This is a genomic window from Algoriphagus halophilus, from assembly GCF_900129785.1.
GTDB classification, from domain to species: Bacteria; Bacteroidota; Bacteroidia; order Cytophagales; family Cyclobacteriaceae; genus Algoriphagus; species Algoriphagus halophilus.
Genome location: NZ_FSRC01000003.1, coordinates 461,094 through 518,764, shown reverse-complemented (window position 1 = coordinate 518,764; position 57,671 = coordinate 461,094). Strand labels below are relative to the sequence as shown.

52 protein-coding genes, 1 tRNA gene and 1 other RNA gene (2 of these 54 cut by a window edge) are annotated in these 57,671 nt (G+C 38.4%); 22 read left to right on the top strand and 32 right to left on the bottom strand.

All coding sequences use genetic code 11. The features are described from left to right. The 5 genes from BUR11_RS18980 to BUR11_RS18960 all read right to left on the bottom strand — a co-directional run. Positions 1-885, bottom strand: the 5' portion of a protein-coding gene (locus tag BUR11_RS18980; protein ID WP_074226584.1) for a PKD domain-containing protein. Its footprint begins 1,443 nt before the window's first position; the window shows 885 of its 2,328 coding nt (coding positions 1-885); it begins with the start codon at positions 883-885; the stop codon falls past the left edge of the window. A gap of 99 nt (positions 886-984) precedes the next feature. Continuing rightward, on the bottom strand, positions 985-2,256 hold the full coding sequence (locus tag BUR11_RS18975) for an adenylosuccinate synthase (protein ID WP_074226583.1): 1,272 nt from the start codon (positions 2,254-2,256) through the stop codon (positions 985-987). A 154-nt stretch (positions 2,257-2,410) separates the two neighbouring features. Beyond that, the gene (locus BUR11_RS18970; RefSeq protein WP_074226582.1) at positions 2,411-2,758 is read right to left on the bottom strand and encodes an STAS domain-containing protein; all 348 of its coding nucleotides are present in this window, start codon (positions 2,756-2,758) and stop codon (positions 2,411-2,413) included. Continuing rightward, positions 2,755-3,225: a Fur family transcriptional regulator gene (locus BUR11_RS18965; protein WP_074226581.1), complete on the bottom strand. Its 471-nt coding sequence runs from the start codon at positions 3,223-3,225 to the stop codon at positions 2,755-2,757. Before BUR11_RS18965 ends, BUR11_RS18970 begins: the two co-directional genes overlap by 4 nt. Before the next feature lie 54 nt (positions 3,226-3,279). Then, positions 3,280-5,499: a RelA/SpoT family protein gene (locus tag BUR11_RS18960; protein WP_074226580.1), complete on the bottom strand. Its 2,220-nt coding sequence runs from the start codon at positions 5,497-5,499 to the stop codon at positions 3,280-3,282. Positions 5,500-5,664: 165 nt separating this feature from the next. Here BUR11_RS18960 and BUR11_RS18955 point away from each other — a divergent pair. The 4 genes from BUR11_RS18955 to clpX all read left to right on the top strand — a co-directional run bounded on the left by BUR11_RS18955 (position 5,665) and on the right by clpX (position 9,141). Then, positions 5,665-5,749: transfer RNA gene (locus BUR11_RS18955), tRNA-Leu, on the top strand. Between the two features lie 86 nt (positions 5,750-5,835). After that, complete coding sequence (tig, locus tag BUR11_RS18950; protein WP_074226579.1) at positions 5,836-7,164, top strand: trigger factor; 1,329 nt, start codon at positions 5,836-5,838, stop codon at positions 7,162-7,164. Between the two features lie 75 nt (positions 7,165-7,239). Next, the gene (locus tag BUR11_RS18945) at positions 7,240-7,911 is read left to right on the top strand and encodes a ClpP family protease (protein WP_074226578.1); all 672 of its coding nucleotides are present in this window, start codon (positions 7,240-7,242) and stop codon (positions 7,909-7,911) included. Positions 7,912-7,914: 3 nt separating this feature from the next. After that, positions 7,915-9,141: an ATP-dependent Clp protease ATP-binding subunit ClpX gene (gene clpX, locus BUR11_RS18940; RefSeq protein WP_074226577.1), complete on the top strand. Its 1,227-nt coding sequence runs from the start codon at positions 7,915-7,917 to the stop codon at positions 9,139-9,141. 92 nt (positions 9,142-9,233) lie between these two features. Here the strand turns inward: clpX and BUR11_RS18935 are convergent, their stop codons facing one another. The 9 genes from BUR11_RS18935 to BUR11_RS18895 form a co-directional block, all read right to left on the bottom strand. Beyond that, positions 9,234-10,763, bottom strand: coding sequence for a glycoside hydrolase (locus BUR11_RS18935; RefSeq protein WP_084561070.1), 1,530 nt, complete (start codon positions 10,761-10,763; stop codon positions 9,234-9,236). 41 nt (positions 10,764-10,804) lie between these two features. Continuing rightward, positions 10,805-11,923: a lipid-A-disaccharide synthase gene (gene lpxB / locus BUR11_RS18930; RefSeq protein WP_234982200.1), complete on the bottom strand. Its 1,119-nt coding sequence runs from the start codon at positions 11,921-11,923 to the stop codon at positions 10,805-10,807. 85 nt (positions 11,924-12,008) lie between these two features. Beyond that, positions 12,009-12,428, bottom strand: a complete 420-nt coding sequence (locus BUR11_RS18925) for a 6-pyruvoyl trahydropterin synthase family protein (protein ID WP_074226575.1) — start codon at positions 12,426-12,428, stop codon at positions 12,009-12,011. 233 nt (positions 12,429-12,661) lie between these two features. Beyond that, entirely contained in the window at positions 12,662-14,089 is a 1,428-nt protein-coding gene (locus BUR11_RS18920; RefSeq protein ID WP_074226574.1) for a SusD/RagB family nutrient-binding outer membrane lipoprotein, read from the bottom strand. 13 nt (positions 14,090-14,102) lie between these two features. After that, a complete protein-coding gene (locus BUR11_RS18915; RefSeq protein ID WP_074226573.1) occupies positions 14,103-17,291 on the bottom strand; it encodes a SusC/RagA family TonB-linked outer membrane protein in 3,189 nt (1,062 codons plus the stop codon). 1,008 nt (positions 17,292-18,299) lie between these two features. Continuing rightward, positions 18,300-20,222 carry an OmpA family protein gene (locus tag BUR11_RS18910; protein ID WP_074226572.1) on the bottom strand — a complete coding sequence of 641 codons (1,923 nt, stop codon included), beginning with the start codon at positions 20,220-20,222 and terminating at the stop codon, positions 18,300-18,302. 4 nt (positions 20,223-20,226) lie between these two features. Further along, complete coding sequence (locus tag BUR11_RS18905) at positions 20,227-20,853, bottom strand: 7-carboxy-7-deazaguanine synthase QueE (protein ID WP_074226571.1); 627 nt, start codon at positions 20,851-20,853, stop codon at positions 20,227-20,229. Between the two features lie 111 nt (positions 20,854-20,964). Next, entirely contained in the window at positions 20,965-21,402 is a 438-nt protein-coding gene (locus tag BUR11_RS18900; RefSeq protein WP_074226570.1) for a GNAT family N-acetyltransferase, read from the bottom strand. Positions 21,403-21,499: 97 nt separating this feature from the next. Next, positions 21,500-23,101, bottom strand: coding sequence for an amidohydrolase (locus BUR11_RS18895; protein WP_074226569.1), 1,602 nt, complete (start codon positions 23,099-23,101; stop codon positions 21,500-21,502). Between the two features lie 173 nt (positions 23,102-23,274). Between BUR11_RS18895 and leuS the strand changes: the two genes are divergently transcribed. The 3 genes from leuS (at position 23,275) to BUR11_RS18880 (ending at position 27,898) form a co-directional block, all read left to right on the top strand. After that, complete coding sequence (gene leuS, locus BUR11_RS18890) at positions 23,275-26,049, top strand: leucine--tRNA ligase (RefSeq protein WP_074226568.1); 2,775 nt, start codon at positions 23,275-23,277, stop codon at positions 26,047-26,049. Positions 26,050-26,152: 103 nt separating this feature from the next. Then, on the top strand, positions 26,153-27,178 hold the full coding sequence (locus tag BUR11_RS18885; protein WP_074226567.1) for a glycosyltransferase family 4 protein: 1,026 nt from the start codon (positions 26,153-26,155) through the stop codon (positions 27,176-27,178). Between the two features lie 114 nt (positions 27,179-27,292). Continuing rightward, positions 27,293-27,898: a DUF2202 domain-containing protein gene (locus BUR11_RS18880; protein ID WP_084561069.1), complete on the top strand. Its 606-nt coding sequence runs from the start codon at positions 27,293-27,295 to the stop codon at positions 27,896-27,898. Between the two features lie 719 nt (positions 27,899-28,617). Here the strand turns inward: BUR11_RS18880 and BUR11_RS18875 are convergent. After that, positions 28,618-29,541, bottom strand: a complete 924-nt coding sequence (locus tag BUR11_RS18875; protein WP_074226566.1) for an AraC family transcriptional regulator — start codon at positions 29,539-29,541, stop codon at positions 28,618-28,620. Positions 29,542-29,718: 177 nt separating this feature from the next. On the opposite strand from BUR11_RS18875, the gene BUR11_RS18870 reads away from it, so the two are divergent. The 5 genes from BUR11_RS18870 (at position 29,719) to BUR11_RS18850 (ending at position 34,432) form a co-directional block, all read left to right on the top strand. Beyond that, positions 29,719-31,245, top strand: coding sequence for an aldehyde dehydrogenase family protein (locus BUR11_RS18870; RefSeq protein WP_074226565.1), 1,527 nt, complete (start codon positions 29,719-29,721; stop codon positions 31,243-31,245). A gap of 78 nt (positions 31,246-31,323) precedes the next feature. Beyond that, positions 31,324-31,722 carry a DUF779 domain-containing protein gene (locus BUR11_RS18865; RefSeq protein WP_074226564.1) on the top strand — a complete coding sequence of 133 codons (399 nt, stop codon included), beginning with the start codon at positions 31,324-31,326 and terminating at the stop codon, positions 31,720-31,722. A 63-nt stretch (positions 31,723-31,785) separates the two neighbouring features. Next, complete coding sequence (locus tag BUR11_RS18860; protein ID WP_074226563.1) at positions 31,786-32,949, top strand: dipeptidase; 1,164 nt, start codon at positions 31,786-31,788, stop codon at positions 32,947-32,949. Further along, positions 32,949-33,674, top strand: a complete 726-nt coding sequence (locus BUR11_RS18855; protein WP_074226562.1) for a VIT1/CCC1 transporter family protein — start codon at positions 32,949-32,951, stop codon at positions 33,672-33,674. The genes BUR11_RS18860 and BUR11_RS18855 overlap by 1 nt, the downstream gene beginning before the upstream one ends. Positions 33,675-33,676: 2 nt before the next feature. After that, positions 33,677-34,432 carry a DUF5995 family protein gene (locus tag BUR11_RS18850; protein ID WP_074226561.1) on the top strand — a complete coding sequence of 252 codons (756 nt, stop codon included), beginning with the start codon at positions 33,677-33,679 and terminating at the stop codon, positions 34,430-34,432. A 33-nt stretch (positions 34,433-34,465) separates the two neighbouring features. Here the strand turns inward: BUR11_RS18850 and BUR11_RS18845 are convergent, their stop codons facing one another. Beyond that, the gene (locus BUR11_RS18845) at positions 34,466-35,581 is read right to left on the bottom strand and encodes a DUF4407 domain-containing protein (protein ID WP_074226560.1); all 1,116 of its coding nucleotides are present in this window, start codon (positions 35,579-35,581) and stop codon (positions 34,466-34,468) included. A gap of 241 nt (positions 35,582-35,822) precedes the next feature. On the opposite strand from BUR11_RS18845, the gene BUR11_RS18840 reads away from it, so the two are divergent. Beyond that, on the top strand, positions 35,823-36,485 hold the full coding sequence (locus BUR11_RS18840; protein ID WP_074226559.1) for a GDSL-type esterase/lipase family protein: 663 nt from the start codon (positions 35,823-35,825) through the stop codon (positions 36,483-36,485). A 24-nt stretch (positions 36,486-36,509) separates the two neighbouring features. Here the strand turns inward: BUR11_RS18840 and BUR11_RS18835 are convergent, their stop codons facing one another. Beyond that, positions 36,510-37,424, bottom strand: coding sequence for a glutaminase (locus tag BUR11_RS18835; RefSeq protein WP_074226558.1), 915 nt, complete (start codon positions 37,422-37,424; stop codon positions 36,510-36,512). A 235-nt stretch (positions 37,425-37,659) separates the two neighbouring features. On the opposite strand from BUR11_RS18835, the gene typA reads away from it, so the two are divergent. Continuing rightward, positions 37,660-39,465: a translational GTPase TypA gene (gene typA / locus BUR11_RS18830; protein WP_074226557.1), complete on the top strand. Its 1,806-nt coding sequence runs from the start codon at positions 37,660-37,662 to the stop codon at positions 39,463-39,465. Positions 39,466-39,646: 181 nt separating this feature from the next. Here the strand turns inward: typA and BUR11_RS18825 are convergent, their stop codons facing one another. Further along, entirely contained in the window at positions 39,647-40,633 is a 987-nt protein-coding gene (locus BUR11_RS18825) for an aldo/keto reductase (protein WP_074226556.1), read from the bottom strand. 156 nt (positions 40,634-40,789) lie between these two features. On the opposite strand from BUR11_RS18825, the gene BUR11_RS18820 reads away from it, so the two are divergent. Both BUR11_RS18820 and BUR11_RS18815 read left to right on the top strand, forming a co-directional pair. After that, the gene (locus tag BUR11_RS18820) at positions 40,790-41,182 is read left to right on the top strand and encodes a Dabb family protein (protein WP_074226617.1); all 393 of its coding nucleotides are present in this window, start codon (positions 40,790-40,792) and stop codon (positions 41,180-41,182) included. Between the two features lie 58 nt (positions 41,183-41,240). After that, a complete protein-coding gene (locus BUR11_RS18815) occupies positions 41,241-42,560 on the top strand; it encodes a S41 family peptidase (protein WP_074226555.1) in 1,320 nt (439 codons plus the stop codon). Positions 42,561-42,637: 77 nt separating this feature from the next. Here BUR11_RS18815 and hisIE read toward each other — a convergent pair whose 3' ends face one another. From hisIE to BUR11_RS18745, 14 genes are all read right to left on the bottom strand, one after another. Continuing rightward, on the bottom strand, positions 42,638-43,234 hold the full coding sequence (gene hisIE / locus BUR11_RS18810) for a bifunctional phosphoribosyl-AMP cyclohydrolase/phosphoribosyl-ATP diphosphatase HisIE (RefSeq protein ID WP_074226554.1): 597 nt from the start codon (positions 43,232-43,234) through the stop codon (positions 42,638-42,640). 183 nt (positions 43,235-43,417) lie between these two features. Beyond that, a complete protein-coding gene (gene hisF, locus BUR11_RS18805) occupies positions 43,418-44,173 on the bottom strand; it encodes an imidazole glycerol phosphate synthase subunit HisF (RefSeq protein WP_074226553.1) in 756 nt (251 codons plus the stop codon). A 30-nt stretch (positions 44,174-44,203) separates the two neighbouring features. Beyond that, entirely contained in the window at positions 44,204-44,920 is a 717-nt protein-coding gene (gene hisA / locus BUR11_RS18800; RefSeq protein ID WP_074226552.1) for a 1-(5-phosphoribosyl)-5-[(5-phosphoribosylamino)methylideneamino]imidazole-4-carboxamide isomerase, read from the bottom strand. A 152-nt stretch (positions 44,921-45,072) separates the two neighbouring features. Then, on the bottom strand, positions 45,073-45,669 hold the full coding sequence (gene hisH / locus BUR11_RS18795; protein ID WP_074226551.1) for an imidazole glycerol phosphate synthase subunit HisH: 597 nt from the start codon (positions 45,667-45,669) through the stop codon (positions 45,073-45,075). A gap of 126 nt (positions 45,670-45,795) precedes the next feature. Further along, positions 45,796-46,572, bottom strand: a complete 777-nt coding sequence (locus BUR11_RS18790; RefSeq protein ID WP_074226550.1) for a phenylalanine 4-monooxygenase — start codon at positions 46,570-46,572, stop codon at positions 45,796-45,798. Positions 46,573-46,698: 126 nt separating this feature from the next. Continuing rightward, a complete protein-coding gene (locus BUR11_RS18785; protein WP_074226549.1) occupies positions 46,699-46,890 on the bottom strand; it encodes a hypothetical protein in 192 nt (63 codons plus the stop codon). Between the two features lie 107 nt (positions 46,891-46,997). Beyond that, positions 46,998-48,017 (bottom strand): bifunctional 3-deoxy-7-phosphoheptulonate synthase/chorismate mutase, encoded by a 1,020-nt coding sequence (locus BUR11_RS18780; RefSeq protein ID WP_074226548.1) that lies wholly within the window; start codon positions 48,015-48,017, stop codon positions 46,998-47,000. A gap of 71 nt (positions 48,018-48,088) precedes the next feature. Continuing rightward, the gene (gene trpA, locus BUR11_RS18775; protein ID WP_074226547.1) at positions 48,089-48,862 is read right to left on the bottom strand and encodes a tryptophan synthase subunit alpha; all 774 of its coding nucleotides are present in this window, start codon (positions 48,860-48,862) and stop codon (positions 48,089-48,091) included. Between the two features lie 84 nt (positions 48,863-48,946). Further along, on the bottom strand, positions 48,947-50,125 hold the full coding sequence (trpB, locus tag BUR11_RS18770; RefSeq protein ID WP_074226546.1) for a tryptophan synthase subunit beta: 1,179 nt from the start codon (positions 50,123-50,125) through the stop codon (positions 48,947-48,949). Positions 50,126-50,147: 22 nt separating this feature from the next. Further along, entirely contained in the window at positions 50,148-50,780 is a 633-nt protein-coding gene (locus BUR11_RS18765; protein WP_074226545.1) for a phosphoribosylanthranilate isomerase, read from the bottom strand. Next, positions 50,780-51,598: an indole-3-glycerol phosphate synthase TrpC gene (gene trpC / locus BUR11_RS18760; protein ID WP_074226544.1), complete on the bottom strand. Its 819-nt coding sequence runs from the start codon at positions 51,596-51,598 to the stop codon at positions 50,780-50,782. Before trpC ends, BUR11_RS18765 begins: the two co-directional genes overlap by 1 nt. Before the next feature lie 6 nt (positions 51,599-51,604). Then, entirely contained in the window at positions 51,605-52,615 is a 1,011-nt protein-coding gene (trpD, locus tag BUR11_RS18755) for an anthranilate phosphoribosyltransferase (protein ID WP_074226543.1), read from the bottom strand. A gap of 29 nt (positions 52,616-52,644) precedes the next feature. Then, positions 52,645-53,214, bottom strand: coding sequence for an anthranilate synthase component II (locus tag BUR11_RS18750; protein WP_074226542.1), 570 nt, complete (start codon positions 53,212-53,214; stop codon positions 52,645-52,647). A 45-nt stretch (positions 53,215-53,259) separates the two neighbouring features. Further along, positions 53,260-54,672 (bottom strand): anthranilate synthase component I family protein, encoded by a 1,413-nt coding sequence (locus BUR11_RS18745; RefSeq protein WP_074226541.1) that lies wholly within the window; start codon positions 54,670-54,672, stop codon positions 53,260-53,262. 245 nt (positions 54,673-54,917) lie between these two features. Here BUR11_RS18745 and BUR11_RS18740 point away from each other — a divergent pair, with 245 nt between their 5' ends. The 6 genes from BUR11_RS18740 to BUR11_RS18715 all read left to right on the top strand — a co-directional run. Next, entirely contained in the window at positions 54,918-55,145 is a 228-nt protein-coding gene (locus BUR11_RS18740) for a hypothetical protein (protein WP_074226540.1), read from the top strand. A gap of 115 nt (positions 55,146-55,260) precedes the next feature. Next, positions 55,261-55,347, top strand: an RNA gene (ffs, locus tag BUR11_RS18735) — signal recognition particle sRNA small type. Positions 55,348-55,529: 182 nt separating this feature from the next. Beyond that, positions 55,530-56,189: a fructose-6-phosphate aldolase gene (gene fsa, locus BUR11_RS18730; protein ID WP_074226539.1), complete on the top strand. Its 660-nt coding sequence runs from the start codon at positions 55,530-55,532 to the stop codon at positions 56,187-56,189. A gap of 46 nt (positions 56,190-56,235) precedes the next feature. Further along, complete coding sequence (locus BUR11_RS18725) at positions 56,236-56,439, top strand: fructose-6-phosphate aldolase (protein WP_074226538.1); 204 nt, start codon at positions 56,236-56,238, stop codon at positions 56,437-56,439. Positions 56,440-56,442: 3 nt separating this feature from the next. Then, the gene (locus tag BUR11_RS18720; protein WP_074226537.1) at positions 56,443-57,153 is read left to right on the top strand and encodes a cell division ATP-binding protein FtsE; all 711 of its coding nucleotides are present in this window, start codon (positions 56,443-56,445) and stop codon (positions 57,151-57,153) included. A gap of 59 nt (positions 57,154-57,212) precedes the next feature. Further along, positions 57,213-57,671, top strand: partial view of a S41 family peptidase gene (locus BUR11_RS18715; RefSeq protein WP_074226536.1) — the start only. It continues 936 nt past the right edge of the window; only the first 459 of its 1,395 coding nucleotides appear in the window; the start codon lies at positions 57,213-57,215; the stop codon falls past the right edge of the window.

The window sequence follows — 57,671 nt, the reverse complement described above, 5'->3', positions numbered from 1 at the left end:
ATTTGCCACTTCCACAATTAAGTTTCTTATCTCATGAAAATTTGTAAACCCTCCAGTGGAAGCAGAAAAACCAAGTTTCAAATTCTGAGGCGCTTGATAGGGAAAGGGGACATCCTGAAAAATAGTAATGGTCCGATGCTTATTTTGTTCGACGGTATAATCCATCACTAAGGTGATTAAATATCCTACCCCACTTGGGTTTGGGGTCAAGGTGATGTTAGCTTTTCTATATCCGGGCTGATTTAAGTCAGTTACTCTGCTTGTACCTATCCCACCCGAACTGATCGGAAAAAACTGATCCGCAGCCAATCCATCCAGTCCAGATTCCATAGTCCTTTTTCCTTTGATAAATTCATATCCGGAAAATCCATTTCCAGGACCTCGTATGACAATGCTATTGGGAACATAACTTGTCCCTGCTCCCGGAAAACCACCTGTTTTTCCTTCTGCAGTATTTCCAAAATTACCAAACTCATCAAAACCAACTCCCATGTAAGCACCTGCAAGCCCTGGCTCTTGTAATCTTTTGGAATAGCCTAAAGACCCCCCAAAGCCTCCGATTGAAAAACCAGGAACATTGGCATCAAATAAGAAAAAAGCCAAACCATCCGCTCCATCCCCTCCATAACTAAAAAATTCAAAGGAAGTCTTAATTCCGTAAGCTGAAGAAAAAGGAATATCTATATATACATAACCTCTTTGGTCGACCTGATTATTGGTAAGTCTCAAAGCCCCATCAACTAGTTGAGCATCTGCTCCAAAAATAGTAGTAGGCTGTGTGGTTTTTGAATCAAACGTCTCGCAATACGGAAATCCCGATTGAGCAAAGACATTTATCTTGGCAACAAGTAATAAAAGAGTAAAAAAAGCAATTTTGGTTCTCAAAACACGTCTATTTGTGTTTCTAAAATAGGATTAAAAAATCTCAGAAATAAAAAAGCCTTCAGTTTTAAACCGAAGGCTTCCAAATCTTTATTTGAATGGTTATTTAAGAATGGTCTGACTTCTATCTGGACCTACTGAAACTAAATTAATTGGAACATTTAGTTCCTTCTCTAGATAGCTCACATATTCCTTTAATTCCAATGGAAACTTTTCATACGAATCAATTCCTTCCAAAGGACAGTTCCAACCCTTTAGGGTTTTATAGATAGGTTTTACCTCTTGTTCCGAAATCTCAAAACTTAAACGATCGATTTTCTCACCAGATGGCAATTCATAATGGGTACAAACTTGAATCTCTTCGAAGATATTCAGCACATCAGCTTTCATCATGAATAATTGAGTCACCCCGTTGATCATGATAGAATATTTTAAGGCAGGAAGGTCTAACCAACCACATCTTCTAGGTCTACCTGTAGTACTCCCAAACTCATTCCCTTCTTTTCTCATGGCTTCTCCAGTCTGATCAAATAGTTCAGTAGGGAATGGACCACTTCCTACCCTAGTACAGTATGCTTTGAAAATACCGAATACCTCTCCGATTTTTGAAGGAGAAACACCCAATCCAGTACATGCACCGGCAGTCATAGTGCTACTGCTAGTCACATAAGGATAAGAACCAAAATCAATATCCAATAATGATCCTTGGGCCCCTTCAGCCAAAATCTTCTTATTCTCTGCAAATGCGTCATTGACTACATACTCACTATCAATCAAATTCAAGGTCTTGAAGAATTCGATTGCTGCAAAGAACTGTTCCTCCATTTCCGCCAATGCATCAAGGGGATAATTAAAATGGGAAAGAGTGTTTTTATGCTTTTCTACTAAAGCAGCATATTTTTCATTGAAATCAGCACTCATGATATCTCCTACTCGTAAAGCAGATCTTCCAATTTTATCTTGATAGGTCGGACCAATCCCCTTCAAGGTAGATCCGATTTTCTTATCGCCTTTAGATTGCTCATAGGCTGCATCCAGCAGCTTATGGGTAGGGATTATGATGGTTGCCTTTTTGGAGATTACTAAATTCTTCTTGTAATCAATATTGAATTTGGCCAATCCATCAATCTCTTTCTTAAGAACAATTGGGTCTAGAACTACCCCATTGCCAATAATATTTAATATCTGGGAACGGAAAATGCCAGAAGGAATCTGGTGTAAAACATGCTTTATTCCATCAAATTCAAGTGTATGACCTGCATTAGGTCCTCCTTGGAATCTAGCTACTATTTCATATTGTGGCGCGAGAACGTCTACTACTTTTCCTTTACCTTCGTCTCCCCATTGGAGCCCCAGAAGTACATCCATCTTCATTTGATGTGCGGTCTATCGTTTATGCTAAAACTTTTTGAGGCGTGAAATTTGCAATAAGCCCATAGAAAACCAAGACTTAGACTCAATTTATTATTGCGACCTCTCACATTTGAAGGAATTTCAATCCAAATCTTCTTATTTCAAAAGGGATGACTTAAGAAGCTTTCTCCTTTTTAAAGGCCTCCACAGAATCATACACTGTAAAAATATTGTTCAGCTTGGTAATGATCAGCAATTTTTTGACATGCTCTGAAGGAGCTGCTAAATACACTTCTCCACCCACGTTCCTCATTTTGGTAAGCATGGTGATCAATAAACCAATTCCACTGGAAGAGATATACCTCACTTCACTTAGGTCTACTACAAAGGTTTTTACTCCATCCTCAATAGCATCCGAAACCACCTCCACTAATTGAGGCCCAGTTTCATCCCCAATTAAATCTCCTTTAATAAAGAGGTAGGTAGCAAGATCATCCTTGCTGGTTGTATAGGTTAATTTCATTCTTCAGCTTTTTTATTTTCGCAATTGACCTTTTTACAATTGCCATATAGAATCAGAGAGTGGTGTAAAACCTGAAAATCTAAAATATCAGCAACGGTATTTTGAATGTTTTGGATACGTGGATCACAAAATTCCAACACTTTATTGCATTCAACACAAATCAAATGGTCATGTTGCTTATACCCATACGATTTTTCAAATTGTGCCAAATTTTTTCCAAACTGATGCTTGGTCACCAAATCGCACTCTACCAGCAAATCCAAGGTGTTATAGACAGTGGCTCTACTAACACGGTAATTCTTATTCTTCATGCTGATATAGAGTGACTCTACATCAAAGTGTCCAGTTCGGGTGTAAATTTCTTCGAGGATCGCATATCTTTCCGGCGTCTTGCGGAGTTTTTGATTTTCCAGATACGCGGTAAATATTTTCTTTACCTCTTCGAAATGCGTGGTATTCAAAGGCATTTTGAGCTAATTTTTTCAAATATAACTTTTGTACGGTAGAAATAATTCAAATGCTTAATCAAACCTTGAAACCTTATGGATTCCTTCTACTTGAGACAAGTTTTTCATGAGCTGGTCTAAATGCTCGGTACTATGCACATATAACTTGATGGTTCCTTCAAAAATCCCGGCATCAGAATCAACCGTGATAGACCTCATATTTACTTTTAATTCATTGGAAATCACCTTGGTAACGTCATTGATTAATCCTACTCTATCTGTTCCAATAATTCTGAGACCTGCAAGGAAAGCGATTTCTTGTTGGCTGGTCCATCTAGCTTTGATGACTCGATTCCCATGATTGGACAAAAGTTCCAATGCATTAGGGCAAGAGGTTCTATGAATTTTAATTCCTTCATTGACCGTCACAAACCCAAAAACGTCATCTCCAGGGATAGGATTACAGCATTTCGCAAGAATATAATCCACCACATCCATGTCTTCTCCTATCAGTAACTGATCGTGATCAGGCCCCTTCAGACTTTTGATTTCTTTGGTGAAAGTGGATTCATCTTTCACCTTCTCTTGAATCGCTTTGCTCTTGAGTTTTTGGTTTTCTTTAAAAGTTTTGAAGGACTTAATAGATTTTGGATCTATGATTCCCTTCCCTAACCTGTAATAAAATTCATTGGCAGTTTTCAGTTCAAAGTAGGCTCGAAGTTTATCTACCGCTTCAGAATTGAATTCCATTTTCATCTGTTTCAGCTTCCGCTGCACAATTTCTTTTCCATCCAAAATTGCTGATTTCTTTTCTTCCCTAAGGGCATCTTTGATCTTCGCCTTTGCTCTAGAAGTAACTACTGTATTTAGCCAGTCCTCTGTAGGGCGCTGTTTATTGGAAGTTAAAATCTCTACCTGGTCACCATTCTTTAGTTTATGGGAGATAGGCACCAATTTCTGGTTCACTTTTGCCCCAATACATTTCGCACCGATCTCTGTATGGATTTCAAAAGCGAAGTCTAATGCAGTTGAACCAAAAGGCAATACTTTCAAATCTCCTTTAGGGGTAAATACAAAGACTTCTTCGTGAAAGAGATTTCCCCGGAAATCATCCATGAATTCGATAGCCGAACCATCATTAGATTCCAACAAACCTCTCACTTGCGAAATCCAATCATCCAGACCAGCGGTTGATTTGGAACTGCTGTCTTTTTCCTTGTATTTCCAATGGGCTGCATATCCTCTTTCAGCAATTTCATCCATTCTGGTAGAACGGATCTGAACTTCCACCCACTGACCAGTATTACTCATCACAGTAGTGTGCAAAGACTCATATCCATTGGAGCGGGAGGTACTAATCCAATCTCTCAGCCTATCTGGATTTGGGTGATAAAAATCCGTCACGATGGAATAAACCTGCCAACAATCTGCTTTCTCATTCTCCAGGTCACTATCCAAAATAATCCGGATGGCAAACAAGTCATACACTTCCTCAAAGGGGATCCCTTGTTTTTTCATTTTGCTGTAGATGGAATAAACAGATTTAGGCCTTCCTTTGATAACAAAATTAAATTTTTGTCTAATCAACTCATCCTCAATAGGTTGTATAAATGACTTAATGAATTTATTCCGAATACTTTTAGACTCATTAATTTTCTGAACTATATCCATATAGGTTTCAGTATCGGTATATTTCAGATACAAGTCTTCCAGTTCAGACTTAATGGAATACAATCCCAGACGGTGCGCCAGAGGAGCATAGAGATACATGGTCTCTGAAGCAATCTTCAACTGTTTGTGTCGAGGCATACTCTGAAGTGTCCTCATATTATTGAGTCGATCAGCCAATTTGATTAGGATAACCCGTACATCATCAGATAGAGTCAACAGCATTTTTCTGAAATTCTCAGCTTGCTGCGAGCTTCCGTAATCAAAGACTCCTGAGATTTTGGTTAACCCATCAATAATGGACATCACTTTCGGACCAAACTCCCTTTCAATATCCTCCAATTCCCACTCCGTATCTTCTACTACATCATGTAGGAGTGCTGCAACGATTGAGGTGGTACCCAGACCAATTTCTTCTACGCATACTAAGGCTACCTCTAAGGGGTGATATATATAAGGCTCACCCGATTTCCGCCTCATTTCCTTATGCGCTTCCTGAGAAACATTGAAAGCCTTTTTGATGATTTTTGTATCACCAGGCTTGAGCACAGGTTTAGCTTGCCTCAACAAACGTCGATAGCGCTTTAGAATCTCTTTTCGTTCTTCTTCTACATCCACTTGGATCATACAAACCTATTTTTACTTCAAAAATGTATGCTATGAAATTATTTGCCTAATTCTTTTATTTTTTTTTCGAGACTTGTTGCATTTTGAAAATTACTATTTACCTTTGCATCCACAATCAGGAAACGGAATGAAATATCCATGATTTTCGCTCCTGTTGTACCATTAGCGGATGTGGCGAAATTGGTAGACGCACTAGACTTAGGATCTAGCGCCGCAAGGCATGGGGGTTCGAGTCCCTCTATCCGCACCAATACCGAACCCTCAATCACTCTACTGTTTCACAACAGGAAGGAGATTGAGGGTTTTTAGTTAATCATCATAATAAATTCAAACGCCTTGGAAATCTCAATAGACAAGCATTCAGCAAATCAAGCTTTAATTAAAATTAAACTAAACGAAGCAGATTACCAACCAAAGGTAGATGCGAAACTGAAAGACTATGCCAAGAAAGCCAATATCAAAGGTTTTAGACCTGGCAAAGCACCGGTTTCCATGGTGAAAAACATCTATGGCACTTCTGTTTTGGTTGAGGAAATCAATTCAATTTTAGGAGAGTCATTAAATAACTACCTTAAAGAGCAAACTTTTAAAGTTCTTGGAGAGCCACTTCCAGTAGAAAAAGAAGACAATTCAATTGACTGGAAAACTCAAAAAGAATTTGATTTTGATTACAAAATCGGTTTTGTAGAAAGCATCAAAGTGCCTTTGGACAAAAAGTTCAAGGCTACCAAATATTCCATCAAAGTAGATAATAAGTTAGTAGAAGAAACAATCGAAAACTTGAAATCTCAGTCTGGAAAAAGTACCAATCCTGAGGTAAGTGAAGCAGGTGATCACATCTATGGTGATTTGACCGCTGCAGAAAGTGGTTTCACCAAAACCCTTTCTTTAGACTTATCAAAAATCACTAAAAAGCTTGCAGGCAAATTCATTGGCATCAGCAAAGATGCAGTAGTGGAATTTGATTCTAAAGATGTGAAGAAAGCACAATGGAAAGATGCTTTTGATATGTCTGATGAAGAAGTTGAATCTGCACAAGGAGCTCTTACTTTCACAGTAAAAAACATCAACAGAACTGAAACTGCAGAAATGAATCAAGAATTTTTCGACAAAGTTTTTGGTCCAGGTGTAGTAAAGTCTGAAGAGGAGTTTGTTGCTAAAGTGAAGGAAACTCTTCAAGGTAATTACGACAGGGAATCAAAAGTATTCACTGAAGAAGAATTGAAGAAAGCTTTAACTGAGTCTGCGAAAGTTGAATTGCCAGAGGAGTTTTTGAAAGAATGGTTAATTCGAGCTAATGAAGGAAAAGTTTCTGCAGAAGACGTTGAGAAAGAATTTCCAATGTACGCAAAACAACTTGTATGGTCATTGATTTCCAATCAATTAGCTACTGAGAACAAGATTCAGGCTGAGCATGAGGATGTGATTGCTAAAACCAAAGAAATGATCCGTGAGCAATTTGCTTCTTCTGGATTAGGTTCTCAAATGGAAGACAGCATGGACATGTTTGTAGACAATTACCTTAAAGGTGAAGAAGGACAAAACTACATGAATATGCTTACTTCAGTTCAGAATGATAAAGTACTTGCTTTCGTTCAAGAAACTGTGGATATGAAAGAAAAAGAAATTTCTATCGATCAGTTTAAGGAACTTTTAGAAAACTAATTTGATTATTGCTATCATAAAAAAGCCCTTATTTAAGGGCTTTTTTTATTTTTGTTTACCACAACAAACTCGAATATGATCAATAAAGAAGAATTCAGAAAATACGCCATCCATAATCAAGGCGTAAATGGTACAGCTTTTGACCAATACACACAGCATATTGAAAACATGACTCGATCTGTGATCGAGGAGCGTCCACAGAATTTCCGTGAAATTGATGTCTTCTCTAGATTGATTATGGATCGTATAATTTTCCTTGGAACAGGCATCGACGATCACATTGCCAATATCATTGTTGCTCAGCTCTTGTTCTTGGAATCTGTAGACTCAAAAAAGGATGTATTGCTTTATGTCAATAGTCCAGGAGGCTCTGTAACAGCAGGTTTGGGAATTTATGATACGATGCAGTACATTGGACCTGATGTAGCGACTATCTGTACAGGTATCGCAGCATCTATGGGTGCTGTATTATTAGCTGGAGGAGCAAAAGATAAAAGATCTGCTTTGAAACATTCTAGAGTAATGATTCACCAGCCTTCCGGTGGAATGCAAGGACAATCTAGAGACATGGAAATTTCCTTGAAATTGATTCTTTCCATGAGACAGGAATTGTATCAGATTTTAGCTAATCATACCGGTAAATCCTTTGAAGAGATCGAAAGAGATTCAGATAGAGATTATTGGTTGAAAGCTCCAGAGGCCAAGGAATATGGTCTGATTGATGAAGTATTAGTAAAAAAACCTTAAGTAATGGCTCAAGTTACCTGCTCTTTTTGCGGTAGAAATAAGAAAGATGTAGACCTGATGGTTTCGGGTATATCTGCCCATATCTGTAATTTCTGCATCGAACAAGCTCATTTGATTCTTGGTGAAGAAGACAAAACCAAAAAATCAGAAGGAGCTCAACCTAAATTCAAATTAAAAAAGCCAAAGGAACTAACTTCCTTCTTGGATCAATTTGTAATTGGTCAAGACGAAGCAAAAAAAGTGCTGACCGTAGCAGTATACAATCACTATAAAAGACTTTCTCAGAAAGACGAAAAGGATGATGTGAAAATTGAGAAATCAAATATCATCATGGTGGGAGATACGGGTACCGGAAAGACTTATTTAGCTAAAACTTTGGCAAAAATTCTTGAAGTACCCTTTTGTATTGCTGATGCTACAGTACTGACTGAAGCTGGTTATGTAGGAGAAGATGTAGAAAGCATCCTGACTAGATTATTGCAGGCAGCAGATTACAATGTGGAAGCGGCTGAGCGAGGTATCGTATACATTGATGAACTGGATAAAATTTCCAGAAAATCAGATAACCCATCCATTACAAGAGATGTCAGTGGAGAAGGTGTACAACAAGCCATGTTGAAACTTCTAGAAGGAACGGTAGTAAATGTGCCGCCTCAAGGAGGCAGGAAACACCCAGACCAAAAGATGATAGCTGTAAACACGGAAAACATCTTATTTATTTGTGGCGGTGCTTTTGACGGGATAGCCAGACATATTGGTAAAAGGCTCAATACTCAGCCTATGGGTTTCAGTAAAAATAATGCTGGCCCTTCTGCAGACAGAGAGAACTTATTGCAATATGTTACGGCTCAGGATTTAAAGGCTTTTGGATTGATCCCTGAATTAATCGGAAGACTTCCTGTACTGACTCACTTGGATCCATTACATAAAGACTCCCTGAAAAGAATCCTTACCGAACCTAAAAATGCCTTGGTAAAACAATATTCAAAACTACTCGCAATGGAAGGAGTGAATATTGTTTTTGAGGATAGTGCCATCGACTTCATTGTGGACAAAGCTGTAGAATACAATTTGGGAGCAAGAGGATTGCGATCCATTTGTGAGGCAATAGTCACCGATGCGATGTATGAAATTCCTTCCGATGATTCCATCAAAGAATTGATCATTGATGGAAAATACGCACAAAGCAAGTTTGACAAGTCGAAATTCAAACGACTTCAAGTTGCTTAATAATTGAATCTTAAAATGAACAAAAGCCCTGCAATGAACTTTGCAGGGCTTTTCTTTTCTCAATTCTTTTTAAATATTGTCAATCCCCATCTTTAATTAAACACTAAGGTCATTACCGATTTTGCTGGTATTTGAAAAATACTCGAAACTGTTAAAGGGGATAAACTTGACTGCTCATTAGTTAGATAGCATTGAATCGAAGTATTTTCAGATCCTTCCCCATCCAAAGAGACCTGTATATCCTTAGCTTCTGGATTCACCAAAACAACCACCTTTTGTTTACTTAATGGATCTATGTAAGCTGATCCCATCAACTTATCCGAATTGATGGAAGCTTCTATCCTCACAAATCCAGGTCTAACAAACCGACTATAATTCCCTAAAGTCCATAGCATTTTACTTTCATAAAATGCCCCATCCTCCTTATTCTTATCAATATAAACCAATCCATCCTTATAATTATAAGGCGAAACGGCCAACCACCAATTCCATGCGGAAGCATTGGATATGGTTAAATCCTGATGAATCACTCTAGCCAAATAAAGGGCTGACTCCATTCCAAGATCCCGTCCATTTCCATTTATTTCACCCTCATTTCCTCCGAGGATGCAATATTCTGTCATCCAATAGTTGAGTCCGGGAATTGACTCCACTTCAGACAAAACTTGAACTCTCAACTTTTCAGATACAGTGGATGGGCTGGTGGTGAAATAACTATGAGCAGAGATCACATTTGAAACATGTCTTAAATTACCCAAATAATTCTCAGAGGATGGGTCAAAAAAAGCTTTCACCTGTTCACCTCGCCGTGGCTTATCTGCCAATTCAAAAAGGTAGTTTATTTTACCAGCCTCCGCCACATCAATTTTAGCATCAAGCGCTTGATCTGAAAGACTTTGATCAAGTATTTTAACAAAAGAAGCTATTTCCTCATTTGTGTAAGGATTTCCTTCTTGTCCACCATCAGACCAGTCCCATTGAGGCTCATTGACAGGACTTATATAGCTAGGATGAAGACCAATGTTTTGAAGCCCAATTCCGACAGAACTTATATAATCCGCAAAATCCTTCGTCTTATCTAGATCGAGATTGGACTTTCCGTTGCTGGAGAATGCTTTCCCATTTTTAGTAAATTGAACTAATGGACTATTGGAGAAAAGAAGCAATTTATCCACTCCCCGATCTTTAGCTGCCTGGGCAAACCAAACTTGGCCTTTTGCTTTTGACATGTCAATTTTTCCTTCAGAATTTAGGAAGGACTCTGCCCTTCTCCACTCATCTTTGATTCCACTTTCCTTTCCTTGCTCTGCACTGCCAGCACCTAGATTAAATCGCCACATGGACAAACCAATTCCATTGGGCCTTCCATTAGCCGACTCCATGCTAAAAAGTAAATCCGCGATTGCATTCTTTTTTTCATCTGGCCAAAGTCCAACAAATTGAATAGCCCAGGCATCGGAAGCCCCAAAATGATCAATTGTTTGAAATTGATTATTTGAATTTATGGTAAGAGTAATGGATTCCTCCCCTTGAGCAAAGCTACTTTTACTTAAAAATAAGCAGCCCATACTAGAGAGGACAAATAAACAGAGATATCGGAACAAGGGTAAAAGTTGATGCATTTTTAAAAATACAACATACCCTACAAATTCCTTTACAGGAGTTAATGAAGTGTATTCAAAATCAAATCCGCGGTATTCTCAGACGCACTAGTTTCCCCCAAACGCTCTTTAATCAAATCATATCCTTGCAACATATGCCCTTTATAAACTGGATTTGACAAGATTAAATTGAGTTCTTTTTTCAAATTTTCGATTGAAAATTCATCTTGAATCAATTCTTTGACCACTTCTTTTTCAGCAATCAAATTCACCAAGGAAATAAAATCAATTTTCACCAGGCGTTTCGCAAAGAAATAGGTCACTGGACTGGTTTCATAAACTACAATTTGAGGAACTCTGAATAAGGCTGTCTCCAAGGTGGCAGTCCCTGAAGTCACCACTGCTGCAACTGCATGAGAAAGTAAATCATACGTTTGATTGTAGACCAACTTTAATCCGGCACGAATTGCAGGTGCATAGACTGATTCATCTAAACTATCCACAGCTGCTATTACAAATTGAGCTTGAGGAAATGAGGAAGATAGGCTGATCATTTTATCCAACATGGCTGTTACTTCTTGGGTCCTACTCCCTGGAAGCAATGCAATGATTGGTTGATAACTAATTTCATTTTTTTGAAAGAAAAAGTCGTGGGGAGTAAACTTTTTGATTTCGTCAAATAAGGGATTCCCTACATAGTTGACATCCATCTCATAGGACTTAAAAAAAGCTGGTTCGAAGGGTAAAATTGAATACACGTGATCCGTAAACTTTTTTAGCTTGAAAGCCCTCTTTTGATTCCAGGCCCAGACTTTAGGGGGAATATAATAATGAACAGGAATCCCATGCTCCTTTGCAAATTTGGCAATTTTCATGTTGAACCCACCATAATCGACCAAAACAATGCCATCAGGACGGTATTCTAGGATATCTTTCTTCACCAAGTTTAGGTACTTGAGGACTTTTCTAAACCCTAAAACCACCTCAAGGAAACCCATGAGCGCCACTTCGGCATAGTCTACTGCCAACTCCACACCAGCTTCTTTGGAAAACTTTCCTCCCATGCCCCTTACCTCTATCCTTGGTTCCTTGGTTTTAAGAGCCAACACCAAATTGGAGGCATGCATATCTCCTGATCGCTCTCCTGATATGATGTACAGTTTCAATGATTTCCCTGGCATTTCAGCTATCTCTAAATTTTATCTAAAAAAAGAAAAGTAGGTCTTCGAAACCTACTTTTCTACTTACTATTTATTGCGTTTGAACTCAATCCCCATAATATTCCACAAAATTCCGTGGAGTCTCGTACAAAGTCAATTTATGTAAACCTCCTTCATTGGTGATTTCTTTCACTGCTGGTTCCAAAATCTTCCAAAACTCCATCACTAGATTTTCACAACTAGCCAACTTCCCTTCCATAAAATCCACGTCTACGTTCAGGTTTTTATGGTCCACCTTTTCGATTACAAGTTTTCTAATGATGGTACTTAATTTCTTTAAATCCACTACAAAACCAGTATCAGGATCAGGCAACCCTTTTACCATCACAATTAACTCAAAGTTGTGACCATGCCAATTCACATTGGCACAAGGTCCAAAAACCTCCACATTTTTCTCATCAGTCCACTTTGGATTCCACAGCTTGTGAGCAGCATTAAAGTGTTCTTTTCGGCAAACGTAAATCATAGCTTTCTTAAATAGGACGCAAAGGTAGCTAAAAGAAAGAAAATAATAGAATTCAGAAGGATTTACAAGTCAAAAAGGATCATGAATCCACCTTGTCTGAAAATTCCCTTGCTACAATCCTAATCTGTTTACAACAAAAAAACCTCCCAGACCTGTTTTTAAATAAAACTAGATCCAGAAGGTTTTCAAGAAATTTAAGGATGATTAATTATCCAACCCTCAGGGGAAAGAAATTAATTTATATCCCACCAAAGTTTGGTGTCCAATCCATCTTCTCCTTGACGGGCAACCGCTTCCAAGTAGCTTTCAGAGTTGATATCTCTTTCAGTAGTTGGGTAAGCTTGTCTCACAGGGATCATCTTACTATCGTTCATTGCGTCCACAGCAGGAGTTAATTCAGGGTAATCCAATCTTCTCCATTCTGCCCAAGCTTCATATCCTTGAAGGAATAACGCAACCCATTTTTGAGCAGCAATTTTCTCCATCGCGTTAGAAGGACTGAATGCTACTTCTGGTTGAGCTACATAAGCATCATAAGCCGCTTGATCAAATACACCAAATTGTCTGAAAGAAGCTTCAATTCCACTCATGTAATGAGATTCTGCACTTTCGGAGATCCAGCCTTTCACAGCAGCCTCTGCTAAAGAAAAATGAATTTGTGCCAAAGTAACTATTGGAAGTTCTGCGTTTTGCTTTCTTAAACTTGAACCAAGGTAAGAAACAGATGCGTTGGTAATACCTCCAGCTACTGTGTTAGAAACACCATAAGGCATTGGAGCAATTTCCCCAGTATTTGCTGCAGGATCTGCATACACTGCTAATCTAGGGTCATTCAATGGGTTCATATAGTCATACATGGTGTCAGAAATCGCATAATCTACACGAGTCAAATACCTTGCATACCATGGATTTTGGTTATTTGCTTCAGCCAAATACGGGTACATGAAATCCCCAGTCAGAGCACCATTGCTATATGCTTCTTTGAAATTGGACTCAGCCAATCCTGGTGCTACGTCGCTAATACGAAGAGACATCACCATTCTAAGGGAGTTGGCAAATCTTCTCCACTGCTCCATGTCACCGTTGAACAACAAATCGCCCTCTACACCTGCAGTTTCAAAATTAATTTGATCAGCAGACTCTTTCAGCTCTTTCAACAAATCTGTGTAAATGAACTCTTGAGTATCATAGGTAGGTGAAAATTCAACTTCTCCTTGCAAAGCTTGAGTATAAGGAAGCTCTCCCCATCTATCAGTCATCACACCGAAGAAATAAGCTCTTAGGATTCTTGCTACAGCAATCTGGTTTTCATTGCTACCAGAGCTCAATACATCATCCTTAGTCTCCTCATTTGTATTTAAGTCAATGATTCTTTGTAGGTTCATCAAAGGACCTGTGTAAAAACCATTAAAGTCAAAGTAAATATCCTGATATCTTGAGGATTCAGTGTATTGCTTTTCAGAAAGGTGCTGAACATACAATACACCTGTCGCGTTTCCAACAATGCTGGATACGCTTCTTTCAGCTCCCGTCAATAATCCAGAAGTCAAAGGAGAAGAAGGTCTGTTTGGATCCACATTGATGTCTCCAAATTCTGAACAGGCACTTAGCATAAGGGTACCTGCTACCAAACCTAAAACTGTATTTTTTATATTTTTCATCTTTTAATTTCTATTAAAGTCCAAGTCTAACATTGAATCCTAGGGATCTTACACCTGGTAACTGTCCACTTTCGAAATAAGCATATCCATTTGCACCAGACCCAAATTCACTTGGATCAAGTCCAGGTACATTGGTATGGATCAACCAAAGATTTTTCGCAATAAATGCCACGTTTACAGTGTGGAATGGAGATCTATCAACCAATCTCGCAGGAAGAGAGTATCCTAATCTGATCTCTCTCAATTTCACATAAGAAGCATCATAGATCCAGTTCTCATGCAATCCGAACATTCCTGAGAAATGATCATAAGCATCTACATAAACTGTGGTAGGAGTTCCATCTTCCAAAGCACCGTCTACACGTACCCCTCCACCATCTTCAACTGGATCTCTTAAAGGATTGCCTTTGTCATTTAGACCCGCAGTTTCTAAACCAAGACCAGAGTAAGCATTAAACATTTTGGTAACTGAGTAGAATTGACCTCCAGCTTGGAATTCAATAAATGCAGTTAAATCAAAGTTTTTGTATCTGAATGTATTGGTAAAACCACCAGTAGCAGTAGGAAGAGTAGTTCCTAAATCTATGTTTCTCTCTTTCACATAAGAACCGTCTTCATTGATGATTGGAAGACCATTGTCAGCATATTTGAATCCGGTACCAATCAAAGTACCCCACTCTTCACCTACTTTGGCATTGATACTCATACCCCAATAAGCGGACTGCAATTGTCTATTGTCAAGACCAGCAGCTAATTCAATTACTTTGGAGGTGTTATGAGCCAAGTTCAAACTAACATCCCAAGTGAAGTCACGCTTTTGGATTGGTGTACCACCAATAGAAAGTTCAACACCTTCAGATCTGATGTTACCTGCATTGACCAAAGCACCAGAGAATCCACTAGAACCAGGAACGGTTAAGTTTAGGATTTGATCTTTGTTGTCATTTCTATAGAAGGTAAGATCAAAGTTCACCTTACCATTCCAGAATCTTAAATCTACACCAGCTTCATAAGAAGAAGATAGCGCAGGTCTTAGGTTAGGGTTTGCTGCAGTATTCGGCACTTGAAGATTCGGGAAAGAACCATAAGGAGTAGATACGTTATAAATCTGAGCGATTTCGTAAGGTCCGATATCAGATCCTACTTGTGCATAACTTGCTCTTAATTTACCAAAGCTTAGAAAGTTTCCTCCTCCACCCAATAGTTCAGTAAAGACGAAACTAGATGTAATTGATGGATATAGGTAGCTATTGTTTGCTTTTGGAAGTGCAGAAGACCAGTCATTTCTCAAAGTAGCATCCAAGAAAATCGTGTTTTGATAACCTAAAGAAACGTTACCATAGACAGAGCGAACTGTTTTGTTACTCTTATAGCTATCTGTAGCAGGTCTGTCTACAGAAGCATCGATGTTGTAATAATCAGGAACAGCCAATCCCCCTACTGTACCTTGGTACATATAGCTATAAAGATTTCTTCTGATGTTACCACCAGCATTGGCAGTCACAGAGAATTCGCCAAACATCTTATCATATTGGAATAAGATTTCATAGTTATCCTCACGTCCAATTCTTTGGCTTACAGAATAAGAATCTAAGTCCAAACCACCAGAAGCGATTCTTTCTTCAATTTTTTGATTGTAAAAGTCAGATCTAATAAAACCTGAAACTTTCAATGCATCATTCAACTTGTAAGTCAAATTGAAGTTACCAAATACACGGTCACGGCTATCTTCTGGAGCATTTTCATATGCTTCATAATATGGATTGTTCCAGTAAAGTGGTCTTGTATTGGTTGGGCTTCTTAAGTTCCAAGATCTGTAAGTTCCATCAGGATTTCTGTACTGTGCCAGTCTATCCATATCGATTTGACGCTGAAACCACTGGTTGAAGGAGTTTACTGGATTTCTACCAGTATATCCTGATGCAGGGCGACCATTTGCTTTGGTACCAGTAAAGTTGAAGTTCAATCCAACAGACAATCTATCATTTAACTCCTGAGAGCCATTGAAACTTACATTGTTCTTAGTCAATTCAGATCCTGGCATTACACCTTTTTGGTTGATGTTATTCAGGGAAACTCTGAAGTTTGATTTTTCATCACCTGCAGAAAATGCAACACCGGTGTTAGCTGTAACCCCAGTTTCAAAGAAATTTCTTACGTTATCAGGATTTGGAGTCAATGCTCTCAATTCACCGAACTGAGGTCCTTCTAACCAAGAGTCCCAATGTCTGATCAAGGTCCCATCCATTCTTGGACCCCAAGACTCATCAGCTGCGTAGTTCAACATTTTTTGACCATCGAAGCTAGACCAAGACTCTGGGTGGATAGCTGGATCATATTCAAAAGTCAAGAAATCCTGTGTATAACCACCTGCATACTCATTCTGGTACTCAGGAAGCACATAGACATTCTCTAGTGTAGTACTTTGGTTGATTTCGATACCAAGACCTTTTTTCTTGTTTCCTTTTTTAGTAGTAATGATAATTACACCGTTAGCAGCCCTATTACCATAAAGAGCAGCAGCAGAAGGACCTTTCAATACAGAAACACTTTCAATATCATCTGGGTTAATATCAGCTGCAAGGTTACCATAATCACGCCCTGCATAGTCACCGCTAGGTGAAAAAGAACTATTGGAGATAGGTGTTCCATCTACTACGAATAAAGGAGAACCTCCACCTAAGGTATTGATCCCTCTTAAACGAATATTTTGAGTACCTCCGATTGCAGCACCAGAAGAACCTATTACTTGTACACCGGCTACTTTACCAGCTAGGTTACCCACTACATTGGAATTTCTGGTAGCGGTAAGGTCTTCACCTTTTACGGATTGAATGGCAGCCCCAACAGAGCGATCATCTCTAGATACACCCAATGCAGTTACAATTACTTCATTTAGTGCTTTTACATCAGGGTCCAGCACTACATCAATGGTAGATTCATTACCTACGGTAACTTCTACAGATCTCATCCCCACGAATGAAAACTGAAGAACATCCCTACCGGCAGGTAGTTGAATTGTATACTCACCATCAATACCAGTAATGGTACCATTCGTAGTCCCTTTGACCAGAACACTTACCCCTGGCAGGCCTAATCCGTCTTCCGAGGAAGTCACCGTTCCGCTAATAGACTTACTCTGTGCAAAAACACTTTGAGCAAAGAATATCATTAGCAAGAACGCTAGCAAATTTTTCTTCATTATTAATTTGGTTGATTTTAATTAATCGACAATGTTATTTTATTAAATTATATAATCGAAGTAATAGGAGGGGAAATATGATAAACGGTTAGTCAATACCTAAAAAATAAAACATACCTATAAACACTTTTATCAAAATTATATTTTACATATTATTAAATTATAAAAAACAGATTGAAAAATCGTAGTATTATCGTAGTGTTAACAAAAGTTAATTTTTTTTGAATAATTATTTTCAAGAGGAATATATTGACAAATATCAAATTCGATATTTTATACTATTAAATAGATATATATCAATACAAAAACCAACCTAAAACATCTAAAATCTAATTATTTAATTACTCTAAAATCAATATACATACCTTTTGTTCTAATTGAATCCCTACTAAGGTATGTAGGGATCAAGAATTAAAAAATACGGCTTTTCAGGTGTCTCCTTGGCTTATTCAGCGAATCTTGTCTTTTTCAAATCAAAAAAACGGATATAAATCTGAAACCAATTGTTTCAAAACATCCAGGAATACAATTATTTTCTTCAAAACAATTATAAACAGTTGATCGCTAGAAATAACTTACTACATATCAATAATTTAAATAATTCAAATCTATAATTATAATATAATATTTAAATGAATTGACATAAAGCTATTTACAATTAAAAAAAATAGACTCATCAACATGCAGACCCACCAGTAAAAAGAATAAAATTCTGGAATAGGCAAATAAAAAAATATATTATACATTTAAAATCAACAAACTCTACTATTTTAAGTAACTATAGAGACTAAAAAAATAAAATAAAGCCAATAAAATTCCATATTAATAGTTCAAAGACTATCCTTACAAATAAATCAAAGTTAATCTAGCAATAATTAAATTTTATTTATACTAGCTTCTAATATTGAAAACCATATAATAAATCATTAATGGAAGGTAGAAATTCAAGCATCTACCCCCTTTCAAGTATTAAAAAATCCATTTTGGCAAATCAATGCCTAGCAGTACTTAAAGCACTTTAATGGTAATTCTTCTGTTTAGAGCTTGGTTTTCTGCCGTTGTATTGGGGACTACAGGCTCTTTATCGCCTTTACCTTCTACCATCACTCTACCTGGGTGCATTCCAGCCTCTATAAGGTATTGCTGTACACTTTCAGCTCTTTGAAGGCTTAACTGAAGGTTATATCCTGGAGAACCTACGTTATCCGTATGGCCAGTTATTAAAATATTGACATTTGGATTCTCCACTAAAAATTTAATAAGCCTTTTCAAGGAGGACATGGACTGAGGCTTCAGTTCATATTTATCAAAGTCAAAGAATATGTTTTCAAAAACGAACTCTTCTCCAGAGGCCACCGGAACTAACTCCACGTTTAAATCCTTAACATTTTGAAGCTTATCACGCTCTACATTATAAATCTTTGGCAAGAATCCCTTTTTCTCCACATATAAGCCTGAAATTCCTTTATTGGGATAGAGCATCATGAATTCACCATTTTTACCATCTGATTTAAATTCATAAAGCGTACTATCATTAGTCAATGAAACCAAAGACAAGGTTGCATCAATAGGCTCTCCAGTCTTTTCATTGAATACTTTCCCTCCTGTTACCGTTAAGTTTTCCCCTAAATAGATTTCTTGAGGAAACCTGAATCGATATAATATAGAGCGATCATTTCCATTATCACCTGAAGTAAGTTCCGTGAAATAAGCATAATCTTTCTGAGCTGTAATAAATAGAGCTACTTGATCCAAATGATCATTAATCGGCAATCCAAGATTTTCTGGCTCCGAAAACTCCCCATTTTTCACCCTAGAAAGAAATATATCCATCCCCCCAAAACCTTGATGACCGTCTGAGGCGAAAAACAAGATTTCATTATTAAAAAACATAAATGGAGAAATCTCATCCTTCGCAGTATTCACCACACTTCCCAAATTTTTCGCTTCTGCCCAAGACCCATCCGATTGACGAACACTATACCATATATCATTTCCTCCATAACCTCCTCTTCGATTGGAAGAAAAGAATAAAATCCTTCCATCTGCAGATAAGGAAGGTTGAGAGTCCCAAGATCTCGAGTTCACTTCTTTACCCATATTTTTAGGGCGCTGCCAATTGCCATTGACTTTATAAGCGATGTAAAGATCACAACTGCCTTGAGAGTCCGGAGCATCACAGGAAGTATAAATCAGAATATTTCCATCCGCAGTAACAGAGCAGGTTCCTTCATTGTATTGAGAGTTGATCGTTTGAGCGATACTTACCGGTTTGGTCCAAGAGCCATCTGGTTCCGCGTAAGAAGTATAAATATCCTCTTTATCATAATTACCAGTCCCATCTCTTTTTGTAAAGAGGATTTGTTCCCCATCTGCAGTGAGCACTGGAAAGTATTGCAATTGAAAATTATTGAGTGGGTCTTCCAGCTTTTCTTTTTCTATGGCCATGGACTTATCTAATTGTGCTGTCAGAAAATCCATGCTTGCCTTCATTTGAACATAATACATGCTCTTTTTGAAAGACTCATCGAATAGAGGGTCTGCTTCTTGAAAAGTCTCATAGGCTTCTTGGAACCTACCCTGAGCCATGTATAGGTTGGTAAATAACCATCCAAAATCCGCCTTATTTTTTAGTGTCGCATTTTTCCCCGCTAATCTTTTCTTCCCTACTAAGGCAACTTCTTCGGCCTGATCTAATTTTCCTTGGGTAATGTAGAGCTGGGACATTTTAATATAAGCTTCCAAAAAAGAAGCCTCTCTATTGATGGCCGCCTTATATTTTGCAATAGCCATATCATATTGTCTGGAAAGCGTAAGCTCTTCTCCTTCCTGATACAATTTGATCGCCTTTCCATCGATAATGGAATAGGTTTGAGCTTGGCTCAAGCTAAAAACAAAGAAAAAGGTTATTCCTAATAGAAAACGGCGCATAAACCTATGGGATGTCCATAAATTTATGAGTTTGAAGCGAAATTTTCCAATTTGGATGGTTTTTCGAGTAATTAATAATCAAAGGAGTGAATTTTTCGGCTTTACTCCATTCTGGCTGAAGTCGTAATTCACAACTTTTTTTCACCTTAAGCGCATGATTTTCAGCAAAGTCAAAATCACTTGCATGAAAAACAACAACTTTCAGTTCATCTGCATGATCGTATATGGAAGGATGCGGTGCTTTAAACTTTTTTGGGGAAAAACATACCCAATCAAAATCTCCAGAGAAAGGATGCGCTCCTGAAGTTTCAATATTGGTTGAAAATCCTTTTTGCTTGAGCAATGCAGTCAAAGGCCCCAGATCATACATCAAAGGTTCTCCTCCTGTAATTACCACTAGTTTTCCTGGATACTTTTCTACTTCTGCGACTATTTCTTCTATGGATAATACAGGCCATTTGCCAGCTTCCCAGGACTCTTTGACATCACACCAAACACAACCCACATCACAGCCCCCAAGCCGGATAAAATAAGCAGGATGTCCAGTAAATCTCCCTTCGCCCTGAATGGTATAAAATGCTTCCATTACTGGAAGCGAAACGCCTTTTGCAATTAATTCTTTTGTCTTCATGAATTTTTGATAAAGCGGGCAATTGAACCGCTGGTGAAAATCAAGTGCAAAGGTACGTCTTTGTATTGGAATTTAGAAAGAATATCAAAAGCTTAGCTTACGGCAGCTTTCTCATAACTTTTTAACCATGACAATCCTAAAATCTTCTACACGATCCTTTCGAATCACCTCCACTATTTTAAAATCCCTACCCAAACCAAATTTGATCATATCGGGAAACCTGTTCCGAGTTTTAAAAAACACTTTCTTAAACCCATTCTTTGTAGCCCACACCTCTTGAAAATCTGCCAAAGCTGTTGCCGCACCACTTTTCCTGAATGCGGGCCTTACACCTCCCATCCAAGAGTACAAGACATCCGGTTTCTGGCTTTGATATCCAACTTTAAACCCTACTAGCTCTCCATTTTGCTCTGCAACTAAGGCTAAAAAAATGCGGCCTTTTAGCCGCTCTTTATAAAATTCTATGGCTACCTCTTCATAAAATTCAGGAATCCCCTGATGAACCTGAAAAATCTCTTCGATGCTTCCTTCTCTAACTACAATTTTCATAGGAAAGTAAATTCAATTATCCTTATAAACACAAAAGTGGCAAAAACCGGGGATTAAACCGATTTCTGCCACTTGAGTAAAACTTTACTTAAAACGTTTACTTTTTCACTGTAGGATAGGTCACTCCTAATTGTTCCAAATAGGTATCATACTTGGTTTCGTCAAAGTAATATTTTTCCAACATCGGACGGTATAAATCCATAATCTGTTTGTTCAGATAAATAGGAGCCTCATCAGTATCAGAAATCATAGGCTTGTACTGCTCTTCTTTGGTTTGTACATTTTTAAAGTAATCCCAAGCTTCATCCACTAATTCAGGATTTAACAAGAAATCCAGAATGGTCATTGCTTCTGCTTTTGCTCCTGCGGTTACGCCTTTATGAGCAATTGGAGTGGCCATTGCAATGGCATTTGCCCAATGGTGACCTGGAAGTCCAGGGATATTTGAAGGAAATCTCAAGGTAACAGTTGGCAACACCCAAGACACATCTCCAATATCATCAGAGCCTCCAGAACGAGGGGTAGTAACAGGCAATCCCAAGGTATCCAATTTGGTAGGAAGACCTTCTACCCTGGTAGAGTTTACTTCTTCTTGCACCGCTTTAGCCAAAGTCTGGTCTTCTTCAGACCATTCAGGTAAACCTACTTTCAAGATATTGGCATACATTTTTTCTGCAATCACTTTATTAAAGTGTCTAGGCCAAGCGGTTCCTAAAATTTTGGAAGTCATTTCAGTATCAGTCATCAAGGCTGCACCAGCTGCCATTTTATTGGCAACTTCATACATTTCCATTATTCCATCGTATTTCACATCTCTGAAATAATACCAAATAGATGCTTTGGATGGTACTACATTGGGCTGGTCTCCACCATCAGTAAATATGGAATGTGATCTTTTCAGTGGATCTAAATGCTCTCTTCTATAATTCCAGCCCACATTCATTAATTCTGCAGCATCCAGGGCACTTCTCCCTCTCCATGGAGCACCTGCTGCATGAGCTGCCTCTCCACTAAATGTATATTCTACAGAGATTAAACCTGTTCCTGATGCCTGTCCATAGCTTACTCCCAAATTATTTCCCACGTGGGTAAAAATACAGATGTCTATATCATCAAATAGGCCATCTCTTACAAACCAAGCTTTGGAAGCTACCAGTTCCTCTGCAATTCCCGGCCATAAGATCAAAGTCCCTCCAATATTTTCTCGTTCCATAATCTCTTTCACTGCCAATGCCGCCGTGATGTTCAAAGGAATCCCTGCATTGTGACCTTCCCCATGACCTGGAGCTCCCTCCACAATAGGCTTATGGTAAGCCACTCCTGGATATTGAGAAGCCTTTGGGATATCATCTACATCTGAACCCAAAGCAATGACAGGTCCTTCTCCATTACTCCAAGTGGCAAACCATGCTGTGGGGATGCCAGAGACTCCCATTTTAATTTCAAACCCATTTTCTGCCAAGATCCCGGTTAAGTACTTCGAGGATTCAATCTCTTGGAACCCTAATTCCGCAAAACTGAAAATCTTATCAACCATCACTTGGCTCAATTTTGCATTTTCCTGTACAAGATTCAAGGCTTCTTCTTTTAATGCTTCTTTTTGTTTGGCAGAATACTTTTTCTGCCCAAAAGCAAATTGAGAGATCAACAAGGCAGCACAAACCGATAGGGCTGGCCGCCATAGGGTAGAAATTTTCATAGGATTGGTGGTTTGGTTAAGTTGGAAAATACTAAAAAGTAATGAGTTGATTTAAAAAAAATGACCAGTGGATATAATTTATAGACAAGAGGAATTACAGATTTTCATTCCAAACCCAGTCAATTTTTCTATTTTTGCAGGCGTTTAGCTAAAAAAACACGAATATTTCAATCATGGCGGAATACACATATAAGGAAATCGAGAAAAAATGGCAGGCATACTGGGAAAAGAACCAAACTTTCCTAGCCAAAGTAAATCCTGACAAACCAAAGTTTTATTCCTTGGACATGTTCCCCTATCCTTCTGGAGCTGGACTTCATGTGGGCCACCCGCTAGGATATATTGCTTCGGACATCGTTTCCCGTTTCAAAAAATTAAAAGGATTCAATGTATTGCACCCCATGGGCTACGATAGCTTTGGACTACCTGCAGAACAATATGCCATCCAAACAGGCCAACATCCCGCCATCACTACGGAACAAAACATTGCCCGCTATACCGAACAACTTAAAAATATTGGCTTTGCATTTGACTGGAGTAAAGAAGTAAGAACTTCCGATCCCTCCTATTATAAATGGACTCAGTGGATTTTCATGCAGCTATTTAATAGCTATTATGACCAAGATGCTGACAAAGCGCTTTCTATTGATTCCCTCATCGAGAGATTTGAAGCGGAAGGAAACAGTCAAGTAAAGGCGGTCTGTGACGACGAAACCCCAATTTTTTCTGCAAATGACTGGCATGCTTTTTCCGAAAAGGAAAAGCAGGAAATGCTTTTGAAGTATCGATTGACTTTTCTTGCAGAAACTACTGTCAACTGGTGTGCTGCCTTAGGTACTGTTCTTTCCAATGATGAAGTGAAAGACGGGTTTTCTGAAAGAGGCGGACATCCTGTGGAACGCAAGAAAATGATGCAGTGGTCCATGCGAATCACTGCCTACGCAGACCGACTATTGAAAGGATTGGATAAAATAGATTGGCCTGAACCGGTTAAGGAGATGCAACGAAACTGGATTGGAAAATCCATCGGAGCGGAAGTTATTTTTAAAGTCAAAAATTCTGAAGAAACTATAAAAGTGTTTACGACTCGAGTTGACACGATATATGGTGTGACTTATTTGGCTTTGGCTCCTGAATCTGAATTAGCAGCTTCTTTAATTACAGAAGATCAAAGAGAAACTGCGGAAGCCTATATTGAAGTTGCTAAAAACCGTTCCGAAAGAGAACGGATGAGTGATGTGAAAACAATCTCAGGAGCATTCACAGGTTCATACGCTATTAACCCTTTCAATGGAGAAGAAATCCAAATTTGGGTAGCTGATTATGTGTTGGCTGGATATGGTACAGGCGCTGTCATGGCTGTACCTGCTCATGATGAAAGAGATTATAATTTTGCCAAACATTTCGGACTGGAGATCAGACAGGTAATTGAAGGATCCATGGAAGAAGGGTCTTTCCCTGGCAAAGATGGGTTCATCATCAATTCGGGTTTCATTTCCAACATGTATATGAAGGAAGCCATGACAAAGGCAATTGAGTTTCTAGAGGAAAAAGGCATTGGAAAAGGAAAAATCCAATATAGGATGCGGGATGCAATTTTCACTCGTCAACGCTATTGGGGTGAGCCTCTTCCTGTTTATTTCAAAGATGGACTTCCCTATTTGATAGATGAAAAAGATCTTCCTTTGGTATTGCCAGAGGTAGATAAATACTTACCAACTGAAGATGGTGAACCACCATTAGGCCGGGCCCAAGACTGGACCTATAAAACTTCTGAAGGGGAATATCCATTGGAGCTTAGCACTATGCCAGGTTGGGCAGGATCAAGCTGGTATTTCTTCAGATATACGGATTCTCAAAATGACTCCGTGTTTGCAGACAAGACAAAAACAGATTATTGGGGTTCGGTAGATTTATACATTGGTGGATCTGAGCATGCAACAGGACACTTGTTGTATTCAAGGTTCTGGACCAAATTCATTTATGATCTGGGTGTGGTAAGCATCGATGAACCTTTCCAAAAGATGATCAACCAGGGAATGATCCAAGGACGATCCAATTTTGTATATAGAGTCAAAGGCACCAATCAATTTGTAAGCAAAGGGTTAAAAGATCAATATGACACCTTTGAAATGCATGTCGATGTCAATATCGTTTACAACGATCAATTGAACCTTGAAAAATTCAAAGCTTGGAGACCAGACTTGGCAGATGCGGAATTCATTTTGGAAGACGGAAAGTACATCTGCGGTGCAGAAGTAGAAAAAATGTCTAAATCCAAATACAATGTGGTCAACCCAGATGACATTATTGAAAAGTATGGAGCAGACACCTTAAGATTGTATGAAATGTTTTTAGGCCCTTTGGAGCAATTCAAGCCTTGGAACACCAACGGAATCGACGGCGTTTTCAAATTCTTGAGAAAGCTTTGGAACTTATACCATACTAACAAAGGGGAATTTCAAGTTTCAGATGCAGAACCAAGTAAAGAGGAATACAAAGCCCTTCATAAAGCCATCAAAAAGATGGAGGAAGACATGGCTAATTTCTCCTTCAACACTTCGGTTTCTAGTTTTATGATTTGTGTGAACGAATTAAGTGGGTTAAAATCCAATAAGCGTAAGATTCTTGAACCATTGGCGGTTTTGGTATCTCCTTATGCTCCGCATATTGCAGAGGAACTTTGGAGTCTATTGGGACATACTACTTCTATCACTGAATCCTCTTTCCCTGCTTTCGATGAAAGCTATTTAAAAGAAAGTGCTTTTGAATATCCAGTGATGATCAATGGTAAAATGAGAGCTAAAATCAATTTAGACCTTTCACTTTCCAAAGAGGAAATAGAAAAAGCAGCCTTGGCAGACGAGATCGTTCAAAAATGGCTGGATGGAAAATCTCCAAAGAAAATGATCGTAGTACCAGGGAAAATTGTCAATGTGGTCATATAAATTTTAATGAGTACATAAGAAAGGAGCAAAGAAACAATTCCTCGGTTTTCTTTGCTCCTTTTCTTTTTTAAGGCCTATTTTTAGTTTTGATTCAACCCTTTCTATGATCATCTACACCTATCCTGTACGTACTGCTTTCACAGACCGAGACCTGGAGATGATCCGCCCAGAAATGAAAATCAAGGCCTTGGAATTCACCCAGAATCCAATCCACCTTCCACTTTTCTATATCCTACAGTTTTTTCAATTACTTTGGTATTTGCCCAAAACCTCCCAATACCTCTGTTTCTTCGGAGGGTATCATTCAGTGTTACCTGTTTGGTTTGCGAAAATATTCGGAAAGAAATGTATCATTCAAGCTGGGGGGATGGACTGCATCAATATGCCTGAAATTGGTTATGGAAACTTTAGAAAAAAATGGCTTCGAAAAGCCACCATCTTTAGTTTTAAAAATTGCACGTTAATCCTCCCTGTTGCTCAGGCCCTGGTCAAGCAGCATTATCAGTTTGACACATCTATTTCCCCTCATCAAGGATTGATCAATTTAATCCCAGATCTGACTACTCCGATCCAGGTAATTCCCAATGGTTTTGATACCAATTTTTGGAAGAATCTTCAATTAAAAAGAGTCCCCTTTTCATTCATCACGGTAGCCTCCGGTACCTCCAACCCTTCCAGAGCAATGGTAAAAGGCTATGATCTTATTGAGAAGTTGGCTGCAAATCATCCAGACTGGAAGTTCACCTTTGTGGGAGATTCGAGCTATCAATCTAAAAATCCCAACGTATCCTTATTAGGAAAAAAAACAGCCTCTGAACTTTTAACTCTTTACAATACCCATCAATTTTATCTGCAATTATCTACTTCAGAGGGATTCCCTAACTCACTCGGAGAAGCTATGTCTTGTGGCTGCATTCCAATTGGTTCTGCTGTAGGGGCAATTCCAGAAATTATAGAAAAAAAAGAATTCATATTGGTTCAAAAAGATATTAAAGAGCTTGAGCTTTTAGTAAGCAACATTCTTTCAAGCGATTATCTATCTATGCAGGATTTATTTTCTCAGCGAATCCACACTTTGTACTCTTATTCCAGAAGAAAAACTGAACTCCTTTTAGCTCTCTCACAATAATTCAATGCTTCTTGGTACAGGATAAAATTTGAATTGTCTTTTATCTTGAGTGATACATATCACTGAATTACAAGGATTTTTAAAAGACCTTTCTGAAGATAAAACTTCAAGGTCATGAAAAACTTCATGCTATTTCTAGTGTTAATTATTGGCTTTTTTTCCTGTCAGGAAGATCAAAAACCATTGATAAACAATTCGATTACTGAGCAAGAAGAGACCTCATTATTGTACATGAGAGAAGAAGAGAAACTAGCTCACGATGTGTACATGCACGCATATTCCAAATATGGTATTCTGGCTTTTCAAAACATTGCCGAGAGCGAAAACCAACACGTAAACGCTATATTAAATTTGATGGAGATTCATCAAATCCAAGACCCACTCATTGGTTCTGAAACTCCTGGAAAGTTTACCCTTCCTGAAATCCAGACTCTATATCAGGATGTAATAGCCAAAGTCAATCTTTCACTGGAAGATGCATTGCTTGCAGGAATGCTTATCGAAGATCTAGATATTTATGATTTAGAAAATGCATTGATGGATATAGACAATGCATCAATTCAGCGTATTTATCATAGTCTTCAATGCGGGTCCATGAATCATCTCAGGGCGTTTGAGAACCTGGTTAGTTCATCAAACATTTCTTATACGCCAGTATATATCAGCCAATCCGATTATGAAGACATTATCAATTCCACCCAATTAAGTTGCAACAATTAATCAAGTTTCAAGGAATAGATCATATTCAAGCTAGACAGCAAACACTTGTCAGCTATTCAAAAGCTCCATTAGTTGAGTTTCAATAAAACTACAAAAGAACATCAATGGACTTTTTTAGGTTGTTGAAAAGGGTTAATAGACCAGAAAGACCTTCTTAATTTTAGGAAGGTTTTTCTTTGTCCTTGGGCCACCTTTTCTATTTTAATCAACAAGGGCTACCAAATTGTTTGATTTATCCATTTCTAAATAAGCCTTTTCTGATTTGACACAGATCAAAAAAGGAATAGAAAATCATTAAAATTTTTTGAAAATAAATTTTCTCTCCTCATTCTTTTTTGGAGCGATTTTGAAAAATCGAAATATTAAAGAAGAATTCAGTCATTTTTCAAAAGAAAAGAGTCATTCGTGATAATTTGGCAGATTTAAAAAATAAAAACCTGTTTTTCCAATTTTTACATTTTCTAAGGCAAAAATCCTGATTTTTTAAACCAGTTTTTTCAGATTTTACATTTTAACTATTTAACCGCTTCAAAAAAAAAGGGGGCTTTTAAAAAAAAGCCCCCGCAGTGGGTCTATTGTCAATCGTCTAAAACCAAATAATCTTTGGCAAAGATGCCTGTTGATCTGTTTTTATGACTTATATAATTCCTTAAACTTAATAAAAATGAATTAAATCACACAAAAACAGACAAATATTTTTTAATTATTTTTTCTTGATTTTAACCTACCGAAGACTGAAAGACTTTAGGTGTTAGGCCATATTCTTGCTTAAAAGCTCGAATGAAATAGGTAATGTTCCGAAAACCTGCCATGTAGCACACCTCTTGAATTTGGAATTGACCAAGTTGAAGGTATTGTTTGGCTAGTTTTAACCTTTCATGCAGCACAAATTCCATGGGAGTCAATCCCATATCTTGTTTAAAGGTTCTTAAAAAATGGGCTTTACTCATGCATGCCTCTTTAGCCAATTCATCCAAGGAAATCGTTTCTCTTATATTCTTCTTAATGTAATCTACTACATAAGCCATTCGATTTCCTGTAGCAAGCTCTTTGTAGGTTTTTTCCATCATATCTCTCGCCTGAGTCTGGCTTAACCGAATCAGTAATTCTTTCAATGCTAAGGTGGCGATCAGATCTTTTTCCTTGGACCCATCTTTTACACCTATTCGTATGAAACGATTAATAATTTCAGAGAGATCCTTGGTATTAATCAAATGAAAATAGCTTAGATCGAGCCCCCAGTCTTTTGAAATAATTTTATCAGGAAACTTTTCATTCAATAAATTGAACGTTGCTTCTATCATTTCTTTTGAAATTGAAAGAGCAATGCATTGAGTAGGGTTATCTAACTTTGCTTCAGGAAAATCAATTTTCATGACCTCATTTGGCGGAACAATGACAGATTCTCCAGGAAGGTAATCGAAGCCTGGTTTATCAAACAGGTGCATCACTTTTTTGCCTTTCAACATGGTAGTCAAGACCAAATCGCCAAAAACCAAATTCACATCATCTGCTTGTTGATGTGTTTCAAAAATATTCAACTCACAATTCTCCAGGGTGTAAGTAGTTCGGTTCTCCACCAGCGTTTTCAAATCCCTTGTATTTCTCCAAGGCACTCCTGCTATAAAGTTATTTTGGGTCATGACATTAAAAATACAAATAATTCAACGCTTCTAATAAAGTAAAGTTTATAGTTCTTAGGGTGAATGAAATTCAAAATCCCAGAGAATATCAATTCAGGTGGATGAGATGATGATCCAGTGTAATTTTTTAGAATATAAAATGATGAGATTTGATTTTAACCAAAATAACCGTCTAGTATGACCACGCAAACATTATCTCAATCAAAGCCTGTAGATCGCCCATCTGTCAAGGCAAAATATGATCATTTTATTGGAGGAAAATGGGTAGCTCCTGCATCGGGTGAATATTTTGACAATATTTCACCAATTGATGGAAAACCTTTCACCAAAGCTGCAAGAGGAAACAAAGAAGATGTTGAAAAAGCCATCGATGCAGCTCATGAAGCATTTAAAACCTGGTCTAAAACATCAGCCGCTGAAAGAAGTAGAGTCTTAAACAAGATTGCGGACATTATTGAGGACAACCTTGAAATGTTGGCAAGATTGGAAACAGTCGATAATGGTAAGGCGCTTAGAGAAACCAGAGCTGCAGATTTACCATTATGTGTGGACCATTTCAGATATTTTGCCGGCGTGATTCGTGCAGATGAAAGTACGATTTCTGAGCATGATGAACACACAGTTAGTATCGCATTACACGAACCCCTAGGAGTAGTTGCTCAAATCATCCCCTGGAATTTCCCACTTTTGATGGCGACTTGGAAAATCGCACCAGCATTGGCAGCAGGATGCTGTACCGTTGTAAAACCTGCAGAACAAACTCCTACCAGCATCATGGTGTTGATGGAATTAATTGCAGATGTTTTACCTCCAGGAGTAATTAATGTAGTAACAGGATTTGGTGTAGAAGCTGGAAAGCCTTTAGCCACATCCAAAAGAGTAGCAAAAGTTGCTTTCACCGGAGAAACTACCACAGGTAGATTAATTATGCAATATGCATCTGAGAACCTGATTCCAGTAACGATGGAGCTAGGCGGTAAGTCACCAAATATCTTCATGAAGTCGGTAGCAGATGCTGATGATGAGTTTTTTGACAAAGCTGTGGAGGGTGCTGTAATGTTTGCCTTAAATCAAGGCGAAGTTTGTACTTGTCCATCCAGAATCTTGGTCCATGAGGATATATATGACAAGTTTATGGAGCGCGTCATTGAACGAACCAAAGCCATTAAAATGGGGCATCCACTAGCTGAGGATACCATGATGGGAGCTCAAGCATCCAACGATCAATACGAGAAAATTCTTTCTTACCTAGACATTGGCAAGCAAGAAGGAGCCATCACGCTATGCGGTGGAGAAAAAGCAGGATTGAATAGTGGACTGGAAACAGGGTACTATATCCAACCGACTATTTTTAAAGGAAATAACAAAATGCGTGTTTTCCAGGAAGAGATTTTCGGTCCAGTAACCTGTGTAACCACCTTTAAAACTACTGAAGAGGCCATTGCAATTGCCAATGATACCATGTACGGACTTGGAGCAGGCTTGTGGTCAAGAGATGCTCATGAGTTGTATCAAGTTCCAAGATCAATTCAAGCAGGTCGCGTTTGGGTCAACTGCTACCATGCTTATCCAGCTCATGCTCCATTTGGAGGATACAAAAAATCTGGATTTGGTAGAGAAAATCATTTGATGATGCTAGACCATTACAGACAAACCAAAAACATGTTGATCTCCTATAGTAAGGAGAAACTTGGATTCTTTTAATTGTCAATCTAAACAAACCAGAAAAGGCAGAGGAATTATCTTCTGCCTTTCTTTACTTTATTCAAACCCCAAAATAACATGGAATCTATCAAAAGAGTCTTAGTCACTGAGCAAGCAAAAGAAGTAATTGATACCCTAAGAAAAAGATTTGGATCTGAGTTGATGTTTCATCAAAGCGGTGGATGCTGTGATGGATCTTCTCCTATGTGCTTCGAAAAAGGTGACTTTAAAGTAGGCAGTCAAGATGTATGGCTAGGGGAAGTTTATGGCTGCGATTTTTTCATGAGTGCAGATCAATTTGAATACTGGAAACATACCCAGCTCACCTTGGACGTAACGCCGGGAAGAGGAAGTAGTTTCTCCATAGAAATCCCAATGGGAATTCGGTTTATGATTCGTTCCAAACTTTTCACCGAAGAAGAGTTAATGAATCTTAGTCCTATCAAAAGTGGAGAAGAACTCTTAAAAGAAAACTAAACTCATTTTTGTATTCAGGTGACAATACATTTTTCGCTATCTTCAAAAGCATAACCAATCGCTATGAAGAAATTATTGTTTGCCTTAGGAGTAATCACGATCCTATATTTTATAGCTACCTTTTTCGTTCCTCCTTATATTGAAGAACAACGGAACCCGGTAAAATCTCCCCCACCTTATTCGGTGTCCACTGAAGCACAGGAAATCTATGATCGGTTGGATTTTATCTCAGACCTTCATTGCGACGCATTATTGTGGGGTAGGGATTTAACACAAAAAGGCAGTATTGGACATGTGGATTTCCCAAGGATGAGGGAAGTAAATGTGGGTTTGGAAATGTTTACGATCGTTTCAAAATCCCCTTCGGGACAAAACATGAAAAGCAATAGTGCAGATACTTTCGACAATATCACTCCGCTGACCATTGCGAAAGGAGTAGCCCCCAATCAATGGTTTAGCCTAATTAATAGAACACTTGGTCAAGCTGAAAGTCTCCATCAATTTATTGAAGAAGAGAATGGAAAAGTAATTTTTGTTCATGACAAAAAAAGCTTTGAAGAATTAATCTCTGCCAGAAACACGGATAAGACAGTAGTTGGTGCCATGTTGGGTATTGAAGGCGCACATGCATTGGAGGGATCATTGGAAAACTTGGAAAAAGTTTACGAAGCTGGAATTCGAATGATCGGCCCCACCCACTTCTTTGACAACGAACTTGGGGGCTCAGCACATGGAGAAAACGGTGCTGGTTTGACTGACTTTGGGAAATCTGTCATCAAAAGAATGAACGAGCTTAACATATTTGTAGACCTAGCTCATTGCTCACCTGCCATCGTGGAAGATGTATTAGAAATGACTACAAAACCAGTCATGGTTTCTCACATTGGCGTACAAAGCGTGCTAGATTCTCAAAGAAATCTGAGTGACGATCAAATCAGGAAAATCGCCGCTAACGGAGGTATTATTGGGGTTGCTTTTTTTGATATGGCTGTAGGAGTACCAGAAATCGATGGAATTGTAGCAACGATGAAACACATTAGGGATTTGGTAGGAGTCGAGTACATTGCACTTGGTTCTGATTATGATGGAGCAGTGGAAGTACCTTTTGACATCACTGGCTTACCCCTCATTGTAGAGGCGCTACTGAAGGAAGGATTTACTGAAGAAGAAATTCGAGCAATAATGGGAGAAAATGTAAAGCGGTTCTTTCTTAAAAATTTGATCTAATGAAGGAATCTCAAATACATCAGGAGAGTAAGTACTTTCGAAAACTTCAAGAATATTTAAGTGAGTTTGTATATGGGGGAATCGATGGGGCGGTTACCACATTTGCAGTTGTAGCAGGGGGATTTGGAGCAGATTTAGATGCTGGCATCATCATCATTTTAGGCTTTGCCAATCTATTTGCTGATGGTTTTTCTATGTCCGTAGGAGCCTATCTATCGGCAAAAAGCAACAAAGAAAACTTTAAGAAACATGAAGCCATTGAATATTGGGAAATCGAAAATCTCCCAGAAATAGAACGAGAGGAAATTGTTGACATCTACAAAGCAAAAGGATTTAAAGGAGAGCTATTAGAGCAAGTAGTGGATCAGATCACATCCAACAAAGAACTGTGGGTTGCTGAAATGATGAAAGACGAACTTAACCTTATGCAGGAATCCAAAAGCCCATTTAAAATTGGCTTGGCCACATTTATTTCATTCTTATCGGTGGGATTTATTCCGCTATTGGTTTATTTATGGACTTATTTTAATCCATCCGAAATAAATATATTTCTATGGACAAGTATTCTTACCGGAATAGCTTTTATAATCATAGGCTGGCTAAAATCTATCGTCAATCAGACCTCAGAGTTTAAAAGTATTGCCGAAACGGTTGCTCTGGGAGTGTTGGCTGCTGTAGTTGCCTACTATGTGGGAGATATATTAGAAAACTTTTTTCTCAAGTAATCATGAAAACAATCGACGAGGTTTTGCTCCGCATGGATGAGATTGTGGCGGAATGCGAACAAAAAAATTCAAGAATTGGCTATTTCGCCATATTGTATAGGCAAGTAACCCGAAGGATTAAAAAAGGAATTGAACTACAGGAGTTTGAAGATAACCCAAGAATGGAGCGGCTTGACGTTCTTTTTGCTGGTCGATTTATTGATGCCTATGATACCTGGAAATCTGGACAGCAACCCACCAAAAGTTGGGATATTGCATTTGAAGCTAGTAAATCAAGCTCATATTTAGTTTTGCAGCACTTGTTTTTGGGCATCAATGCCCATATCAATCTTGACCTGGGTATTTCTGCTGCAGAAACGGTGGGCAGCGAACCCTTAGAGGGAATACAAAAAGACTTTAATCAAATCAATTCCATCTTGGCAGAACTGGTAGATGGCGTAAAAGCAAATATTAGCAAAGTATCTCCTGTTTTTGGCTTATTGATTCCTTTGGCAAAAGGACGTGATGAAATGCTCTTGAATTTCAGTATCCAACTAGCTAGAGATGGGGCTTGGAAGTATGCAGGAGAGTACTATTCAGGTGTAAACCGGGAGGCTTTGATTCAGGATCGGGATTTGAATATTTCAAACTTGGCCATTAAACTGATTCGCCCAGGAAAATTTCTTTCATTTATAGTAAAAATCATTGGTTTCGCAGAATGGAAATCTGTGAGCAACACCATGAATCAACTAGATATTGTAGCTAAAAAATCGATCTGAAAAAGGGCAGTAACTTGTACTGCCCTATTCAAATTAAATTTTATATTTTGATTCCAAGTCGGAAATTTCTGACTCAGTCATCACCTCATTTTTACGGTTGGTTTTCTTCTTTTTCAAATCGGTTGCATAAAAATGTGTTTCCTGGAAGTAATCTACCCTCGCATTGGATTCACCCATAGCTTTGGTCCATTTTTCACTCTTAAATAGCCTCACTTTGTCTTCATGCAATTCTAGATATTCATCATAAGGACCTCTTGGAGAAATTAATTTCACAAAAATCGGAGCAGTTTCAATTGCAATAAAAAGAAGCATAATGAAAACATTGGCCATGGCCATGGCTGCACTTTCTTCTGTCAAACTAGACAAGGCATCCATTCTCGCAGCAAGTCCATCAAACCCTTCTATCCCAGGTTGCTGTTTCTCGAATTCAGCTTGCCTCAAAGCCATAAAATCCCTGATTTGAGCTTCTACTGTATCTATCCTCACCTGATTTCTGGCTCTTAAATCATCCAATGCCAATTGAGCGGCATCTAATTGTTGTTCCTTTTTCTTTGCATTGGTACCAATCCCCACTATCCCACTTGTACTGGCAGTCTTCTCACCAAAACGTTCAGCATCATACTCCCTTTGAACTTGATCTCTAAAAGCTTCTGCATCCAAGATTTCTGCTTTCAAAGTCTCTATTTTCAATTCCAGCTCCTGTATTTCCGGAAATCCTTTCGCAAGGTTTGCTTTCGATTGAGCAATGAATTCGGTTCGTTTCTCATCAATTTTACGATTGATCTCCCGCTCAAACATTTTTAGCTCCAGGGGTTTTGAAATGACTAGTGCAAGCAATACAGCCAACACCAATCTAGGTATTGCCAATTTCCATTCTCCCCAGGCACTTTTCTTCTTCCTCATGCTGGAGACGATGAATCGGTCCAGGTTGAAGATCATAAATCCCCATAAAAGACCAAATAACATAGCCGGCCAGACAGATTGGAATACGGTATACAAGGCATAACCTGCTGCCAAGGCTGCGAGGACTCCTGTAAAGAAAACAGTAGCACCAATTCCTATATATTTATTCGATTCAGTGGGCGATCTTTTCAATAATGAAAAATTCGCCCCACTGCAAAACCAGAAAAAACGAGTGAGTTGCTCCATGAAAAGGGTATTTGGAATGATTTGCCTTTATAACGCTAAAACTCCTCCAAAAAACCTGATTCAACAGGCTCAAATTTTGAAATGTGACGAAATCATTAAAAAATGGCGATTAAAGGCCTTTTTCTTTAGAAAAATGTGACGAAATTCAATACGAACAAACCATAAATTTGTCCGAAGTGTACGAGAATGAGCATGTTATGGACGGTTTTGACCATTCCCAAAAAGCGAATATCTTTAGTTTATGAAAACAAATACCCTTTTAACCGCTATACTTTTTACCCTCTTTTTAGGAGTAAATCAACTGTTTGCCCAAGCCAATCGTTTTGATCAGGAAGTTGAAAGCATCAGCCATAAAATAGACAGCATAGGTTGGTCAAAAGGTGAAGTAGTATTCACTGGAAGTTCCAGCGTAAGAATGTGGAAAAACTTACAGGAGCAATTTCCCAATGTGCCAATAATTAATACCGGGTTTGGAGGATCTACAGCCTTGGATTTATCAGAGCACTTATTCCCCTTAGTATTAAGGTTGGAACCATCCAAAGTTTTTATCTATGAAGGAGACAATGATATCAATGGAGGCAAAACTGCGGCAGAGATTATGGCCACTTTGGATGATATCGTCACCAGAATCCAAAAACAACTCCCAAACAGTACTGTTAACTTGATCTCCGCTAAGCCAAGTCCTTCCAGATGGGAATTAAAAAACTCCTACATGGTCTTAAATGATTTGATGAGGCAATATTGCACGACGCATGACAATGTCAACTTTGTAAACGTTTGGGATATTATGTTAGATAAAAGCGGAGTTCCCAGAGCTGATATTTTTATAGGTGACAATCTCCACATGAATGAAAAGGGATATGCACTTTGGAAAGAAATATTCACTCCTTTCTTAGAAAATTAATTTCTATTAAATGGAGCAGAACACTTAAAAAAGTGAAAAGGCCAATTTATCGGTCAGCAGCTCCAAAGCCCTGATTGATTTAACAGAATTGCCTTTTTCATTGAGTTCAGGGCTCCATACAGCAATGCTAAACTTATGCGGCATGACTGCTGCTACTCCTCCCCCTACTCCACTTTTCCCTGGCAAACCTACTTTATAAGCAAATTCTCCCGCTTCATCGTAAAAACCACAAGTCAACATCAGGGCATTGACTCTTCGGGCATGGCTTTCTGATAAAATCTCTCTATTGGCATAAATGGAATATCCGTCATTGGCTAAAAAGGAAAAGGTTTTTGCAAGCTCCACGCAACTCATTTCCATGGCGCAGTGTGAAAAGTAAACATCTAATACCTCTTCAATTGAGTTTTCAAAATTATTATAGGACTTCAGAAAATAAGCCAATGCAGTATTTCTAGCTGCATTATTCTTTTCAGAATTCATCACCGCTTGGTTAATTCTGACACAATCACACCCTGCAATCTCGTTGATAAATGCGGATATCTGCTCTAAGGGGTTTTCGAATTTACTGCATAAGGCATCTGTTATTACCAATGCCCCAGCATTGATAAAAGGATTTCGCGGTATTCCATTTTCATATTCCAACTGCGCAATAGAATTAAATGGGTTTCCGCTGGGCTCCACATTTACCCTCGACCATAATTTTGAATTAAACCGATGGAATACCATGGTAAGCGTATGAACTTTACTGATACTTTGAATAGAAAAAGGTGTTAGATAATCCCCAACTCCATAGAGATTCCCTTTTAGATCTACCAAAGCAATACCAAATTGATTGGGATCTACAGTAGCGATTTCTGGAATATAGTCTGCGACTTTGCCTTTTAGGTTCTCTGCCTGTACCTCTCGATATACTTCCTCTATTAATTGCTGGTAATCCATGTTACAAAAATTAAAAATTAAATAGAGATAAATAGCTTTTGACCAAACAATCTACCTTTCATTTAAAAAAGTGAATAAATATGGATTTTGCTGATTCACTTTCAAGCTAAGACCAATCTATCCTTGGCAGGAGAAGATTTTTCCAAGGATTTCAGCACTAAGATCTCATCATTAATATTTCCATAACCTAATTCCCAAATTTTATTCGTACTTTTGCGGCTCAATTAGGCAAACCATGCAGAATATTCGGAATATCGCGATCATCGCACACGTTGACCACGGCAAGACAACTTTGGTTGACAAAATCATTCATGCTTCAAAGATCTTCAGAGAGAACCAGCAGTTCGATGACCTGATTTTGGATAATAACGATTTGGAACGTGAAAGAGGGATTACAATCCTTTCAAAAAACGTATCTGTTCGTTATAGAGATACTAAAATCAACATCATTGACACTCCTGGTCACGCCGACTTTGGTGGTGAGGTAGAACGTGTATTGAAGATGGCTGATGGAGTTATTCTATTGGTAGATGCTTTTGAAGGCCCAATGCCACAAACAAGATTCGTTCTTGGAAAAGCATTGGACTTAGGATTAACTCCAATTGTAGTAGTAAACAAAGTTGATAAAGAGAATTGTCGTCCTGATGAAGTTCACGAGGCAGTTTTTGATTTGATGTTCAACTTAGATGCAACTGAAGAGCAATTGGATTTCCAAACACTTTACGGGTCAGCTAAGCAGAACTGGATGGGACCAGATTGGCAAAAACCAACGGATTCCATTATTCCATTACTTGATGCTATTGTAGACCATATTCCTGCTCCAAAAATTGACGAAGGGTCTCTTCAGATGCAGGTAACATCATTGGATTACTCCAATTTTGTAGGCCGTATCGCCATCGGAAGAGTAAAAAGAGGGACAATCAAAGAAGGTGCTCAAGTAACGCTTTGCAAAGCTGACGGAGTATTTAAAAAGGTAAAAGTAAAAGAACTTCACACGTTTGAAGGACTTGGAAAAGCTAAAGTGACTGAAGTGGTAGCTGGAGATATTTGTGCAGTAACCGGTATTGAAGATTTTGAAATCGGAGACACTATTGCTGCAGCAGAAAACCCTGAGCCTCTACCAAGAATTGCTATTGATGAGCCAACGATGAACATGCTCTTCACCATCAACAACTCTCCTTTCTTTGGTAAAGAAGGTAAATTTGTGACCTCCCGTCACTTGAGAGATCGTTTGATGAAAGAGACTGAGAAGAACTTGGCACTAAGAGTAGAACCAACGGATTCTGAAGACAAGTTCTTGGTTTATGGACGTGGTATTCTTCACTTGTCAGTTTTGATCGAAACAATGAGAAGAGAAGGATATGAATTACAAGTAGGGCAGCCTCAGGTAATCTATAGAGAAATCGATGGAGTAAATTGTGAACCTATCGAAACCTTGGTCGTTGACGTTCCTGCTGAATCTTCTGGTAAAGTAATTGAATTGGCTACCCAGAGAAAAGGTGAATTGTTAATCATGGAGCCAAAAGGTGATTTACAGCACCTTGAATTCAAGATCCCTTCTAGAGGTTTGATTGGTTTGAGAAACAATGTATTGACCGCTACGCAAGGTGAAGCGATCATGAATCATAGATTTACTGCTTACGAACCATTCAAAGGAGCTATTCCAGAAAGAAATACAGGATCAATCATTTCCATGGAAGGTGGTCCATGTACTGCTTATGCAATTGATAAGCTTCAGGATAGAGGAACCTTCTTTGTAAATCCAGGAGAAGAACTATACGGTGGCCAAGTTATTGGAGCTCACAACAGAGACAATGACATCGTGGTAAACGTACAGAAGGGTAAGAAATTGACAAACATGAGAGCTTCTGGTTCTGATGATAATACCAAAATTGCTCCTGCTGTGAAGTTCTCCTTGGAAGAATCCATGGAATACATCCAGAAGGATGAGTACCTTGAAATCACTCCTAAAACTATCCGAATGAGAAAAATTTATTTGGATGAGGGTGAAAGAACCAGAATGGCTAAGAAAGATGCTTAATTAGAGCAACTTAATCCATATTTGATCCCGTAGGCCAAAGTCTACGGGATTTTTTTTACTCCACTAAAAATGCATTTTTAAAAGGAAAACAAGGGATTATAACCCCTACTTTTTTGTAAGTGAATTACTTTCTCTTTTCCACAAAACACCTTCTTCCCTTTAAAAAAATTGGCTTTCTTCCTTACCACAAATGGTGGACTTCCTCTTTAATATATTTTTCATATACGGTCTTTACGACTTCCATCTGTTCTGCTGATAGAGATGGTAAATCCGAAACCTTTACATTACTTTCCAATTGATCCAAATTGGATGCGCCAGGAATCACAGTACTCACCTCTGGAAACATCAAAACCCATTTCAAGGCAAAAGATGCCAAAGAATAATCTATGTTCAACAAAGATTGTAATTCCTCAACAGCAGACAAACCCAAATCAAATGGTACACCAGAAAAGGTTTCCCCTTTGTCAAAGGCTTTTCCCTCTCGGTTAAAGTGCCTATGATCATCTTTTGGGAAAGTGGATTCTTTTGTGATTTTACCTGTCAATAATCCACTTGCCAGAGGAACCCTTACTATAATCCCAATGTCATTTTTCTTGGCGTTTCTAAATAATAATTCATAGGGCTTTTGCCTAAACATATTAAAAATCACTTGAATGGTAGAAACAATATCATATTTGATCGCACTTAAGCCCTCAGTGATCTTTTCTACGCTGACCCCCATGGCGGAAATTTTACCTTCAGCTCTTAAATCTTCAAAGAGTCCAAAAATTTCATCTCGCTTATAAACTAATTCCGGAGGGCAATGTAACTGAATTAAGTCCAGCCTTTCCAACCCTGTATTCCGCAAACTATCTTCCACATACCTTCTTAATTTTTCTGTAGAATAACCTTCATTTACATGAGGCTGGATTCGTCGCCCACATTTGGTAGCAACATATATTTTTTCTGACCTTTCCCGTACGACTTTTCCTACCGCGGCCTCGCTTAAGCCAGCATCATACACGTCTGCCGTATCTACAAAATTCACTCCCTTATCGATTGCGGAATGTAAAAGTTCCTCTGCAATTTTCGGACTGAAGGGTTTTCCCCATCCTCCACCAACTTGCCAAGTACCAAGTCCTATTTCAGATATTTCAAATCCTGTTTTTCCTAATTTGCGATAATTCATGGATGTTTATTGTTAAAGAATGGCCTATAAAAAACCTAAGACTCAGGGAAGATTTAAACAGTTATCGAAAAGCAATATAAATTTTTATCTTTAGAATCTTTGAGGATTCTTAAAGCAGTTTTTGAAGAATCCGAAGAGCTTATCAATCCTATTAACATGAAATCAAGAAGACAATTCTTAAAAACCGTAGGCGTTGCAAGTGCTTCAGCCATATTACCTTTAAATTCAATCGCTAACGAAATGGCAAAACAAAAAATGATCCACCAGGTTTATTTTTGGCTTCATGATGTAGCCAATACCAAAGAGTTTTTAACAGAAGCTGTACCTATGCTGGGCAGGTGTAAAACCGTTGGAAAATTCATTGCAGGCACTCCTGCCGATACTGCTGATAGAGACGTTGTAGACCACTCTTTTCAGGTTTCTTGTACCTTATTCTTTGACAGTCTGGAAGATCAAGACGTATATCAATCAGATCCACTCCATTTGGAATTTATTGAAAAATATTCCTCCATGTGGAAGAAAGTTCAGGTGTACGATATAGCTATTTAAGATGAAACTCATCCTGATTCCAAAGTATCACGTATCTATTTAATAAATTTCTCTAATCATGAAAAGTAAACTTTGGCTGTTCAGTTTGATATGTATCGGATTATTCTCTTGCAACCCAGGAGATGACCCCATACCTAATCCTCAAGGTGAATTAGTCCGAGATGCAATTTATGATGCTATGGAGGAGTGGTATTATTGGAATCAGGATCTTCCTGTAAAACCAACGGTAACTGACTTTGATTCCAACGAGGAGTTTTTAGAGGCTATAAAATTTAAACCTCTTGATCGATTTTCATACCTCACCACCCAAGAAGCTTTTAATAATGCATTCGTGGGAAGAAATGCGGGACATGGATTCGGATTCGGATTTGATGGAGAAGATAGACTTTACCTAACCTTTGTATTTCAGGAAGCTCCCGCCGGAAAAGATGGATGGGAAAGAGGTTGGGAAATAGTAGAAATAAATGGAAAACCTATTTCCAATTACAAAACCAATACCGGAGCATATGATTTCAAATTAGGACCTGCTGATCCCGGCATTACCAACACCTTTACTTTCAAATTACCAGACGGAACCACCACTACAAGAAGCAATACCAAGGCTGAATACCAATCAAATTCAGTTCTTTATAAAAATGTATTTGATGTAGGAGAGAAGAAAGTTGGGTATTGGGTTTATAATAGTTTCAAGGCTACTGAAGGTCTAAATCCCACAAGAAGTCAAGAGGTTCAGGATTCATTTGAATATTTCGAATCTCAAAACATAAGCGATTTAATCATAGACCTCAGATACAATGGGGGCGGATCTGTTGCAGTAGCAGAACAAATCAACAACTACCTAATTAATTCTTCTAACGGTAGCAAACTGATGTACACCAATAAGCTAAATTACCTTAAGCCTAACTATGAGAAAAGCGTAAACTTTAGAAAAACAGGAGGAATAAATCTAAATCAAATAGTATTCATCACTTCCAGAGGAACAGCTTCAGCTTCCGAGCTCATAATTAATTCTTTGGACCCTTATTTAGACATCATTCTAGTTGGGGACAAAACGTATGGAAAGCCAGTGGGATCTTTTCCATTGTCCAGTTACTTCCCAATACTGAAAGAAAATGATGTTGAATTGGTACCCATCACGTTCGCGACTGCAAATGCCCAAGGTAAAGCAGAATATTTTGATGGGTTCCCAGCAGAGTTTTTGGTAGGAGATTCTCCACAATTCAACTGGGGTAATGAAAATGATTTAAGACTTGCCACTGCACTTCAATATTTACAAAATGGAACTGTTAGTGGAAGGTTAATGAACTCCTACTTTAAACCAAAATGGGAAATGATCGATGCTTTTACAGGTTTAAGGAAAGAGTTTCCAGCTTTTTAAAGAATGACCCTTGAAAATTTAAATTACCTCCCCATAGTCTGACACTTTTAGCGTGCTAGAACATTTTAAACCGTTTTTTATTTCTTATGCCGGTCAATCAAAACTTCTATCACTTCATCCAATTCATATCCTTTGGCCTCCAATAAAACCAAATAATGGTATAATAAATCTGCAGCCTCTCCCATAAATAATTCCTTATTGTCATCCTTTGCTTCAATGACTATTTCCACCGCTTCTTCTCCAACTTTTTGAGCTACTTTATTGATTCCTTTGGCAAAAAGCGAAGCGGTATAGGACTGATCAGTTGGGTTATTTTTTCGGTCCTTTATGATGGCTCTAAGCTGGTCTATGAATCCGGTTTTGGAGGAATTTAACTCAGCAAAACAAGTATCTGCTCCAGTATGACATACAGGACCTCTTGGATTTGCTTTTACTAATATCGAATCCCCATCGCAATCAAAGGCAATAGAAACTACTTCCATAAAATTACCAGAAGTTTCTCCTTTTGTCCAAAGTCTATTTTTGCTTCTACTATAAAAAGTCACTAAACCTGATTTCTCGGTTTTTGCCAAAGCCTCTTCATTCATATACCCCTGCATCAGCACTGTTCCGCTGAGTGCATCTTGAATGATGGCCGGCACCAAGCCATCCATTTTTTTGAAATCTATTTTCATGTCTTCTCAATTAACCTTTGAGGTTTCAGAAACCTCAAAGGTTTTGTTAATTATTTACTAGCTAGTTTTTTTTCAAGGCCTAGATCCCGATAGCTAATCTGGATGATCGGCCTGACACTAGTTCCATTTCTTACCTTTAAAGATTTGGTTCTAGCATCTTGAAATTTACACCTAGCGTCTCTTTTACTTCCTTATACTGATTTCTGAACCTGCTAGGTAACTTTTCAATTCAGGGATTCCAATCTCCTTAAAGTGAAAAATACTTGCTGCCAAGGCTGCATCTGCTTTTCCAAAGGTAAACACATCTCGGAAATGTTCCATAGTACCTGCCCCTCCAGATGCAATCACTGGTATAGAAAGGGCAGAAGAAATTTCAGAAAGCAATTCATTGGCAAACCCAGCTTTGGTTCCATCATGGTCCATAGAAGTCAATAGGATCTCACCTGCCCCACGATCACAAACTTCCTGAGCCCAAGCCTGGGTTTTCAACAAAGTGGCTTTACGCCCTCCATGCGTATGCACAAAATCAATCCCATCTACATTTCGGGTGTCAATGGCGACCACAATACACTGTGAACCGAATTCGGCAGCCATTTCATTGATCACTTGAGGATTCTTGACCGCTGAAGAATTGATGGAAATCTTATCTGCCCCAGCATTTAAAAGAACTTTCACATCTTCCACGGTGGATATTCCTCCCCCAACGGTAAATGGAATATTAATCGCTTTGGCTACTTTGGTCACTAACTCTGCTAAAGTCTTTCTTTTGTCTACCGTCGCAGTGATATCCAAAAACACCAGCTCATCTGCTCCCTCATCGGAATAGATTTTTGCAAGTTCCACAGGGTCTCCTGCATCCCGAAGCTCCACGAAGTTCACTCCTTTGACAGTCCTTCCTTCTTTGATATCCAGGCAGGGGATGATTCTCTTTGTTAACATCTTATTGATTTCTGCTTTTAGCTTTCCTGTTTAAACAAACGCTGCCAATTCCTCTAGGCTTACTCTTCCTTCATAATAGGCTTTCCCAACGATGGTTCCATAAACTCCTATTTTCTCCAAATCCTCCAAATCTTTGACAGAGGATACTCCTCCACTCGCAATTAATTTCACCCCTGGAATTTCTTGAAGAATTTCCTGATACAGTTCCGAAGAAGGACCTTGAAGCAAGCCATCTTTGGCCACATCTGTACAGATTACATAGCTAATTCCTTTGGACACGTAATCCTTAATAAATGGGATCAAGTCTACTGTTGTGGTTTCTTCCCAGCCTCCCACTGCTATTTTTCTGTTTTTCGCATCAGCTCCCAAAATGATTTTCTCGGAGCCGAACTTGGAAATCCAGGTATTAAATAATTCCGAGTTCTTCACAGCTATGCTTCCTCCTGTCACTTGTTTTGCACCTAACGTAAATGCTTTTTCAATTTCTTCATCTGCTTGAATTCCACCACCAAAATCAACCTGCAAAGAAGTCCCAGAACTAATTCTCTTCAGCACCTCCCCATTGATGATTTTCTTTGCTTTGGCACCATCCAAGTCTACTAGATGCAATCGACGAATTCCAACACCTTCAAATCGCTTGGCCATTTCCAAAGGGTCGTCGTGGTATTCTTTTTTACTGGAATAATCACCCTGACTAAGGCGAACACATTTTCCTCCAATGAGGTCGATTGCTGGGATTATTTGCATTATCTGTAATAGCAAGTAGCAATACTTGCCAATTTAGGTTTGAATTAAATTTATTGTTCTCGGCTCCGATCGACCTGATAATTACCAATCACTTTGTGTGTTATCGAAGGTGAATTCACACGGAGCGAAGTAAAAGTATCATTAGAATACTTTCAAATACTTAAGAAATTACTTAGCAGCTTCTCTCCTACCAAACCACTCTTCTCTGGGTGAGCTTGAATAGCATAATAATTATCTCGATGTAAAATAGCCGAGAAATCATGAATATAATGCGTCTGGGCAATAGTCAAGTCACTTAACTCGGCGTAAAAGCTATGTACATAATATACAAATGGATTGGCTGGCAAATCTTTCAATAATGGATTGGCCACCAAATTCTCCAATTCATTCCACCCCACATGAGGCACTTTAAATTCTTGGGAATTCTCTGGAACAAATCGCTTTACTTTCACAGGAAACACACTCAGACATTCCGTATCATTTTCTTCAGAATGCTCACAAAGCAATTGTAACCCGAGACATACCCCAAGAAAAGGCTGCTTCAACTCTTTAATCAACTGATCGAGTTTTCGCCCTTTCAGATATTTCATGGCAGAACTTGCTTCTCCCTGTCCAGGGAAAATTACTTTGTCTGCTTTCCTGATTTTTTCAGGATCATCCGTCAGTTCAGCATCTGCCCCTAACCGTTCCAGTGCATAAAGCACCGATTGGACATTTCCTGAATTATATTTTATGACTGCTATTTTCATTTTTCAGTGACGACCTCCCAGAATAAAGAGATAGAAAAACATATTTTCATCTACTTTCTCCAGTCTTCAATCAGTTTATTTAATTCACTCAAGTTGCACATTCTTTGAACACCACATCCGTCCTCTCTATTTCTTACTTGCCAGCATCTCTTCCAATACCTCCTCTATTTCCGGAAGTGATTCATAAAGCTGCTCGTAATTATCAATCACAAAATATTTATCCTGAAAGTGATCTTTCCAGTACTCTTGATTCAAAATCCTCCTCACATCATATTCATAATGCTTCGGTTCATTTGAAAGGCTGAATTTAGTCTCTCCAGCCGAACTTAAGATACCAGCCCCGTAAATTTTTAACTCTCCATCCTCTTTTATTAACCCAAACTCAATGGTAAACCAATAAATCCTACTCAATAACTGAATAGCCCAAGGATTATCAATGTGTTTCAAGGCAATTCCAGATAGCTTTTCCAAAAAATCAACATAAGGTTGATTGGTCAACATTGGCATATGGGCAAAAGCATCATGAAACATATCCGGCTCTTCCAAATAATCCAATTGCTCCATTTTCCTTAACCAAGTGGAAGAAGGAAATCTTCGATTATTTAATAGCCCAAAGAACAAATCATCGTCAATCAAACCAGGGACAACTTGGACTGCCCATCCCGTACTTTTTTTGAGAATTTCATTCAACTCCTCAAAATTTGCAATTTTGTCAGAAGTAAACCCGACTTCTTTGACTCCTTGTAAATAGGCTTTAGAAGCAGCTTTGGGTAAGTTCGGCATCTGCCTTTCAAAGAGAATTTTCCAAACCTTAAAATCCTCTTCGGTATACAGACCATATTCCTGCCTGAGTTTTTGAAGTCGCGGGTCGCTAAAGACCCAATTCTTAGGTTTTGTGTTCATGGTATTTGGGTATATTCTTGAATATTAATAACTATTCTATTTATCATAAGTTTCAGTTGTCCCGCTTCTTCAGAAGCTTGGCGATAACAATGCCGTGGTTTGTGTCTCACAAACAACATTTTGTTTTCAGTTTTCCTGCTTCTCCAGAAGCTGGACGATAATCATACCATTGGATGCTGCTTCTGGAGAAGCAGCATAACCGTAATCACAATAACAAAAAAGGCCTACTCCAGGAAGGAATAGGCCTCTATATTTTTTACCAAAAAACCATAGTATTCCTACCCCTTCATTGAGAATGGTGGTAAGAATGGTGTACAAAGGTTCTTGGTGTAGGATTCACTGTTGATTACAAATTGAAACTTTAATAGATCTTGTTTTACAATTACTGCATCTAATTTACAGAGAGTTTTCTCTAAAACAATAATTTAAAGCAATTCAAATCCCTTTCTCATCGCGAAACTCTCTCTAATCCAGGAAATCAATCTTGTGCTTTGGGCAAAATCCAATGTTTGTTGACCATCTGAATAGGCTTTCTCGGGAATTTCATGGGACTCATAGATGATTCCATCTGCTCCTGACATCACACCTGCCAAAGCCATCTGAGGAACATAAGCCCTGATTCCAATACCATGAGATGGATCCACAATCACAGGTAAATGTGATTTTGCTTTCAGGATTGGAATCGCATTCAAATCCAAGGTGTTTCTGGAAGCTCTTTCGTAAGTTCTGATTCCCCGTTCACATAGGATCAACTTTTCATTTCCTCCAGAAAATACATATTCTGCAGATTGCAATAATTCTTCAATCGTTCCAGAAATCCCGCGCTTGATCATTACTGCTTTATCTACTTTACCTAATTCATCGAGCAAGTTGAAGTTTTGTGAATTTCTAGCCCCTACTTGATACACATCTACATAAGGATACATTTCTTCTATTTGAGAAGTTTGCATCACTTCCGTGACGATCTTTATTCCTGCTTCATGAGCGATTTCATACCAAAGTTTCAGCCCCTCTAAGCCTAACCCTCTAAATGCATAAGGGCTACTTCTAGGTTTGAAAACTCCACCTCGCATCATCTTCACATTATTTTCCACACAATGGGCTACCACAGCACGGATTTGTTCTTCGGACTCAATGGAACAAGGACCGGTAATAATGGCCATTTCCCCATCTTTGATAAACACATTATCTCCCAAATCAATGGAAGTAGGTTTTGCTTTCCATTTTTTTGAAACCAATTTATATTCATCAGAAACGATGTGGATATCAACAATTCCATCCAACTGGCCTATTTTTCGGATATCAAATTCCTTTTTCCCTATCCCGATTAAGTAATCTCCTAATTGAGTTTTTACTTCAGTAGTCTTATAACCGATGCCATTGACTTTTTGAATCAATTTTTCCTTTTGTGCTTCGGAAATATCGGGTTGCAATTGAATAATCATTTCTAAATACGAATTATGAACTATAAAGTACGAATCGAACAATTCAGGATTTCGTACTATAAAATCAGTTTTTAATGTAACACCTCTTTTAAATATCCTTGAATATCCTGTTTAAGGTCTTTTGAATTTTTTAATACTTTGATAAATGCTGAACCAATAATTGCCCCATTACTATACTCAGAAGCCTTTGAGAATGTTTCTGAATCGGAAATTCCAAAGCCGATCAATCTAGGATTTTGTAATTCCATCGCCTTCACTCGCTTGAAATAAGCTATTTGTTCCTCAGAAATTCCTGCTTTCGCCCCTGTAATACTATGAGATGAAACCATATAGATAAAGCCATTGGAATGCTCGTCAATTTCACGAATCCTAGCCTCAGAAGTCTGAGGAGATATTAGAAATGTATTCACAAGACCATACTGTTCAAATAACTCTTTGTATTCATCTAAATATTGCTGCATAGGAAGATCTGGAAGGATCAATCCATCAATTCCCACTTCTTGACATTTTTTGCAAAAAGCCTCCATCCCATATTGCATGATGGGGTTGAGATAACCCATTAATACCACTGGAAGTTGGATTTTATTGCGAAAACCCTCAAGTTGAGTAAATAGCTTTTTCATGGAAATACCATTTTCCAAAGCAACCATATTACTTTCCTGAATGGTAGGACCATCAGCAACCGGATCAGAATAAGGAACTCCAATTTCAATGATATCAGCTCCTCCTTCCTGAATAGCCTCCATGATAGGCAATGTATCCTCTAGCTTCGGAAAACCAGCTGTGAAATAGATCGAGAGCACCCGATCTTTTTGTGCATTAAATAGTTTATGTATTCGGTTCATGATTTTAGTGATAATTAAAAATGGCAGGTGAGCTATGATTGAAGCAATAGTTCACTTCAACCTTTTTACATCTTATTTTTGACTTCAATACTTTCCCCATTTAATGTAAGTATCTAGGTCTTTATCACCTCTCCCAGATAGGTTGATTACTATCACATCGTCTTTAGCGTATTCTATTAAATTCAATGCATATAAGGCATGAGCAGACTCAATTGCAGGAATAATCCCTTCTAGCTTACTCAATTCAATCCCTGCTGCCATGGCATCTTTATCCTCCACGGCAACGAACTCACCTCTGCCTACATCGAATAAATGTGCGTGAACAGGACCTATACCTGGATAATCCAATCCAGCAGAAATGGAATGCGGTTCTACCACTTGGCCATCCTCCGTCTGCATTAAGATGGTTTTCGATCCATGTAAAATACCTGGGGTTCCCAAAGCTGTAGTGGCGGCCGACTTGCCAGAACTTACTCCAAGGCCAGCTGCCTCCGCCGCCACAAGTCTTACTTCAGGAGTATTATAATAATGGTAAAAAGCACCAGCAGCATTGGAGCCACCGCCTACGCAAGCGATGACGATGTCAGGGTTTTCTCTTCCTTCTTTTTCTTTTAATTGCCACTTGATTTCTTCAGAAATGACGGACTGAAATCTGGCCACCATCTCTGGATAAGGGTGTGGTCCTACCACTGAACCGATGATGTAATGCGTATCGACGGGATTATTGATCCAAGCCCGCATGGCTTCATTCGTAGCGTCTTTCAAGGTTTTGGAACCGGAAGTTGCAGGTACTACCGTCGCTCCCAAAATCTTCATACGCTCCACATTGGGATGCTGCCTTGCAATATCAACTTCCCCCATATAAACTGTACATTCCATTCCCATCAAAGCACATACGGTAGCCGTAGCTACTCCGTGTTGCCCCGCTCCTGTCTCCGCAATAATTCGCTTTTTACCTAGTTTCTTTGCTAAAATAATCTGACCGATGGTGTTGTTTACTTTATGAGCTCCGGTATGACACAAATCCTCTCTTTTAAGATAGATTTTAGCTCCGTATTTCTCTGAAAGTCTAGATGCAAAATACAATGGAGTAGGTCGACCTACATAATCTTTCAACAGCCCTCTGAATTCATCCTGAAACTCTTGTGAAGCCATAATCGACTCATAATTCTCCCTTAACTCTTCCACATTGGGATGAAGCATTTCAGGAATATAAGCTCCACCAAACTTGCCGTAAAATCCCTTTTCGTCTACTTTGATCATTTTTATTCTAGTTTATTGGCTTTTAAAAACTGCCAATTAATTTCTTTTTAAAATTTCTCAGTTTTCCAATATTCTTTACTCCAGGAGCATCTTCATATTTTGAGTTCAAATCCACCCCCTTTAATTGGGGGAGCTTTTTGGCTAAATCCAAGATTTCTTTAGCTGAATCCTCATCTAACCCACCGCTGAGAATAAATCCTTTCTCAAAAGGATAACTCTCCAATACAGTCCAATTAAATTTCTTCCCTGATCCTCCGTGAGCTGGGGTTGCTGTATCAAATAAAAAATACTCCACCAAGTCCACATATTCCCTCAAATACTCCCAATCAATTTCCTCTGCTACAGAAACCACCTTCCATATCCTTTTATCGGTCTTTGCATTTAATTCGCTCACATATGCCGGACTTTCACTGCCATGCAATTGGATGACCGATAAATTAAATTCTTCAATTGTAGAAAGTATGGTCTCAATTGACTCATTCACAAACACCCCAACCTTCGATACCTCGGTGTTTTTCAACTCTTCTGATAATTCTGCAGAAACATACCTGGAGGATTTGGGGTAAAATATCAACCCCATCCAATCGGGTTTAATTTCCTGAAGTAGCTGCTGCACATTATCGGAATCTCTCATTCCGCAAACCTTGACTTTCATCAGATTCCTACTTTCTCTTCTTCTGCAAGCAGTTTTTTATATTCCTTGATGAAATTATATGCTGCTTGTTCCGGCCTACTTGATTTCATGAAATTTTCCCCAATTAGAAATCCGTCAAATCCAGCTTGTTTCAAAGTCAAAAGCGTAGATGGATTAGATATTCCGGATTCAGAAATCTTCACAAAATTGGAAGGTATTTTGTCCACTAACTCCAAAGAGGTATCCAAGGAAACATCAAATGTCTTCAAGTTCCTGTTGTTGACACCTACTAAATCCAACTCATCACAAACGCTTCTTTCTAATTCTTCCCCATCATGCACCTCCATCAGTACTTCTAGTCCCAAAGATTTGGCAAAAGAAGCCAACTCCTTTAACCTGATAGGCTCCAGAGCAGCAGCAATAAGTAAAATACAGTCTGCTCCTATTGATTTCGCTTCAATGATCTGATACTCATCGATCACAAAATCCTTTCTTAAAATAGGGCAGAAATTGAATTTCCTTGCTTCTTTTAAATCCGCATTACTTCCTCCAAAGAAATCGGTATCTGTCAAAATGGATAAAGCAGAGGCTCCTGCTTGCATATATCCTATACTCACTGCCTCCACCAATGCAGCTCCGTTGATCAGTCCTTTAGAGGGAGACTTCCTTTTGAACTCAGAGATAATCCCGGATTTTTCAGGATCAGTCACATACTTTTTCATGGAAACCACTTTTCCTTCGAAAAAGATACTTTTCTCCAACAATTTCACTGGAACCAAACTGCTCTTTTCAGCTACTTCTTCTTGCTTACGAGCGATAATTTTATCTAGAATATTCATGATTTATTAGGCTAATGAGACGCTGGTTTTTGGATTTACTAGGCCTTCAAACACTTCCAGAGCTTTGCCAGAAAGCAAAACTTCTTCGGCTTTTCCGACTGCATCAGCAAAGGACAAACCCTCCTCAGCTGTAACCAAGGCTGCAGCAGAATTGGCTAATACCACCGAATTCTGGCTTTTTGTCCCTTTTCCTTTTAATATATTTTCAAAGATTTTTGCTGACTCCTGAACAGTACTTCCTCCCAAAATTGAATCTGCACTCAAGGTAGGTAAACCGATATTCTCTGGATTCAACACACGTTCTCCTTCATTGGAAATCATTTTAAATGGACCAGTTAGAGAGATTTCATCATACCCGTCCAAAGCATGAAGGATCGAAAACCTTCCATTCATATCCTGATATAAATACCCATATAAACGGGCCAATTCAAGACTAAAAACACCTACGAGCTGCTTTCTAGGAAAGCTGGGGTTTACCATAGGCCCCAGCATATTGAAAAAGGTTTTTACGCCTAACTCTTTTCTGATGGGTGCAACATTTTTCATAGCTGGATGAAATAGTGGAGCATGTAAAAAACAAATCCCAACATCATCTAGACTTTGACGGATTTTGTCGATGTCATTCGTGAACTCGTAGCCGAAATAGGCTAACAAGTTGGAAGATCCACAAATCGAAGACACCCCTGTATTTCCATGTTTTGCCACATTTTGACCTGCTCCTGCTACCACAAAAGAAGAAAGCGTGGAGATATTAAAGGTATCTTTCCCATCTCCACCCGTGCCACAAAGGTCCATGGCATCGTATTCCGAAATTTCTACCGGCACACAAAGTTCTAGCATTGCTTCTCTAAAACCAGACAATTCTTCCACGGTGATGCTTCGCATCAGGTAAATGGTCATAAAAGCGGCAATTTGACTTTGGTTGTAATTACCACTGGTTATATTTTTCAATACCTCTTTAGCCTCTAGTTGAGTAAGCGTTTTATGTGCAATGAGGTGGTTTAAAATATCTTTCATGATGGGATTGATTTACGTTAGAAGAATGATTAGGAATTCTCCAACCAATTTTGAATTATTTGTACTCCATTTTCGGTAAGAATGCTTTCTGGGTGAAACTGAAGCCCTCTTACATCAAATGTTTTATGTCTTACTCCCATGATTTGATTGTCAGGAGTTTGAGCAATGATCTCCAGGTCTTGCGAAAGGGTGGATTCGTCAATAACCCAAGAGTGATATCTACCTATCTTAAATGTATCGGGAACGCCTTTAAAAAGCAAATCAGGTCTCACAGACACTTGTGAAGCTACTCCATGAAGTACTTCTGACAAGTTGATCAAACTGCTTCCAAACGCCTCGCCAATGGCTTGATGTCCTAAGCACACCCCCAAAATTGATTTTGTAGCACTATATTTCTTTAACAATTCAGGCATAATCCCAGCATCTTTCGGGACTCCCGGTCCTGGCGAAAGCAAGATTTTATCATATTGATCGACCTCCTTCAGTGAGATTTTATCATTCCGGAATATATCCATCTGATTTCCATACCCTAACTGTCGCACGATGTAGACCAGGTTATATGTAAAGGAATCGTAATTATCGAGAACTAAAATTCGCATTGTTATTACTTATTATTTTTCTATTCAGTTATTAGCCCTTGACAATTAAATACTTTCTGCTGCTCTTAAAGCCACTCTAAGTGCTTCGAGCTTATTAGAAACCTCTTGTAATTCAGAAGGGATGGAAGATTTTGCGACAACACCAGCACCTGCTTGAAAACGTAAATAGTTATTTTCAGAAACAAAGGACCGGATTAGGATGGCGTGATTAAAATCTCCGTTAAAGCCCAAATACCCTATGGCCCCTCCATAAAATTCCCTGGAAGTATTTTCCAGTTCATCTATCAATTCCATCGCCCTGTATTTTGGAGCTCCGGAAAGCGTACCTGCCGGGAATGTATCTGCTACTAATTGGAGTGGATTGGCTCCAGGAGTGAGCTCTCCAGTCACTTTAGAGACCAAATGGATCACATGGGAATAATATTGAATTTCCTTGAACACTTCCACATTGACATGAATAGAAGATCTTGATAAATCATTTCTTGCCAAGTCCACTAACATCACGTGTTCAGAATTCTCTTTTGGGTCGTCATATAGTTTTCTTGCCAATACCGCATCTTCTTGGTCATTCCCTGTTCTTCTGAAGGTTCCTGCAATAGGGAAAATGGTGGCTTTTTTATTCTTTACTACAATCTGAGCTTCTGGCGAACTTCCAAAAACTTTAAAAGACCCATAGTCGAAATAAAATAAATAGGGAGATGGATTTACAGATCGTAATGCTCGGTAAACATTAAATTCATCTCCTTTGAAGGCTGTTTTAAATCTTCTTGATAAAACTATTTGAAACACATCCCCTTTAAAACAATGCTCTCTCCCTTCATTAAGGATTTTCAAAAACTCTTCATCAGAATAATTGGAAGTTTCTTCTCCTATTCTTTTAAATGAGTAAGAAGGAATATTTTTATTATTTAACAGGATTTCAATTTCATCTAACTGAGGCTCTTCCTCATAGCCTTCTACCTGATGCTCGAACATATGCAGCTCATTCTTGTAGTGATCTACTACGATGATATTTTGATAAACTGCGTATTGAAGCATTGGGACATCACCAGGCTTGGTATTTTTTAGTTGGATATCCTCGAAATAAGAGACAGTGTCATACTGTATGTATCCAAAAAGTCCATTCGTACTAAACTTAAAGCTGTCGGATTCTCTTGAAAATTTATTACCAAAAGCCCTAAGACTATCCATAAGCTTTAAATTACTGCTTACAGAATACATTTCCGTTTCACCATTTGGAAGCTTTTCTTCTACCTGACCTGCATTAAAAGTAAAAGTTGCCAAGGGATTAAAGCAGATATAGGAATAGCTGTTTTCCTGTCCATGATAATCTGAGCTTTCCAATAAAATCGGGTTGACAAATCTATCCCTTATTTGTAAGTAGATACTTACCGGAGTAATTGTATCTGCTAACCGCTTCCGGTAAGATGTGATGATTTGAAAATTTGACTGGGACATTGTTAGGGTTTTTTGATCATAAAAAAAGGCTTACTGGGAATTCCAGCAAGCCTTAATATTTCGTGCAACAATCTTTAGGCACGGGCTTTCTGAGCTTCCCCTTGGAAAGAATCGAAATGCCACCACCAATATGTTGCTGCTATTGTTTTCATAAGTTTCGGACAAATTTAGAAACGGATCTGATATGGCAAAACTTCTTTTCAAAATTTTACGCTTATTTTTGAAAAAAAAATCAAGTTTAATCCATGGCTACCACATTATTTCAGTATTTCAAGAGAGTTTTCGATGATTATCAAGTGCTCGTACAAGTAAATCCAAATGATTATACTGGAACAGAATTGATTATTCACCCGGATGGAAAGGTGGAAAAGACCATCATGGAATTTGACGAAGAGATTTTTGAGGATTTAGAGGAGGATGAATTTAAGACCTGTAGTCCATTGGAATTCCAACTTCATTTATCTAAAACTTGACAGAAATAAGTTGGCGCTTAAATTATTCGCCTGATATTCAGTGTCACCAGGCATAATTTAAGCAAATAATGCGTTTAAGGATTGTAAACCGTAATTTTTGACTTACCTTTGTGGCCTAGCGGCACGACCAGCTCCTGCTGAATCCCCCAGGTCCGGAAGGAAGCAAGGGTAGGCGGTTGTAGCGGTGCGATGCCGCTTCTTTTTTTGCCCATTTTTTTGTGAAGCCATCTTAATTCTGGTTCCTAATCTTGATTAATCTTCTAACTTTGCTCAGGCAATTAAATCTATTTAACCTTGGATTTCTGCCTTATATAGGACTTTCCTGATTTTTGGAACATCCCGAAGGAAGAAAATCAAATTCACACCTATTTTAATTTATCAAACATGAAATTCTTTATCGACACTGCTAATCTGAATGATATCAGAGAAGCTTATGATTTAGGCGTATTGGATGGAGTTACCACCAATCCTTCTTTAATGGCAAAAGAAGGAATCAGTGGCGAAAGCGCAGTAAGAGACCATTATAAAGCGATTTGCGATATCGTAGATGACAAAGTGAGTGCTGAAGTTATTTCCACTGACTTTGAAGGAATGATCAAGGAAGGCAAGGAACTCGCAAAAATTGACGACAAAATTGTGGTTAAAATCCCAATGATTAAAGATGGGGTAAAAGCAATCAAATATTTCCATAGTGAAGGAATCAGAACCAATTGTACATTGGTATTTTCTGCAGGTCAAGCTATCCTAGCAGCCAAAGCAGGAGCTACCTATCTTTCTCCCTTTATCGGAAGATTGGACGATATTTCTTTCGACGGACTTCAACTGATTGAGCAAATCGTACACATCTATCAGACCTATGGCTATAATACTGAAGTTTTAGCAGCATCTGTAAGACATACCATGCACTTGATTAAATGTGCTGAAATTGGAGCCGATGTGGTTACTTGTCCTTTGAAAGTAATTACAGGCTTATTAAATCATCCTTTGACCGATTCAGGATTGGCACAGTTTCTGGCTGATCATGCGAAAGCGGCTGGAAAATAATCTGAAGAAGGCCGACTATTGTCGGTCTTTTTTTTAATTTCCCCATATGTACATCATTAAAGTAAAAGGCAAAGCAAAAATCCCTGATTACATCCAAATACGAGATGAAAATTTCGTATTGGTTGCCTATTTTAGAGCAGATAGACCCTTAAAGAATATTGAGAAATTTGGTCTAGAGGGAAAAGAGGAGGAGTTGGAGTCATTGATTCAGGGACTGCCCTTTGGTAAACTTCAAAAATTAGATCTTTAAATAATGGATTTCAGTACTGATCCGGTATTGCAAATTAGCAGTGCCACTATCTTCCAGGGAATAGAACCTATTCTATCTGATGTGGACTTCTCCATAGAACCCCATGAGTTTGTTTTTTTGATAGGTAGAACTGGAAGTGGTAAAAGTTCACTTCTCAAAACTTTGTATGCAGATCTAGAGCTCAAAAGTGGAAAGGTAGAAATCGCAGGGTTTGACCTTACCAAAATAAAAACTAAGGAAATCCCTTACTTAAGAAGGAAAATCGGAATCGTCTTTCAGGATTTTCAATTATTCAATGACAGAACTGTTGCTGAAAACCTCATTTTTGTCATGAAGGCGACAGGATGGAAAGATTCTTCAAAAATCAAAGCTAGAATGGCAGAAGTTCTTTTATTAGTAGGATTAAACAATGCCGCTAGCAAAATGCCACATCAATTGTCAGGAGGAGAACAACAAAGAGTAGTGATTGCGAGGGCATTGCTGAATGAACCATCCATTTTATTAGCCGATGAACCTACAGGAAATCTTGACCCGGATGTAGCCGATGGAATCTTCAAATTATTTCAGGAGATCAATAAAAAAGGAACGGCTATCTTGATGGCAACCCATAACCATGAGTTATTACGTAAGTACCCTTATAGAGTCTTAAAATGTGAAAATGGAAAATTATTGGATAGTAAAACCCATGATGTTTCTTTTGGATCAACTTATTAAATAAATTCAAACATCCCTCTCCTTATTTCGTTCATATAGAGCCCTTTAACACAAATCATATGAAATTAACCAAATTACTTAAACTATCCTTACTTCTTTCATTATTCGTATTTGGTTGGAGCTGTAAGGATAAAGAGGACACTGAACCAGTAATTGATCAAGGATCAGATACAGCTGTGAACAACTGGATTCTTGATGTAATGGATGAGGTATATTATTGGCTTGACAACCTAGGGACGCCAATAGCTGACGATTCTGATCCAGAGGATTATTTTAATGCATTACTTTATAAGCCCACAGACAGATTCTCTGTCATCTACCCTGATTATCAGGAATTAATCAATAATTTAAGTGGGGTGACATTGGAAGCTGGATATGAATTCCAACTTTACTTAGAAAGTCAAGGAAGCACAAATGTCATTGCAGAGATCTCTTACGTTAAAAAAGGGAGTCCTGCAGAGAGTGCCGGATTAGTAAGAGGAGACATCATCACGAAGATTAATGGGACCCAAATTACC

What these genes read in the sequence shown, in the direction of transcription:
- BUR11_RS18750 (WP_074226542.1), bottom strand. Translation starts at nt 53,214, where the DNA reads ATGCGAATTTTAGTTCTCGATAATTACGATTCCTTTACATATAACCTG.
- BUR11_RS18900 (WP_074226570.1), bottom strand. Translation starts at nt 21,402, where the DNA reads ATGAAAATTGTAGTTAGAGAAGGAAGCATCGAAGAGATTTTTCAGGTT.
- BUR11_RS18740 (WP_074226540.1), top strand. Translation starts at nt 54,918, where the DNA reads ATGGCTACCACATTATTTCAGTATTTCAAGAGAGTTTTCGATGATTAT.
- typA (WP_074226557.1), top strand. Translation starts at nt 37,660, where the DNA reads ATGCAGAATATTCGGAATATCGCGATCATCGCACACGTTGACCACGGC.
- BUR11_RS18920 (WP_074226574.1), bottom strand. Translation starts at nt 14,089, where the DNA reads ATGAAAAATATAAAAAATACAGTTTTAGGTTTGGTAGCAGGTACCCTT.
- BUR11_RS18720 (WP_074226537.1), top strand. Translation starts at nt 56,443, where the DNA reads ATGGATTTCAGTACTGATCCGGTATTGCAAATTAGCAGTGCCACTATC.
- BUR11_RS18725 (WP_074226538.1), top strand. Translation starts at nt 56,236, where the DNA reads ATGTACATCATTAAAGTAAAAGGCAAAGCAAAAATCCCTGATTACATC.
- BUR11_RS18970 (WP_074226582.1), bottom strand. Translation starts at nt 2,758, where the DNA reads ATGAAATTAACCTATACAACCAGCAAGGATGATCTTGCTACCTACCTC.
- clpX (WP_074226577.1), top strand. Translation starts at nt 7,915, where the DNA reads ATGGCTCAAGTTACCTGCTCTTTTTGCGGTAGAAATAAGAAAGATGTA.
- BUR11_RS18945 (WP_074226578.1), top strand. Translation starts at nt 7,240, where the DNA reads ATGATCAATAAAGAAGAATTCAGAAAATACGCCATCCATAATCAAGGC.
- BUR11_RS18975 (WP_074226583.1), bottom strand. Translation starts at nt 2,256, where the DNA reads ATGAAGATGGATGTACTTCTGGGGCTCCAATGGGGAGACGAAGGTAAA.
- BUR11_RS18870 (WP_074226565.1), top strand. Translation starts at nt 29,719, where the DNA reads ATGACCACGCAAACATTATCTCAATCAAAGCCTGTAGATCGCCCATCT.
- BUR11_RS18765 (WP_074226545.1), bottom strand. Translation starts at nt 50,780, where the DNA reads ATGAAAGTCAAGGTTTGCGGAATGAGAGATTCCGATAATGTGCAGCAG.
- BUR11_RS18835 (WP_074226558.1), bottom strand. Translation starts at nt 37,424, where the DNA reads ATGGATTACCAGCAATTAATAGAGGAAGTATATCGAGAGGTACAGGCA.
- BUR11_RS18885 (WP_074226567.1), top strand. Translation starts at nt 26,153, where the DNA reads ATGATCATCTACACCTATCCTGTACGTACTGCTTTCACAGACCGAGAC.
- trpA (WP_074226547.1), bottom strand. Translation starts at nt 48,862, where the DNA reads ATGAACCGAATACATAAACTATTTAATGCACAAAAAGATCGGGTGCTC.
- BUR11_RS18855 (WP_074226562.1), top strand. Translation starts at nt 32,949, where the DNA reads ATGAAGGAATCTCAAATACATCAGGAGAGTAAGTACTTTCGAAAACTT.
- BUR11_RS18915 (WP_074226573.1), bottom strand. Translation starts at nt 17,291, where the DNA reads ATGAAGAAAAATTTGCTAGCGTTCTTGCTAATGATATTCTTTGCTCAA.
- BUR11_RS18845 (WP_074226560.1), bottom strand. Translation starts at nt 35,581, where the DNA reads ATGGAGCAACTCACTCGTTTTTTCTGGTTTTGCAGTGGGGCGAATTTT.
- BUR11_RS18865 (WP_074226564.1), top strand. Translation starts at nt 31,324, where the DNA reads ATGGAATCTATCAAAAGAGTCTTAGTCACTGAGCAAGCAAAAGAAGTA.
- trpD (WP_074226543.1), bottom strand. Translation starts at nt 52,615, where the DNA reads ATGAAAGATATTTTAAACCACCTCATTGCACATAAAACGCTTACTCAA.
- BUR11_RS18880 (WP_084561069.1), top strand. Translation starts at nt 27,293, where the DNA reads ATGAAAAACTTCATGCTATTTCTAGTGTTAATTATTGGCTTTTTTTCC.
- BUR11_RS18875 (WP_074226566.1), bottom strand. Translation starts at nt 29,541, where the DNA reads ATGACCCAAAATAACTTTATAGCAGGAGTGCCTTGGAGAAATACAAGG.
- BUR11_RS18790 (WP_074226550.1), bottom strand. Translation starts at nt 46,572, where the DNA reads ATGAACACAAAACCTAAGAATTGGGTCTTTAGCGACCCGCGACTTCAA.
- fsa (WP_074226539.1), top strand. Translation starts at nt 55,530, where the DNA reads ATGAAATTCTTTATCGACACTGCTAATCTGAATGATATCAGAGAAGCT.
- lpxB (WP_234982200.1), bottom strand. Translation starts at nt 11,923, where the DNA reads ATGCCAGGGAAATCATTGAAACTGTACATCATATCAGGAGAGCGATCA.
- BUR11_RS18825 (WP_074226556.1), bottom strand. Translation starts at nt 40,633, where the DNA reads ATGAATTATCGCAAATTAGGAAAAACAGGATTTGAAATATCTGAAATA.
- BUR11_RS18850 (WP_074226561.1), top strand. Translation starts at nt 33,677, where the DNA reads ATGAAAACAATCGACGAGGTTTTGCTCCGCATGGATGAGATTGTGGCG.
- trpC (WP_074226544.1), bottom strand. Translation starts at nt 51,598, where the DNA reads ATGAATATTCTAGATAAAATTATCGCTCGTAAGCAAGAAGAAGTAGCT.
- BUR11_RS18905 (WP_074226571.1), bottom strand. Translation starts at nt 20,853, where the DNA reads ATGAAGACAAAAGAATTAATTGCAAAAGGCGTTTCGCTTCCAGTAATG.
- leuS (WP_074226568.1), top strand. Translation starts at nt 23,275, where the DNA reads ATGGCGGAATACACATATAAGGAAATCGAGAAAAAATGGCAGGCATAC.
- BUR11_RS18895 (WP_074226569.1), bottom strand. Translation starts at nt 23,101, where the DNA reads ATGAAAATTTCTACCCTATGGCGGCCAGCCCTATCGGTTTGTGCTGCC.
- hisIE (WP_074226554.1), bottom strand. Translation starts at nt 43,234, where the DNA reads ATGAAAATAGATTTCAAAAAAATGGATGGCTTGGTGCCGGCCATCATT.
- hisH (WP_074226551.1), bottom strand. Translation starts at nt 45,669, where the DNA reads ATGAAAATAGCAGTCATAAAATATAATTCAGGAAATGTCCAATCGGTG.
- BUR11_RS18780 (WP_074226548.1), bottom strand. Translation starts at nt 48,017, where the DNA reads ATGATTATTCAATTGCAACCCGATATTTCCGAAGCACAAAAGGAAAAA.
- BUR11_RS18815 (WP_074226555.1), top strand. Translation starts at nt 41,241, where the DNA reads ATGAAAAGTAAACTTTGGCTGTTCAGTTTGATATGTATCGGATTATTC.
- BUR11_RS18745 (WP_074226541.1), bottom strand. Translation starts at nt 54,672, where the DNA reads ATGTCCCAGTCAAATTTTCAAATCATCACATCTTACCGGAAGCGGTTA.
- trpB (WP_074226546.1), bottom strand. Translation starts at nt 50,125, where the DNA reads ATGATCAAAGTAGACGAAAAGGGATTTTACGGCAAGTTTGGTGGAGCT.
- BUR11_RS18925 (WP_074226575.1), bottom strand. Translation starts at nt 12,428, where the DNA reads ATGATTTACGTTTGCCGAAAAGAACACTTTAATGCTGCTCACAAGCTG.
- BUR11_RS18935 (WP_084561070.1), bottom strand. Translation starts at nt 10,763, where the DNA reads ATGCATCAACTTTTACCCTTGTTCCGATATCTCTGTTTATTTGTCCTC.
- BUR11_RS18960 (WP_074226580.1), bottom strand. Translation starts at nt 5,499, where the DNA reads ATGATCCAAGTGGATGTAGAAGAAGAACGAAAAGAGATTCTAAAGCGC.
- BUR11_RS18820 (WP_074226617.1), top strand. Translation starts at nt 40,790, where the DNA reads ATGAAATCAAGAAGACAATTCTTAAAAACCGTAGGCGTTGCAAGTGCT.
- BUR11_RS18840 (WP_074226559.1), top strand. Translation starts at nt 35,823, where the DNA reads ATGAAAACAAATACCCTTTTAACCGCTATACTTTTTACCCTCTTTTTA.
- BUR11_RS18965 (WP_074226581.1), bottom strand. Translation starts at nt 3,225, where the DNA reads ATGCCTTTGAATACCACGCATTTCGAAGAGGTAAAGAAAATATTTACC.
- hisF (WP_074226553.1), bottom strand. Translation starts at nt 44,173, where the DNA reads ATGTTAACAAAGAGAATCATCCCCTGCCTGGATATCAAAGAAGGAAGG.
- hisA (WP_074226552.1), bottom strand. Translation starts at nt 44,920, where the DNA reads ATGCAAATAATCCCAGCAATCGACCTCATTGGAGGAAAATGTGTTCGC.
- BUR11_RS18860 (WP_074226563.1), top strand. Translation starts at nt 31,786, where the DNA reads ATGAAGAAATTATTGTTTGCCTTAGGAGTAATCACGATCCTATATTTT.
- BUR11_RS18910 (WP_074226572.1), bottom strand. Translation starts at nt 20,222, where the DNA reads ATGCGCCGTTTTCTATTAGGAATAACCTTTTTCTTTGTTTTTAGCTTG.